This is a genomic window from Streptomyces sp. P13-3-3 (assembly GCF_050571355.1).
In the GTDB taxonomy this organism is placed as follows: Bacteria; Actinomycetota; Actinomycetes; order Streptomycetales; family Streptomycetaceae; genus Streptomyces; species Streptomyces althioticus.
The window spans coordinates 109,907-166,141 of the sequence record NZ_CP192229.1; the positions used below are offsets into that span (position 1 = coordinate 109,907).

Genomic DNA, 56,235 nt, shown 5'->3' on the forward strand with positions numbered 1-56,235 from the left:
GCTCGAGTTCGCCGGGTCCACCGGGGCGTCCGGCGACCCGCACGGCCGAGGGCCGGGGCGCGCGAGCGGCCCCGGGCGGGACGTCCGCGCTCTGTACGGCGCCCGCGTCGGACGACTGCCGCGGGGAACGCGTGAGGTACTGCTGCTCGCCGCTCTCGAGGGCTCCGGTGACATCGGTGTCCTCGAGGCGGCCGGCGGGCCCGGCAGCCACGAGGAACTCGCTCCCGCGGAGCGTGACCACCTGGTCATCGTCACGGAGAGCGGCCGCGCGGTGCGCTTCAGGCATCCGCTGGTCAGGTCCGCGGTGGTCGACGGCTCCACCGGCGAACAGCGGCGCGGCGCCCACCGCCGGCTGGCCGACGCGCTGGCCGACCAGCCCGAGCGGCGCGGTGATCACCTCGCCAGAGCCACGACGGCGCCCGACGAGGCGGTCGCCGCCGTCGTGGAGTCGGCGGCCCGGAGCAGTCTGCGGCGCGGTGACGCCGACGGCGCGATAGCGAGACTGCGGCGCGCCGCCGAGCTGAGCCCCGACCGCGCGGACCGCAGGCGCCGCCTGTCGCAGGCCGCCTATGCCGCCGCCTGGGTCGCGGGCCATCTGGAGGTCAGCCACGAGATCATGCGTGAGGTCGAGGGCAATCCCGCGGCCCGGTCGCTCTCGGCGGCCGCGACGGCCGGCTTCCTCGTGCTCGTCACGGAAGGCGACGCCGACACCGCCCACGCGCTGCTGACGGAGGCGGTCGGGCAGGCGCCGGTGACGCCCGGTCCGCCGTCGGGCGAGCTGGAGACGGCGCTGTTCACCCTCACCCTGGCCAGCCAGTACTCGGGCCGGCCCGAGCACTGGCAGCCTCTGGCCGACGTGCTCGCCCGGTTCCCCGAGGCGGCGCCCGCCGCCGCGGCGTCGCTGGGACGCGTCCACCACGACCTCGGCTCCGTCACCGACGGCATGCTGCGCCGCCTGGACGAGGAGATCGCGCGGCTGCGGGACCAGAGTGACGCCGACGTGGTCATCCGCACAGCCCTGACCGCCTCGTACCTCGACCGGCTTCCGGGCTGTCGCGAGGCCGTGTCCCGGGTGATACGCGACGGCGGCGCGGTGGGGTCGAGCATGCCGGCCCTGATGTTCGTCGCCCTGGACGACCTGCACGCCGGCCGGTGGCAGGCGTCGGCCGGCGCCGCGGACGAGCTCGTCGCCCTGTCCGAGGAGACGGGGTACCACCTGTTCGCCCAGGTGGGGCACTACGTCGCCGCGATGGCCGCGGCCCAGGGCGGAGCGCTCGACACGTGCCGGGCGCACTGCGAGGCCGTGTGGGGGTGGGCGGGTCCCCGGGGCCTGCGGCGGCTGGAGAACTGCGCCCACCAGGCGGCGGCCCGGGCGGCCCTCGGCGCCGCCGACTTCGAGACGGCGTTCCGGCACGCGTCGGCGATCTGCGCGCCGGGTGTGCTGCCGCCGTTCAACCCCGAGGCCGTGTGGTCCGCGCCGGACCTCGTCGAGGCCGCCGTGCGCTCCGGGCGGCACGCGGAGGCGCGACGGCACGCGGACGCGCTGCGCGACGCCGGTGTCGGTCATCTCTCCTCGCGGTTCGCGCTGAGCGTGGCCACGGTCACGGCGATGACGTCGGCCGACGAGGACATGGGCCGGTGCTTCGAGGAGGCGCTCGGGCTGCCGGGCGTCGAGCAGTGGCCCTTCGAGGCCGGCCGTGCGTATCTGGCGTACGGCGAGAGGCTGCGCCGTCAGGGGCTCAACCGCGAGGCCCGGGTGCACCTGGCCGCCGCACGCGGCCGCTTCGAGCTACTCGGGGCCCGTTCGTGGGAGGCCCGGGCCGCGGCGGAGCTCCGCGCCACCGGTATGACGCGGACCGGCCGGGGCAAGGCCGGTGAGGCCCTCACCCCGCAGGAGCTGGAGGTCGCCAGGCTGGCGGCGACGGGGCTGTCGAACCCGCAGATCGCGTCACGTCTGTTCCTCTCGCCGCGGACCGTGTCGTCGCATCTCTACCGCGTGTTCCCGAAGCTGGGGATCACGTCGCGGGGCGAGCTTCGCGACGCTCTGGAGGCGCTCCCTCCCGACCCTCAGGCCACTCGGCTGTGAGAGCTGCCGGTCGGGTCTCAGCACTGCCTCGGTACTGAGTTGAGAGCTTCCTCCTGGCCGACGCACGGTCACCGCGGCCGAGATGTGCCTGCGGCCCCGCTCGCAACCCGCGCGACGGGTGTCAGGCGCCGGTTCGTCCGTCGACGAGCTCACGTACGACATCGAGGTGACCGTTGTGGCGGGACGTCTCCTCGATGAGGTGGAGCATCACCCACCGGAGGTCGACGTGGCGGCCGTCGCGGAGGGAACGTCCGGCCGTTGCGTTCAGGTCGTGGTCGGACACCAGACGGCGGTAGCGGGCGCTCTGCTCCTCGTACTCGGCGAGAAGCTGGGGTAGCGGGATGTCGACCGCCGTCCGCATCTCAGGGTCGGGATCGTCGTCGGTCGCCTCACCAAGCGGCCCCGCGAGCTCCTCGCCCAGGAACATCACCTGGAACCAGTAGTACTCGACCCAACGCAGATGGCTGATCAACCCGCACAACGTCATCAGCGGTGAACTCGGGAGCGGGGCCTTGCGGGCGTCTTCGGCGGACACGCCCTCACACTTGGCCCGCGCGGTGTGCCGGGCGTAGTCCAGGAAGGTGACCAGCTGCGTACGCTCGTCCCACGCCGGAGGCGTGTCGGTTCGTCGAGTCGTCGCGTTGAGTTTCCCGCAGTCCGGAACGGGCGTCGACCCCCTTGACCGGAGGCATGGTCGAGCGCCACACCATCAGCTGCGCCTCGGAAAACCCTTGTCCACGCCGAGATCGATCGAGTTAGCATCCCTCGTTCGACGGGACGGGGAGGGTATGAGCGGCGCTGAGCTGGTGGCGGCTGTCGGCCGGGGGGACGCGGAGGGGGTGCGGCGGCTTCTGGAGGGCGGGGCCGCGCCGGACACGGTCGCCGAGGACGGGCTGCCGGTGCTGTGCCGTGCGATCGACGCCTACGAGACCGACGTGGCGGAGGCGCTCGTCGAGGCGGGTGCCGATCAGGACCGAGAACTGCCGGACGGCACGACGCCTTTGATGCGCGCGGTCGACGGTGGGTCACCGGCGATGGTGACCGCCGTGCTCGGTGCCGATCCCGCGGCACGGCTCTCCTCGGAGCGGCGGGACGAGCTGCTCGACCGCGCCCGGCGCCTGTACGCGGACGGTGCGGAGGTCGTGCTGGGAGGGCGGCTGGGCTCGGCCGAAGCCGTGGAGCGCGTCACCGTCATGGACGACGAGTACCACCGCGTCGCGGAGTTGCGGCTCGGCGGGGCGGTGGTCCGTGCCGGGCACGGTGCGATCGTCACCGACCTCGAGTGGGCCTTCCGGATCCTCCCGCCCGTGGCGGAGTTGGCCGCCCGCGCGGTGGCCACGGGGGACCCGGACCATGTCGACTGGTCGGCGGCCGCGTGGGCGCTGTATCAACGCCGTAGCCGGGAGGCCTGGTCGGAGGTCGCCGCCCTCCACACCTCCCCCGTGGCGCTGGAGCGGCGCTTCGCGCTCGACGTCCTCGGCATGCACGTCGTCGTCCCGTGGGCGTCCTGGCGGAACACCTACGAGAAGGAGACGGTGGACCTGCTTCTCTCGTGGGCGGTACGTGGGGAGGAGGACTCCGGCGTCCTGGGCGAGTTGCTGTACGTCCTGAGCCTGACGGGGCGCCCCGACACCTCCGAGGCGGGCCTCCGGCACGCCAGGCATCAGGACCCCCGGGTACGGGAGCAGACGGCGGGTCATCTGGTCGTCGGCCTCGACGACACCGTCGCACTGCCCGGCCCGGAGGCCCGCGCACTGCTGCTGGAGCTCGCCCGTGACGAGGACGGGGACGTGCGCGTCTCGGCGGCAGGGCCCCTGGGCTCGGTGTGTCCGGGCGACGCCGAGGCCACCGCCGCCGTGCTCGCGCTGCTGGAGGACCCCGAGCCCGAGGTGCGGGCCGGGGTGCTGGACACGATCGGGGCGTCGTACGTCCGGTGTCCCGACGTGGACGACGCGTTGTTCTCCCTGACCGGGTCCGAGCACTTCACGACCCGGTTGAGTGCCGTGTGCGGGCTTGTGCTGCGCAAGGACACCCGGGCCGCCGAGGCGGTGGCTCGTCTCGGTGCCGTTCCTCCCGGCCACGAGGACGACCATCGCCTGCACGCGATCTGGCGCTGGGAGTGGAGCCAGGACCGTCCCTGACGTCCGTATCGCCTACTTGCGGCGCTGTCCTCGCGGGTACGACGCCGGGAGGCGCGCCGAGGCGACCGCCAGGGCCGTCGCCGCCGACGCCACCCCCAGCACGGCTCCCGCCGCCACGTCCCCCGGGTAGTGCACCCCCGTATGGATGCGGGAGTACCCCACCGCCCCCGCCAACGCGCCCAGCGGCACCGACGCCGCAGGCAGCACCGTGCCCACCGCCGTCGCGAAGGCGACCGCCGACGCCGTGTGCCCGGACGGGAAGGACGCCGACATCGGCATCGGCACGTGCCGGTCCACCGTCACCCGTGCCGCCTCCCGGTCGGGGCGGTCCCGGCGCACCAGCCGCTTGCCGAGCAGGTTGGCCGAGGCGGACGCCACCGCTATGGCGCCGACCCCGGCGAGCGCCGCCCTGCGCGGGCGGGAGCCGGCCAGGGCCAGCGCGCCGGCGATGGCGAACGAGATCTTGGAGTGGTCGGCCGCGTGGGAGAGCCTGCGCAACGCCCGGTCGAGCGTCGGCGTGGGCGTCGCGGCGACCGCCGCGTACAGTGCGCCGTCGACCGCTCTGAGGTCGCTCAGCACCTCGGAGGCGATCCTGCGCAGTCCGTCGGCGGGCGGTACGGGTCCGGTGCGCTCGCTCATGTGTCTCTCCCGCGGTGACATCGTCCAGGTGCCCACGGTACGCATGATCCACGCCACGGGCCCGACCGCCCCGCCCGTACCCCGTTCAGGCCGCCCGGAACGTCCGCAGCCGCAGGGAGTTGCCCACCACGAACACCGAGGAGAACGCCATGGCCGCCCCCGCGATCATGGGGTTCAGCAGACCGGACGCCGCGAGGGGCAGCGCGGCGACGTTGTAGGCGAACGCCCAGAACAGGTTTGACCTGATCGTGCCCAGGGTGCGGCGGGCGAGCCGGACGGCGTCCGCCGCGGCCCGCAGGTCGCCGCGGACCAGCGTGAGGTCGCCCGCCTCGATCGCCGCGTCCGTGCCGGTGCCCATCGCCAGGCCCAGGTCGGCCTGGGCGAGGGCCGCCGCGTCGTTGACTCCGTCGCCGACCATGGCGACGGAGCGGCCCTGCGACTGCAGCCGCTTGACGACGTCCACCTTGTCCTGCGGGAGCACCTCCGAGATCACGTCGTCCGGGGCGATGCCCACCTCGTGGGCGACCGACCGCGCCACCGCCTCGTTGTCGCCCGTCAGCAGCACGGGGCGCAGCCCCAGCGCGCGCAGCCGGCGGATCGCCTCCGGGCTGGTCTCCTTCACCGTGTCGGCGATCTCCAGCACCGCGCGGACCTCCCCGTCCCAGGCCGCCACGACCGCCGTGTGCCCGGCTGCCTCGGTCGCGTCGAGGGTGCGCGCGAGGGACTCCGGCAGCGAGAGGGACCAGTCCGTCATGAGGCGGGGGCGGCCGACCAGGACCGCGTGGCCCTCGACCGTCCCCTGGACGCCCAGGCCGGGGACGGCACGGAAGTCCTCCGGGGCGGGCAGCGTGCCGAGTCCGGTCAGGGCGGCGTCGGCCACGGCTCGGGCGACCGGGTGTTCCGAGGCGTGCTCCAGGGCGCCGGCCAGCCGCAGGACGTCCGTCTCGTCGGTGCCGGGGGAGTGCACGGCCACCAGGCTCATCCGGCCGGTGGTGACGGTGCCCGTCTTGTCCAGGACCACCGTGTCGACACGGCGGGTGGACTCCAGGACCTCCGGTCCCTTGATGAGGATGCCGAGCTGTGCGCCCCGCCCGGTGCCGACCATCAGCGCGGTCGGGGTGGCGAGGCCGAGGGCGCAGGGGCAGGCGATGATCAGGACGGCCACGGCGGCGGTGAAGGCGGCCGTGGCGCCCGCGCCGTTGCCGATCCAGAAGCCCAGGGTGGCCAGGGCGAGACCGATCACCACGGGGACGAAGACGGCCGAGATGCGGTCGGCGAGCCGCTGGGCGGAGGCCTTGCCGTTCTGCGCGTCCTCCACCAGCCGTGCCATGCGGGACAGTTGGGTGTCCGCGCCGACTTGGGTGGCCCGTACGACGAGGCGGCCGCCGGCGTTTACCGTCGCGCCCGTGACCGGGTCCCCGGCGGTGACCTCCACCGGGACCGACTCACCGGTCAGCATCGACGCGTCCACCGCGGAGGAGCCCTCCACGACCGTCCCGTCGGTCGCGATCTTCTCGCCGGGGCGGACCAGGAAGCGGTCCCCGACCGACAGTTCCGTCACGGGGCGGGTCTCCTCACGGCCGTCGGGGAGGAGGACCGTGACGTCCTTCGCGCCCAGTTCCAGCAGCGCGCGCAGGGCGGCTCCCGCCCTGCGCTTGGCGCGGGCCTCGAAGTAGCGGCCGGCCAGGATGAACGTCGTGACTCCTGCCGCCGCCTCCAGGTAGAGGTTCCCGGCGCCGTCCGAGCGGGCCACCGTGAACTCGAAGGGGTGCGTCATCCCGGGGGTGCCGGCCGTGCCGAGGAACAGGGCCCAGACGGACCACAGGAACGCGGCGGTCGTGCCGACCGAGACCAGCGTGTCCATCGTGGCCGCGCCGTGGCGGGCGTTGGTGAGGGCCGCGCGGTGGAACGGCCAGGCCGCGTAGGTCACGACGGGCGCCGCGAGGGTCAGCGACAGCCACTGCCAGTACTCGAACTGCAGGGCGGGGACCATCGCCATGGCGACCACGGGGGCCGACAGCACGATCGCCGTGATCAGACGGTCGCGCAGCGGGCGAAGTGCGTCGGGTTCCGGCGGCTGTCCCTCGTCGGCACCGGGCGGTGAGGGCTCTCTCGCGGTGTAGCCGGTGGCCTCGACCGTGGCGATCAGGTCGGGGACGGTCACGCCCGCGCCGTAGCTGACCCGGGCCTTCTCGGTGGCGTAGTTGACCGTGGCGGTGACGCCCTCCATCCGGTTGAGCTTCTTCTCGATCCGCGCGGCGCACGAGGCACAGGTCATCCCTCCGACGGAGAGTTCCACCTCGGTATCGGCACCGGTCGTACGGACGGTCATCGCTGACTCCTTGCGGATACGGGGCGGGGGTATCGCCCGAGATCACGAATGTTTACCCCCATGGGGTATGCGACGCAAGGTGTGAGGCGACTTGACTTGGTACCCCCTAGGGGTATCGTGAGCTGTGTCGATCGGCTCGTGACGGGTCACGGGCCGCTGTTTTCAGGGGAGAGACGGCCATGAAGACCGGACTGAGGATCACCGCGTTCGCCGCCGCGCTGGCCGGTGCGTTCGGCACCGCCTACGGGGTGGGCCAGACCTTCGACCCGGTCGTCGCGGAACGCCCACGGGCGCACGAGGACCGGCATCCGTCAGGCGCGGCGGAGAGCGAACACGGCGGGAGCGCCGCGCACGCGCCCGGCGGGCTGCAGATCTCCGAGGGCGGCTACACCCTCGACCTCGACACCCCGACGGTCACCGCCGGCGAGCGCGCCGAGCTGCGGTTCACCGTGCGGGACGCGGACGGGCGGGCCGTCGACGAGTACCGGCGGGAACACGACAAGGAGCTGCACCTCATCGTGGCCTCCCGGGACCTGGTGACCTACCGCCACCTCCACCCCGAGCGCGCCCCCGACGGCACCTGGAGCACGCCCGTCGACCTGCCCCGCGCCGGCGGCTACCGGGTGTTCGCCGACTTCACCCCGGACCGGCCGGGCGCGGAGAACCTCACCCTCGGCGCCGACCTGGCCGCCTCCGGCCCCTACAGCCCCCGCGACCTGCCGCGGCCCTCCGCCACGGCCCGCGTCGACGGCTACGACGTGAAGCTGACCGGGACGCTGACACCGGGCCGGGCGAGCGAACTGCGCCTGACCGTCTCCCGCGACGGCGAGCCCGTCACCGACCTCCAGCCCTACCTGGGCGCCTACGGCCACCTCGTCGCCCTGCGCGCCGGAGACCTCGCCTACCTGCACGTCCACCCCGAGGGAGAACCGGGCGACGGCACCACCCGGCCCGGCCCGCACGTCTCCTTCTCCGCCACGGCCCCCAGCGGCGGCAGCTACCGTCTGTTCCTGGACTTCAAGCACGACGGCGTCGTCCGCACGGCCGCCTTCACGGTGGAGGCCGGCAAGGTCACGCCGGAGGAGCCCACGTCCCCCTCACCCGGTCGGCCGGAGCCGTCCGGCCACACCGACGACGGTCACGGCCACTGACGGTCAGCCCAGCGCCCGGTCCAGGTTGTACGCCGCGCTGATCAGCGCGAGATGGGTGAAGGCCTGGGGGAAGTTGCCCTGCTGATGGCCGGTGTGGCCGATCTCCTCGGCGTAGAGGCCGAGATGGTTGCCGTAGGTGAGCATCTTCTCGAAGGCCAGACGGGCCTCGTCCAGGCGGCCGGCGCGGGTGAGGGCCTCGACGTACCAGAACGAGCAGATGGAGAACGTGCCCTCCTCCCCGTGCAGGCCGTCGGGGCTCACCTGCGGGTCGTAGCGGTAGACCAGCGAGTCGGACACCAGCTCACGGGTCAGACAGTCCAGTGTGGACAGCCACCGGGGGTCCTTCGGCGCGATGAACTTCGACAGCGGCATCATCAGCAGCGCCGCGTCCAGCACCTCGCCGCCCTCGTGCTGGACGAACGCCCGCAACTCGTCCGACCAGCACTCGGTCATGATCCGCCGGTAGATCGTGTCCCGGCAGTACATCCAGTGCGGCAGGTTCGCGGGCAGGCCGCGGCGGCGGGCCATGCGGACGCCGCGCTCGATCGCCACCCAGCACATCAGCCGCGAGTACAGGAAGTTCTTCCGCCCGCCCCGCGTCTCCCAGATGCCCTCGTCGGGCTGGTCCCAGTTCGCGCACACCCACTCGACCAGCGCCGTCACATGCTCCCACTGCTCGCTGGAGATCGGCTCGGCCCACTTGTCGTACAGGTAGATCGAATCGATCAGCGCGCCGTACACGTCCAGTTGCAGCTGGTCGGCCGCCGCGTTGCCGACCCGGACCGGACAGGAGCCGCGGTGGCCCTCCAAGTGGTCCAGCGTCCGCTCGGGCAGGTCGGTGCGGCCGTCGATGCCGTACATGATCTGGAGCGGGCCCGACGGTTTGCCGTCGCCGGGGCTGATGTGCCGGGAGACGAACGCCATGAACGCCTCCGCCTCCTCGGTGAAGCCCAGCCGCAGCATGGCGTACACGCAGAACGCCGCGTCGCGCACCCACATGTACCGGTAGTCCCAGTTGCGTTCACCGCCGAACTCCTCCGGCAGGCTCGTCGTGGGTGCGGCGACGATCGCCCCCGTGGGCGCGTACGTGAGCAGCTTCAGCGTGAGCGCCGAGCGGTGCACCATCTCCCGCCAGCGCCCCCGGTACCGGGACGAGGAGAGCCAGTCCCGCCAGTAACGCACCGTCGCGGCGAACTCCCGCTCCGCCTCCTCGTGGGCGCAGCCGCGCGGCGCCAGCTCGCCGCCGACCTGGTCCAGCGCGAACACCGCCGTCTCACCCTCGGCCAGCTTGAACTCGGACCGCACGTCGACCCCGTCCTGCTCCAGCGGGGCCGTGGCGGTCAGGGCCAGGTCCAGCGCGTCCGACTCGAAGACGGCGACGTCCCCGGTGACGCGCAGCGTGTGCGGCAGCGCCGCGTAGCCGAACCGCGGCGCCACCCGCGCGCGGAACGGGAGCGACCCGCGCACGCACAGCACCCGCCGGATCAGCCGGTGCCGGCCCTCCTCCACCGACTCGCCCGACACCGGCATGAAGTCCTGCACCTCGCCGACGCCGTCCTCCGTGAAGTACCGGGTGATCAGCACGTTCGTGTCGGGGAAGTAGAACTGCTTGGTGCGCGCCGGCACGGCCGCCCCCAGCTCGAAACAGCCGCCCCGGTCGGCGTCCAGCAGCGCGGCGAACACGCTCGGCGCGTCGAAGCACGGCGCGCAGTACCAGTCGATGGTGCCGTCCGTCGCCACCAGCGCCACGCTGCGCAGGTCGCCGATCAGCCCGTGGTCGGCGATGGGCATGTACCGCCGTGCGCCGGATCCGTCGCCCGGCCGGTTGGTCGTCCCGTCCATCGCAGCCTCCTCGGCCGGCGCGTGTCCTCCTGCCAGCTTAGGCAGGGGGAGCGGGACCGGCCTTCCGGCGGACGGCGGGCCTGCCAGGCCCTACCGGCGTACGGCCTTCAGCACCACGAACTTCGGGTCCGACGCCACCACCTCGCTGTTGCCGAAGAGACGGCGCAGCTTCACGTGGTAACCGAGGTGCCGGTTGCCGACCACCCACAGCTCGCCGCCCGGGCGCAGGGTGCGGCGGGCGCCGGTGAACATGCGCCAGGCCGTGGCGTCCGTGGTCGCCTGGTGGGAGTGGAAGGGCGGGTTGTTGAGGACCAGGTCGACGCTGCCGGACGGGACGCCCGTCAGACCGTCGCCGACCCGGAACTCCGCGTGCCCGCTCACGTCGTTCGCCCGGTAGGTGTCCTGCGCCGACGCCACCGCCTGGAAGGACTCGTCCACGAACAGCACCTCGGCCTTCGGGTCGGCCAGCGCCATCGCCGTCCCCACGACGCCGTTGCCGCAGCCCAGGTCCACCACCCGGCCGCCGCCCCCGCCGGCAGGCAGATGACGCAGGAAGAAGCGGGTGCCGATGTCCAGCCGGTCCGCGCAGAACACCCCGGCGTGGTTGACGACCGTGCGGCCCGACACCGGACCGACGTCCCCGGGCAGCGTGTAGCGGTACGGCCACGGGTTCGGCGGGCGGACCAGGGACGGGTCCGGCGTGCAGAAGATCAGCCGGGCCTTCTTCTCCGCCAGGGAGGTGCGCGTCGGACCGAGGATCCGCTCGAACAGCTTCAGCGTCGAAGTGTGGATCTCCTTCACCATGCCCGTGCCGACCACGACCGTGTCCGCGTGCACCGACGGCGCCAGCCGCAGCAGCTGATCCTCCAGCAGCGCCAGGCTCTTCGGCACCCGCACCAGCAGCACGTCGGTCCGCTCCGGCGGGGCGTCCCGCGTGGTCAGCAGCCGGACCGTGCCCGGTTCGACGCCGTTGCGGGCGAGGTTGGCGCGGGTGGCCTCCTGACCGAGCCAGGAGTCGGTGATCTGCGTCGGCCGGTGCGCGGCGAGCGCCGTGACCAGCGCGCCCCACCGGTCGCCGACCACCACGACCGCCCCGGACAACGGCGGCTGCCGCTCGGCGAGATGCCGGAGGAGATACTCGTCGGAGGCGTCCCAGGCGCGCAGCCTGTCCCGCGGGTCCTCGGGGAAGCGGGACAGCACCGGCTCGCCCCAGGGGGTCGTCATACGGTCGTTCATCGTGCGGCCAGGCTAGCCGAGCCCCGGACCCGCCCGGCGCGGCGCACTGGCGCGGACGCCGGGGGCACACACCCCGTACGCCCCGCGCACCCCGCCGGGTCCCGCCCGTGGGCGGGCTGTCGTCCGCGAGCGTTGCGGATCATGGGAGACTCGCCCCCATGAGCGGGAAGGCGGACCCCCGGCCGGCGGGGGAAGGGACCACCTCGAGGACGCGGCTCGACCGGGGGCGCGGGGCGCTCGGACCCGCGCTGGAGCTGGTGCACACCGGACGCGCCCCGACCCGCGCCGTGCTCACCGCGGAGCTCGGCGTCACCCGCGCCACGGCCGGCGCGGTGGCCGCCGAGCTGGAGGCGCTCGGACTGATCCGCGTGGACGCCCGGCCCGGCGCGGCCGCCGGCTCCCAGGGACGCCCCTCGCACCGGCTGTCCGTCGCCGAGGACGGTCCCGTGGCGCTCGCCGCGCAGATCCACGCCGACGGCTTCCGCGCCGCCCTGGTCGGGCTCGGGGGCCGGATCGTCGCCACCGCGCCCGGCCGCGAGGTCGTCGACCCGGACCCGGCGAAGGTGCTCGGCTCCGTCGTCGCGGCCGGCGCGGAACTGCTGCGGGAGACCGGACGGCGCTGCGTGGGCGCCGGGCTCGCCGTGCCGTCGGCGGTCGCCGAACCGGAAGGGCTGGCGCTCAACCCGCTGCACCTGGCCTGGCCCGCGGGCGCCCCGGTGCGGGAGATCTTCGCCGAACAGGTGCGCGCCGCCGGCCTCGACGGGCCCGCGTTCGCCGCCAACGACGTCAACCTCGCCGCGCTCGCCGAACACCGGCACGGCGCCGGGCGGGGCTCCCGCGACCTGCTGTGCGTGGCCACGGGGCACCGCGGCGTCGGCGGCGCGCTGGTCCTCGACGGCCGTCTGCACACGGGAAGTTCGGGACTCGCCCTGGAGGTCGGGCACCTCGCGGTCAACCCCGACGGACGGCCCTGCCACTGCGGCAGCCGGGGCTGTCTCGACGTCGAGGCGGACCCGCTGGCCCTGCTCACCGCGGCCGGCCGCGACCCGGGCCCCGTGATGTCACTGCTACGGCAGGCCGACGAGCTGATCCGCGGCCGGTACGACGACCCGCGGGTCCGCACCGCCACCGAACAGCTCATCGACCGGCTCGGCCTCGGACTCGCCGGACTGGTCAACATCCTCAACCCCGACCGGATCATCCTCGGCGGCCTGCACCGCACCCTCCTGGAGGCCGACCCCGACCGGCTGCGGGCCGTCGTTGCCGACCGCAGCCTGTGGGGCCGCAGTGGCGGGGTGCCGATCCTCGCCTGCACGCTGGACCACAACAGTCTGGTCGGCGCGGCGGAGCTGGCCTGGCAGCCGGTGCTGGACGATCCTCTGGGGGCACTGGCGTAAGCACGACGACCGCTCGACAGAAGGCCGACCGAATGACCGACACGCTCACCGTCAGCGTCCTGGGCACCGGCATCATGGGCGCCGCGATGGCCCGCAACCTCCTGAGGGCGGGACACACCGTCCGCGTGTGGAACCGCACCCGCGCCAAGGCCGACGCGCTCGCCCCGGACGGCGCCCACGTCGCCGTCACTCCCGCCGAGGCGGTCGAGTCCGCCGACGTCGTCCTCACCATGCTGTACGACGGCCCCGTCACCCTGGAGACGATGCGCGCCGCCGCCCCGGCCCTGCCGCCCGGAGCCGTCTGGGCGCAGTGCACCACCAGCGGCATCGAGGACGTCGCCGGGATGGCCGCCTTCGCCCGCGACCACGGCCTGCGCTTCTACGACTCTCCTGTGCTCGGCACCCGCAAGCCCGCGGAGGACGGGCAGCTCACGGTGCTCGCCGCCGGTCCCGCCGAGGGCCGGGACGCGGTGACCCCGGTGTTCGACGCGGTGGGCGCCCGCACCGTCTGGACCGGCGAGGACGGTGCGGAGGCGTCCGCCACCCGGCTGAAGCTCGTCGCCAACAGCTGGGTCCTCGCGGCCACCGCCGCAGCGGGCGAGACGCTGGCCCTGGCCCGTGTCCTGGACGTCCGTCCGGACGACTTCTTCGGCCTCATCGCCGGCGGACCGCTCGACATGGGCTATCTGCACGCCAAGGCGCAGCTGATCCTCGAGGAGCGGCTGTCCCCGGCCCAGTTCGCGGTGACGACCGCCGCCAAGGACGCGGGGCTCATCGTGCGGGCCGGGGAGCGCCACAGCGCCCGCCTCGACGTGGCCGCCGCGAGCGCCCGCCGTCTGGAGCGGGCCGCGGCCCAGGGCCACGGCGACGAGGACATGGCGGCCGCCTACCACGCGAGCTTCGACGACGGGCCCCCGTCCGCCACCTGACCACCCTCACAGACTCCCTCAACCCCCCTACAGCGAGGAGTTCACGTGTCCAAGCCCCCACTGCCTCCCGAGGCCCAGGAACTGCTGCGCAAGCCCAACCCGTGCGTGATGGCCACCCTCCGCTCCGACGGCTCGCCCGTCTCCACCCCCACCTGGTACCTCTGGGAGGACGGCCGCGTCCTGATCAACCTGGACGAGGGCCGGGTCCGCCTGCGCCATCTGCGCAACGACCCGCGCGTCACCCTCACCGTCCTCGACTCCGACAACTGGTACACCCACGTCACCCTGATCGGCCGCGTCGCCGAGATGCGCGACGACGAGGGCCTCGCCGACATCGACCGCCTCTCCCGTCACTACGGCGGCGACGCGTACCCGAACCGTGAGCGCCCTCGCGTCAGCGCCTGGGTCGAGGTCGAGCGGTGGCACGGCTGGGGCGCGCTGAAGGACAACGACCAGACCGGCTGAGCGACGGCCGCCGGAGCACCCGCGTACCGCCCGCGTACTCCCCGGGCGGTACGCGAGGTGTCGCCGGCCGCACGACGACCTGACCCCCCTCCCGGAGCGAGTCTCGAAGTGTCGCCGAGGGGCGACGAGACACCGCACCCGAGGAGCTGAACGATCATGCAGACCCTGGCGCACTTCGGTGACGGCGGGCCCGGCCCGTGGATCCTTCTCTTCCCCCTGTTCTGGGCCCTGGTCGTGGGGCTCGGCATCACCCTGCTGCGCCGCACGGGGTGGCGCGGCCGCGGCCCGCACGGACCCGCCGCCCGCGACGACTCGCCGCTCGCCGTCCTGGGCCGCCGCTTCGCCTCCGGCGAGATCGACGAGGACGAGTACTGGCGCCGGCTGTCGGTCCTGGAGGAACAGTTCGGGCGCCGGGGCTGAGGCCCCTCCGGCATCGCGAAGTGATCCACATCACCACCCCACCCTGTGACGTTCGGCGTCCGGTCGGCGCTGGACAGGTGAGGCGTCGCACGAGGCGGACGAGTCCCGTGCGACGCCGTTGCTTCCGTCGGCCCGTCCTCCGGGCCGCTTCTCAGGGTGGGGATCCTTTTGAGCCGTCACAGCCGGCGGCGTGCCGTGTCGCACGCGTACAGACCGTTGAGCATGAGACGCCGGGCGTGGCTGACGCTCGGCGCCGTACTGATCGGCGGAGGGGGCGTCGTCACGTACGCCACGGCCAGCCCGTCGGATCCCGGCTCACCCGGACAGGAGCGGCGGCCGGTCGAGGTCTACGGTCTGACCCTGAAGGGCACCGCGGCCGGCGAGCGCAAGCTGCCCCGCACGGAGACCGAGCAGTTCTCGCTGGTCGGCGTCTCCTGGAGCGGTGCGCTGAAGCCGGTGGAGGGCACCGCGCAGGTGCGCACCCGTGGCCTGGAGTCCGGCGAGTGGGGCGCCTGGCGGTCGCTGGAGCTGAACGCGGCCCCTCCGGAGGACGTCGAGGCCGGCATGCGCGGCGCGTCCCAGCCGCTGTGGGTCGGGCCCTCCGACGGTGTGGAGGCCCGCGTCCTCCACGAGGACGGCAGCACCGCCGCGCTGCCCAAGGACCTCGAGGTGAACCTCGTCGACCCGGGTGTGGTGACCGAGGCCGAGACACGCGTCGACGCGCCCGAGCCGGCCGCGTTCGTCATGGACGAGTCGCCGTCGCCCTCCCCGTCGCCGGAGCCCACCGCGCCGCCGTCCACGATGCCGCAGCCGCCCGTCACCTCGCGTGCCGACTGGGGCGCGGACGAGTCGAAGAGCCCCGACCCCTCGGAGTACAACGCCGAGGTGAAGGCGGTGTTCGTGCACCACACCGACGGCGCCAACGACTACGACTGCGCGGAGTCGCCGGCGATCGTGCGGGGCATCTACGCGTACCACACCGAGGTCAACGGCTGGAACGACGTCGGCTACAACTTCCTCGTCGACAAGTGCGGCACCGTCTTCGAGGGCCGCAAGGGCGGCATCGACCGGCCCGTCCTCGGTGCGCACACCTACGGCTTCAACCGTGAGTCCGCCGGCATCGCTGTCCTCGGCACGCACATCACCGGCGCCGCCTCCGACGCCGCCCTGGCGGCCGTGGCACGCGTGACGGCCTGGAAGCTCGGCCAGTACGGCGCCGACCCGGCCGGCACGGTGAAGCTCACCGCCGGCGCGACCCAGACCAACTACTTCGGCACCGCCTTCACCGCGGGCGAGCAGTACACCTTCCACCGGGTGTCCGGGCACCGCGACGGCTTCAACACCCAGTGCCCGGGCAACGCCCTCTACGCCCAGCTGCCGACCGTCCGCACCTGGGCCGCGGGCCCGGTCGACGGGCTGCGCATCGTGTCCCTCACCGACGCGACCGCCAAGGGCTCGACGTACTACACCAAGGGCACGCCGGTGGTGCGCTGGTCGGCCACCACACCGGCCGCGCTGATCAAGAGGTACGACGTGCTCGTCGACGGCCGGTCCGTCGCCGGCACCTCGGGCGCGGGCTACGCCAAGCGGATCACCCTCGCCCCCGGCAGCCACACCGTGAGCGTGCGCGCCACGCACCAGTCCGGCGCCGTCTCCACGACGGACGCGCTGACCGTCGTGGCGGAGACGACCGCACCGGTGTTCACCGCCGCGCCGACGCTCGGCCTGCGCGCCGGTACCGTCAACACCGGGTCCGCGCCGGTCACCCTGCGCTGGAAGGCGACCGACGACCAGGCACTGCGCCAGGTGCGGCTGCTCACCCCGTCGACCGCCACCTTCAGCGCGGCCGCCTACCTCTCCAACCGCACCGCGAAGCCCGGCACCGCGTCCACCTGGTCGATGCGGGCGTACGACTACGCCGGCAACTACCGCGACGCGGCGGCCACCTACACCCCGGTGATCCTCCAGGAGAGCGCGGCGGTCCGCACCGGCACCTGGAGCTCGCGCAGCTCCACCAGCTACCTGGGCGGCAGGTCGTACTCCAGCGCGTCCAAGGGCGCCAGCCTGAGCTGGACGTTCACCGGCCGCTCGGCGGCCTGGGTGGTCTCGCGGGCGTCGAGTTCGGGACAGGCGTACGTGTACGTCGACGGCGTCAAGGCCGCCACGGTGGACCTGAGGTCGTCGGCCACGAGCTACCGGCAGGCGATCTGGACGAAGACCTGGACGGCCAACGCCCGGCACACCGTGAAGATCGTGATCGTCGGCACGAGCGGCCGGCCCACCGTCACCACGGACGCGCTCGTCTACATCAGGTAGCCGGCACCCCGGCTGTCACCTCGGCAGCCGGCCGGGGCGCGGTGTCCCACGGACAGGAGGTCCGCGGGACACCGCGGCCGTCGGCGGCTCCCGTTGTGTCACCGCCCGGTCAGCCGGGAACGGCGGACCGGGCGGGAGCGGGTTCGGGCCGGTGGACCTCGGCCACGTGGTCGACGAGCGCGACCTCCGTGAACCGTGGCCGGTCCGGTCCGGTGGGGGTGAGGTGCGGGCGCCGGTCCCAGGCCGCCGGTTCGGCGGCCACGGGCGTCGGCAGTGTGAACCACACGACCTTGCCCGCGTCGTCCGGCAGCACGCCCCAGCTCTCGCTCATGGCGGCCACCATCGCCAGCCCGCGGCCACAGGTGGCGAGCGGTCCGGCGTCCGCGACGACCGGCAGCCGCGGATCGTGGTCGTGCACCGACACCTTCAGCCGGTCGAGGAGCAGTTCGATCTCCACGGTGCACGTCTTGTCGGGACGGGCGTGCCGGTGGACGTTGGACAACAGCTCCGTCACACCGAGCGAGGCCCGATCTATCAGGGGATCCATGTGCCAGTAGCGCAATTGCGCAGATACGATTCTGCGGACCTGGCCGATCCGCGACGGCAGGGCTTGGAGCTCCACCGTGCAGTGCCTGCTTGGGTGACTGATCACGGCTGCGACTCCCCGACGTGAGGTCCGGAAGAACACGGAGTACGGATCCAGCAGGGCGCCTGCGTGACGCTGCCGCCTGCTGTCGTGGCCGGCGGGCTGGTTCGCAGCGTTATCGCCGGTAAACCCAGAGTGACGTGAGAACAGCGTGACCCAGCGGCGGATACGGCGCAACTCGCGGACATCTCAGGCGCCGCGCCCCGCCGCCCGGCGGACGGCCTCGATGAAACGGCGGGCCGCGGGCGGGCCGGGCTGCCCGGGCGCCGGGTCGTGGTCCCCGAGGGTCAGCAGGTACCGGTTGCCGTTGAGGTCGGCCAACGCCCTGCCGTCGGGCGCGAACCAGGGCCGCGTGGCCCGCACGGCCTGGACCGGCGCGCTGTCGATCTCGGTGCCGTAGCTGGTGAGCAACTCCAGCCGCCCGTCGCTGATCCGGACCTGGCCGGCCCGGGTGAGCGACCGCAGCCGCCGGCCGATCCGCACGCCCGTGGCCTTGAACTCCGGCTCCGCCATTGCCACCCGCCCCCTCTGTGCGCGTCGGTGCGCCGGACCGCGCTGCGCGGGCCGGCCACTGTCCAGAACCAAGTGTGCCCCTGCTCCCGCCGGTGCAGTCTGCCCGCACGAGCCGCCGAGCACCAGAGCCCCCGCCCCCGCCGGCCGGAGCGCGGGGGGCACTCCGGCCAATGCGCCCCCACCCGCGCGCCCCCACCGCCCCAGCACTGCCTTTCAGGCCACCAAAGATGTGTTTATGCAGGTGAGAGGTGGTGCGAACGGTGCTTATGATCGGTGTGTCGGCCGCGCTGGACGCCGTCGGCGCTCAGTGTAAGGAGCCCAGTCGTGAGCACTCCCCAACAGACCCCGACCGGCGCCACTCCCGACGTCGACCGCAGCGACCCCGCCTACCGCGCCTGGCTGAAAGAGGCCGTGCGCCGGGTGCAGGCCGACGCCAACCGCTCGGCCGACACCCATCTCCTGCTCTTCCCGCTGCCCGAGCGGTGGGGCATCGACCTCTACCTGAAGGACGAGTCGACCCACCCCACCGGCAGCCTCAAGCACCGGCTGGCCCGCTCGCTGTTCCTGTACGGACTGTGCAACGGCTGGATCCGGCCGGGCCGCCCGGTGATCGAGGCGTCCAGCGGCTCGACCGCCGTGTCCGAGGCGTACTTCGCGAAGCTGATCGGCGTGCCCTTCGTCGCCGTCATGCCGCGTACGACGAGCGCGGAGAAGTGCCGCCTCATCGAGTTCCACGGCGGCCGGTGCCACTTCGTGGACGACCCCCGCACCATGTACGAGGCGTCCGCCGCTCTCGCGGCGGAGACCGGCGGCCACTACATGGACCAGTTCACCTACGCGGAGCGGGCCACGGACTGGCGCGGCAACAACAACATCGCCGAGTCGATCTTCCGCCAGTTGCGGATGGAGCGGTTCCCGCAGCCGGAGTGGATCGTCGCCACCGCCGGCACCGGCGGCACCTCGGCGACGCTCGCCCGCTACGTGCACTACATGCAGTACGACACCCGCATCTGCGTCGCCGACCCGGAGAACTCCTGCTTCTTCCAGGGCTGGACGACCGGCGACCCGGACGTCTCCTGCGACAGCGCCTCCCGCATCGAGGGCATCGGGCGCCCCCGGATGGAGCCGAGCTTCGTGCCCGGCGCCGTCGACCGGATGATGAAGGTGCCCGACGCGGCCGCCGTCGCCGCGGTGCGGGCGCTGGAGCGGGTCATCGGCCGCAAGGCGGGCGGCTCCACCGGCACCGGGCTGTGGAGCGCGCTGAAGATCGTCGCGGAGATGGCCGCGGACGGCAGGCGGGGCAGCGTGGTCACGCTGCTGTGCGACCCGGGCGACCGCTACCTGGACAAGTACTACTCGGACGCCTGGCTGGCCGAACAGGGCCTGGACGTGACGCCGTACGCCGAGGCCATCGACTCCCTGCTCAGCACGGGCGTGTGGCCCGAGGCGTCACCCCGCGAGCCGGCGGTCCAGTGAGGTCATGGCGTCACGGAAACCCGCGGCGAGACCCAGGCGGCCCGCCTTCATCGCCAGGCGGAACGGCGCGACGCCGTCCACCGCCATCGTCCAGCGCACCCGTGTGCCCGTCCCGGCCGGCTCCAGCCGCCACTCCTCGACCATCGCGCGGGCGCCCGGCACGTTGGTGACGTCGACGCGGTAGGCGTACACGTCGGGCTCCTCGGCCGCGAGAATCGTCTCCCGGAATCGGGCCGCGCCCAGCAGCCGGATCTCCCGGCCCGCGCCGCCGTCCAGCGGACGGGCCAGGGTGAGCACGCGGAACCACGCCGTCCAGCCGGCGACGTCCCGCGCCAGGGCGTCGAACACCGCCGGGGGAGCGGCCGAGATCTCCCGCTCGAAGACCAGGCGCACGGGGGCGACGGAGGCGAACTCCCGCCCCACGGGGCGCAGACGGTGGGCCATGGACTCAACTCCCTGTGAGGTCACGCTGCTTGCGGTACACGGACGGGACGGGGGAGCCTCGCCCCGGTCAGGCGTCGGCGGCCTCCGCCTGCTCGTCCTCGGACTGCTCGTGCTCGCCGGCCACCACCAGCCGCCGCAGATGCTCCGACACCTCCGCGCGGGCCTCGGCGGACAGCCCTGAGTCCGTCACCAGCGTGTCCACCTGCTCCAGCGAGGCGAACGAACTCAGGCCCACGGTGCCCCACTTGGTGTGGTCGGCGACCACGATCACCCGCCGGGCCGACTGCACCAGCCGCCGGTTGGTCTCCGCCTCCGCCAGGTTCGGCGTCGACAGCCCCGCCTCCACCGATATCCCGTGCACCCCGAGGAACAGCAGGTCGAAGTGGAGCGCCGCGATCGCCTGGTCGGCCACCGGCCCCACCAGCGAGTCGGACGGGGTGCGCACCCCGCCGGTCAGGACGACCGTGGCCGCCCCCTGCCGGCTGCCCGAGGAGCGCTGCGCGGCGTGGAAGACGTCCGCCACCCGCACCGAGTTGGTGACCACCGTGAGGTCGGGGACGTCGGTCAGCCGGTGCGCCAGCGCGAACGTCGTGGTGCCTCCGGACAGCGCGATCGCCGCGCCCGGCGGGACCAGCTCGGCCGCCGCGCGCGCGATGTCCTCCTTGGCGGTCAGCTCCAGGCCGGACTTGGCCTCGAAGCCGGGCTCGTGCGTGCTGGCCTCGACCACCGGAACCGCGCCGCCGTGCACCTTCTCCAGAACGCCCTGCCGGGCCAGTGCGTCGAGGTCGCGGCGGACCGTCATGTCCGACACACCGAGCCTGCGGGTCAGCTCGTTGACCCGGACCCCGCCCCGCCGCCGGACCTCGTCGAGGATCAGGGTGCGCCGCTGCTCGGCGAGCAGGTTCTGATTCTCGCTCACGTACGCTCCGGTCCTTTCGCCGCACAGCCGTCCGACACACTCCCGCGCGTCCACGGCCTCGGGCGGCATTTTCCCGGGCACCGGTGCGCGGACGTCCCATCCTCCCATGCCGGACCCCCGGCGGCGCCACCGGCCGCTCGTCGCGTACATGGCGGTTCCCGGTGCCCGTGTGGTGCGTGCGCGTCACACGGATCGGGGAGATTGAGTGACGAGGGACGCACACGGTCCGGGAGCGGAGGATGCTGTCCCGCACGGACGGATCCGACGGGGCGTCAGGGGGAGGCCGCACGGTGGAGGACACGCAGCAGCACGGACCGGCCGAGGACGGCGGAGCACCGGCGGGCGAGGCGCCCGCCGGGTCCCGCACCGCGCTGGAACTCCTGGTCCACGGGGTGGGCGGCACCACCCCGGACCGGATGCTCGACGACCCGCGCACGGTCCGGGTCACCGGCGACGACGTCGCCGCCGTCTTCCGCCGCGCCGACGACGCCGACGCCGAACGCGACCCCGGCGCCCGCCGCGACGGGCCCGTCCCCGAGGCGTACGTCTGGTGCAACCTCACCTCCGGCAACGGCACCCGCGCCCTGTGGCTGCTGCTCCTGCCGTTCATGGTGGTCAACCTCGCCCACTGGATGCGCCCCAGCGCCCGCGGCCGCCGCCGCACCGTCCGGCTGTACGGGATGCTGGTGCGGCTGACCGGCCTCAGCCTCACGGTGCTGCTCGTCGCCGCCGCCTGCGAGGTCGCCCTCGACCTCACCGCCTGGCAGTGCGCGGGCACCCCCGCCTGCGCCGGCCGGCACTCCTGGCTCGGCTTCCTGTCGCCCGGCGACGGCTGGTGGGGCGCACCCGGCCGCCGTCTCGCCCTGGCCGCCCTGGTGCCCGCCGCCCTCACCGGCCTGCTGTGGTTCCTGTCCCTGCGCACCTGGAGCGCCTACGAGTCGCAGCAGCCGCTCGGCGGCCCCGAGGCCGAGGAGGACACCGGCCCGGCCGCCCTGAGCCGCCCCGGCTTCTGGTACGGCCGCCGCCTGGGCGCCCGGCTGCGCGCCGCCCACACCGCCGCCGCGCTGCTGACGGTCGCCGCGGCCGTGGGCTCCGCCGCCGCGCGGTACGACCGTGAGCCGGGCGGCCCCGCCGTCCTCGTCGCCCTGGGCGTGCTGCTCGAAGCCTCCCTGGCCGTCGGGGCGGGCGCGGTGGTGTGGGTGGTCTGCCGCCGCGGCCGCAGCGAACGCCGCCTCGACGACCACGCCGACCGCCGGCTGGTGCGCGGGCTGCCCCTCGCCGCCCTCGCCCTGCTCGCCCTCAGCGCCCTCTACGCCGGCTGGGAGCGGCCCGCCTGGGAGTCGGCGGGCCGGCTGCCCGGCAACCTCACCTTCGGCGCCCTCACCTTCGCACAGGGCCTGCTGGTGATCGTCCTCGCCTGTGTCGCCCACGCCCTGCACCGCACCGACCCCGACCGGCGGGCCGCGCTGCGCGGACTGGCGGGGCCCGCGGTCGCCATGCTCGCCTGCGCGCTCGGCGGCGTGATGTCGGGCGGGGTCTCCCAGCGGGTGTCCGACTGGCTGGACGGCACCCGCGCCTCCATCCCGGGACCCCCGGTGCTGCTCACCTGGCAGGCGTCCGTCATCCCGCCGCTGCTCCTGCTGCTCCTCGTCATGTGCTGCTGGCTCGCCCGCCGCGCCTGGCACCTCGCCCGGGCCGAACGCGCCGCCGTCGAGGAGGAGTACGCCGGAGAGTCGGGCGACCTCGGCCGCACCCGGCGGATCGCCTCGGTCCGCGCCATGGCCGCCCTCACCGACCGGGGGCCGCGTATCCTCGCCGTCACCTCCGCGGCCACCCTCCTGCTGGGCGCCGGGGCCCTCGTCGGCGCGACGGCCACCGGGGAGACCCCGGGCGCGGCGGCGCGCGGCGCCCACCCCGTCGTGCACGGCGCCGCACAGACCGCGCAGGCCCTCGGCTCCTGGCTGATCGGCCTCGGCTTCGTCCTCCTCGTCACCTGGGGCCGCCGCGCCTACAAGGACGCCTCCGCCCGCCGCACCATAGGGATCCTGTGGGACGTCGGCACCTTCTGGCCGCGCGCCGCGCACCCCTTCGCGCCGCCCTGCTACGCCGAGCGCGCGGTGCCCGACCTGACCTGGCGCATCGCCACCTGGACCGGCGCCACCGGAGGACGGCTGGTGCTCTCCGGGCACTCCCAGGGCAGCGTGCTCGCCGCCGCCGCGGCCTGGCAGCTTCCGCCGTCCGCCCGCAGACGCGTCGCCCTGCTCACCTACGGCTCCCCGCTGGAGCGGCTCTACGGCCGCTGGTTCCCCGCCCACTTCGGTCCGGACGCGCTGCACGCGCTGCACCGGGACGTCGTCTGCTGGAGCAACCTCTACCGGCGCACCGACCCCATCGGCGGCCCGGTGCGGCTGCCCGGCGACGGCGGACCCGACGTGGACCGTCCGCCGTTGAAGGACCCCCTCGCCTACGGCCGCACCGCGGAACACCCGCTGCCCGCGCCGATCCTCGGCCACTCCGACTACCAGGCCGACCCGGCGTTCGCGGAGGAACGCCGGCGCCTGCTCGCCCGGCTGCGGCCGGAGGTGCCCCCTCCCCGCGGTACCGGACAGCCCGGCCCGGCGGCCTGACCGCCCGCGCTCAGGACAGCGCGGGCAGGTCCTCCGCGTACAGCAGCGTCAGGTCGTCGGTGGTGGGCTCGTCGAGCTGGGCGACCCGGCTCGCGTGCCGCTCCACCATCGCCTCGAACGTCTGCCGCGCCGTGCGCCCGTTGCCGAACGCGGGTCCCTTGGGGATGTCGGTGAAGTACGTCAGCAGCGCCTCCGCGGCGCCCGGCGCCAGCCGGTACTCGTGCTCCTCGGCCTGCTGCTCCACGATCCGCAGCAGCTCCTCGGGGCCGTAGTCGCCGAACGTGATGGTGCGCGAGAAGCGGGATGCCACACCGGGGTTGACCGACAGGAAGCGCTCCATCTCGGCCGTGTAGCCGGCCACGATGACCACCACCGCGTCCCGCTGGTCCTCCATCAGCTTGACCAGCGTGTCGATGGCCTCCTTGCCGAAGTCGCGGCCCGCGTCCTCCGGCGACAGCGCGTACGCCTCGTCGATGAACAGCACCCCGCCGCGGGCCTTCTCGAACGCCTCCTGGGTGCGGATCGCCGTCGAGCCGATGTGCTCGCCGACCAGGTCCACGCGGGACACCTCGACCAGGTGCCCCTGCTCCAGCACCCCGAGCGAGGCGAGGATCTCGCCGTACAGGCGCGCCACGGTGGTCTTGCCGGTGCCGGGGGAGCCGGTGAACACCAGGTGCCGCTTGACGGACGCGGCCTTCAGCCCGGCCTGCTGCCGGCGCCGGCCCACCTCGATCATGTCGGTGAGGGCCCGCACCTCGCGCTTGACGCTCTCCAGGCCGACCAGGGCGTCGAGTTCGCCGAGGACGTCCTTGGAGGTGCGCGTCTCGCGCCGCGGTTCCGGCACGGTGGCGGGAGCGGGGGCCGCAGGCGCACCGGCGGGGGAGGGGACCGTGCCCAGCAGGCCCGTGGTGTGACCGGTGGTCTGCACCGCCGGTTCGGGCGCGGGCGGTTCGGCGCGCAGGCCGCCGGACTCGTCGCTGGTGCAGTCCTCGACGACCGGGCCGCCCGAACCGGAGGCGCCGTCGGCGCCCTCGGCGAACTCGTAACCCCCGCGCGCGCAGCGCTCGGTGCGGCACTTGCGCAGCGTCGTACGGCTGCCGTCGATGACGTGGAAGCCGTAGCCGCCGCTGCCGGTGACCCGGCAGTGCTCGAACGTGCCGCGTCCGCCCGCGGACACGTACACGCCCGCCTCGGCGGGGGAGTCGACCGTGCAGCGCTCGACCGTCGGGTCGGCGCCCTTGGTGACGATGACGCCGGTCTGGGTGCCGTCCAGGGTGCAGTTGCTGAGGGTGCCGCCGCTGCCGTGGTCGCGGAACCAGGCGCCCGTGGCCGCCTCCCGGATGCGGCAGTCGTCGAGCTGGGCGGTCGCGCCGTCGCTCACCGACACCGCCGTGTTCCGTACCTGGGTCAGGTCGCTGTCGACGACGTCCGCACGCGAGCCGCGGTCCAGCACGAACAGCGCGTCCGGCACGTCGTGCACCCGGCAGGAGTCCAGGACGGCCGTCGCGCCGTCGCTCACCCACACCGCCGGGTAGTCGCCGGTGCTGTCGAAGATCTCGCACCGGTTGGCGTCCACCCGCGTCCCCGGGTCCCACACCGACAGGCCGTTGCGGCCGAACTGGCGCACCGTGGTGCGGGTCAGGGTGAGCACCGAGCGGGAGCGCAGGTCGACCGCGTTCTCCGGGATGTCGTGGATGCGGCAGTCGGCGAGCGTCAGCACGGCGTCCGTGTCGAGCGTGATCCCGTCCCCGGTGGTGCGGTGCACGTCGCAGTCGGTGAGGTGGGCGGTGGCGCGGGCGGTCACCTGCACCCCGCTGCCGCGCACCTCGTACACCTCGCAGCCGACGGCCTCCAGCGCCGAGTTCTCCCCGGTCACGGTCAGCCCGGAGCCGGAGGCGTGGTGCACCTTGCAGCGCTCCAGCCGGGGGTGGCCTCCGCCGCGCACGGCGACGCCCGCCTGTCCGGCGGCAACCACCTCGCACTCCTCGAACACCCCGCCCCCGCCGTCGACCACGGCGATGCCGGCGCCCGCCGGGTTGTCGACCGTGCAGCGACGCACCGTGGGCCGGGCGGCGCCGCGCACCTCGATGCCCGCGGCGGACCGGCTGACCACGCGGATGTCCCGCAGCTCGGGGGTGCCCTCCTCGACCAGCACGGCGGGGGCGGTGGCGTCCTGTCCCTCCACGTGGAGGTCCTGCACCACCGCGGAGGCGCACACGGTGAGCGGTACCCCGTCCGGCGGCGCGATGCGCACCGAGCCGGGCGACCCCTCGGGCCCGCGCAGGGTCACCGCCCGCCGCACGACGAGGTTCTCCCGGTAGGTGCCGGGAGCGACGGTGAGCACGTCCCCCTCGCCCGCGGCCTCCAGGGCGGCGGCGAGCGATGGGTACTCACCCGTGCGGCGGCGCCACCTCGATGTGCCGGTGTGCGTCACCTGGACCGTGCCCTGTGCCATGGTGTTGCCGTGCCCCCACCTCGTCGTACCTGTGGACCGTTCCCGCCCGGGTCGCTGCCGATCGGTTCGGCCGGACCACCGTAGCGTGCGCGGGGGCGGCGAGTTGACCAGAGGCGGAACGCGGTCAGCTGTCGGCGCCCGCCCTGCCCCAGTCCGGGCCCACGCGGCCCCACTCACGGTCCCAGCGGGCGTACCGGCCGCGGAGCATCCGCCGCAGCACCAGGCGCCGGCCGCCCTCGAACAGTCCGGCGGCCAGCAGCGCGGCCCCCGCGCCCGCGAGCACCGCGTGCGCCGTCGCGGCGGCCGGCTCCATCGGGCGCGCGACCCGGTCGCCGCGTCCGTCGGTCCATATGCGGAACGTGTCGCCCGGCCGGGGATCCGGCAGTCGCGCCTGCAGGGCCTCCCGCCGGGCCGATCCGTCCGGGGCGGTCCAGCGGGCCAGGACGCGGGAACCCGGGTCCCCGCCCAGCAGTTCCGGGTCCGTGGTCGCCGGAGCAGGGTCCAGCTCGCGCACCACCGTGGCCGTGACCAGGTGGCGGGACTGCTGCTGGTCGCGGACCAAACGCTGCAGCGACGCGTGCGCGGCGCTTCCGGCCAGGACGCCGGTCAGCGGCGCGGCCAGCGTGACCAGCAGGAGCACGGTGAGCGCCAGCCAGGCCTCCGCGAGGTCGGTGGCGCGCCGCAGCGGGTTGCGCCGCCAGCGCCAGAGTCCGCCGACCGCACGCACGGCACGCACCCCCTCCCCGGTTCCCGCACCGATCCCTCACGCTGCCCAACGCGCCGGAACGGGCCCGGGTTCCCGCGTCGCGCGGCCGGGCGCGTGTCAGGCCACGACCTCCAGCGGATCGCCGACGCGGAGGGTGCCGGGGGAGAGGGGCACCAGGTTCACGCCGAAGAGGAGCCGGCCGTCGACGGACCGGTGGCGGCCCAGGGTGTGCAGCGGTTCCCGTCCGCGCCGGGAGGTGTCCTGGTCGGTGGTGGTGACGACGCACCGTCCGCTCGGCTTGGGAACCCGGAACGTCATCTCGCCGATGGTGACGCGGGTCCAGCCGTCCTCCGCCCACGCCTCCGTGCCCTCGATCACCACGTTGGGCCGGAACCGGCTCATCGGCAGTGGGCCCTCGTGCGCGTGCGCCCCCTGAGCCACAAGGGAGTTGAGCCGGTCCAGGGAGGCGGTCGTGGTGAGCAGCAGCGGGTATCCGTCGGCGAACGTGACCGTCTCACCGGGCAGCGCGTACGCGGGGTCGACCGGCCGCCGTACGGCCGGGTCGTCGAGGTGCACGAGCCGCACCGGTGTGTCCAGGAAGTCGCTGCACCACGCGTGCACGGCCGGGTCCTCGGCGGGGACGACCTCCACCTTGTCGCCGAAGACGTCCGCCGGCACGGTCGCGCCCGGCGCCGGCACGGGCACGGTGACCGGGGCGCGGCCGGGCGCGGACAGCACGACGCCGCCGCCGGGCAGCGGTTCGGCGGCGGCGAGGGCCAGACGTGGGTGGCGGCGCTGCGTGACGACCTTTCCCCCGTCGTCGATCAGCGTCCAGCGCCGGTCACCGGCCGGACCCCAGCGCTCCACGACGACCTCCCGGAGCGGCAGGCTCCGGAAGGCCTTGACCGGATGAACGTGGATCGAGCGCACACGAGCGTTCCCCATGGGCCCATCGTGCCATCACCGGACGACGGCACCGGGCCCTTTTCGGCGCGGCCCGGCCCGCTCAGTACCCCCGGTACTGCTGGTTGTTGTAGGGGTCCTGGTACGGCGCGGGCGCCGGCCGCGGGGCGGCCGCCGGGCGCATCGCCTCGTAGCCGGCGGGCTGCGGCTGACGCGGCGGCTGCGGCTGGGGGCCGGGGTAGCCGCGCGGCGCGGTGGCCTGCTGCGGGATGTACGCCGTGTGCGCCTGCTGGAGCGGGGCGGGCTGCGGCGTGGCGGGCTGGGGATAGCCGTAGGACGGCTGGGACGGTGCCGCCGGAAGGGCCGGCAACGCCGAGGGAAGCGCGGGCAGGTGACTGGCCGGCGCCTCGTACGCGGCGGGGACCCGGATCGGGGCGATCTGCGGGGTGCCCCGCTCGGCCACGAGCGAGTCGTAGATCGGGGTGTCCGGGAAGGCAGCGGAGGAGTAGCCGCCGCCATACATGGAGCGGGGGGAGGTCATGGCCATAAGTTAAGCCCACGATGTGCTGGTTGGGGAGACCGATAAGAGGGTTGTTTTGCGCGCCCTGGGTGACGGGCGATCCCCAATACGAGCGAATTCACGGAAAACGGACGTACTGCCGCGCGGATTTCGTGTAAAGGCCGAGTTCCGGGGGTGTTACCGGCGGTCGCAGGGGGTGGCCGGAGCGTGGCCGGCGTCCTCGGGCGTGGGCGCCCCGCGCGCGGGGGATTAGGTTGGGCGGACGCACACCGACGGACGCCGGGGCTCGCCCGGCGCGGCGACCTGTGATGGGGGCGGGACATGTCCATGCCGAAGGGATCGAACACACCGGTGCCGGCGACGGCACTGCGGGTCGACGTGGGATGGCGCTCGGGCCCCGGCGTGCCCGACGCGGACGCCTCGGCGCTGCTGCTGGCCGGTGGCAAGGTCCGCTCCGACGCCGACTTCGTCTTCTACAACCAGCCCGCCCACGCCTCCGGCGCCGTACGCCACGAGGGCAAGCGGCAGGACGGGGGCCGGGTCACCGACACCCTGCTCGTCGACCTCACGCGGGTCGAGCCCGGCATCGAGACCGTCGTCCTGGCCGCCTCCTGCGACGGCGGCACCTTCGGGCAGGTCCCGGACCTCTCCATCGAGGTGAAGGACGCCGCGCACGGCACCGTGGCCGCCCGCTTCGACAGCACCGGCGCCACCACCGAGACCGCCTTCGTGCTCGGCGAGTTCTACCGCCGACAGGGCGCCTGGAAGTTCCGCGCCGTCGGACAGGGCTACAGCAGCGGGCTCGAGGGCCTCGCCACCGACTACGGCATCACCGTGGACGAACCGCAGCACGCCGCACCGCCCGCCGCGCCCGTGGCGCCCCCTGCCCCGGCCGCCCCGCCGGTCGCGCCTCCGGTCACCGTCCCTCAGCCGCCGCCCCCGCCCGCCGCGCCCCCGGCGCCCGTCCGGCTCACCAAGGTGACGCTCACCAAGGCGGCGCCCTCCGTGTCGCTGACCAAGCAGGGCGGCACCTCGGGCTCCCTGCACGTCAACCTCAACTGGGAGGTCCGCAAGCAGTTCTCCGGCTGGGCCGCCAAGCTGGGCCGCCCGGTCGCCATGCACGCCGACCTCGACCTCGACCTGTGCGCCCTGTGGGAGCTCACCGACGGCAGGAAGGGCGTGGTCCAGGCGCTCGGCAACGCCTTCGGCTCGCTGCACCAGCCGCCGTTCATCCACCTCGACGGCGACGACCGCACCGGCGCCTCGGCGAGCGGCGAGAACCTCACCGTCAACCTCGACCACAAGCACCAGTTCCGGCGCATCCTCGTCTTCGTCACCATCTACGAGGGCGCCCGCTCCTTCGCCGACCTGCACGCCACGGTCACCCTCCGCCCGCAGCACGGCGCGCCCATCGACTTCTCCCTCGACGAGTGCACCGTCCCCTCCACGGTGTGCGCGCTCGCGCTCATCACCAACAACGGCGGCGACCTGGTCGTCCAGCGCGAGGCCCGCTACCTCGTCCCCGAGCGCGGCGTCAGCCCCCAGCGCACCGTCGACCACGCCTACGGCTGGGGCATGAACTGGACGCCCGGCCGCAAGTGACGGCCGGTCAGGCCTCGTCGGCGGCGGTCGCCGGACGGGCGTAGGTGCGGCCCTTCCAGGCGGCGCCACGCCCACGGCGGTGCTGCACCGCGGAGTCCACCGTCATCAGCAGATAGAGGAACGCGGTCACCGGCAGCAGCGGCGCGAGCCACAGCGGCTGCCGGTAGTACCGCAGCATCGGGACGTACGTCCCCGCCATCACCAGCCACGCCGCGGCGCCCAGCAGCGCGCACGGCACGCTCCCCGCCGCCGCGCCCACGGCCACCGCGGCCGGCGGCACCAGATACACCAGCACCAGACCGGCGACGGTCCCCGCCAGCAGCAGCGGGCTGTGCCGCAACTGCGCGTACGCGCTCCGCGACACCATGCGCCACAGATCGCGCAGCCGTGGATAGGGGCGCACGCTGTCCACGCCGTCCGCGAGCCCCAGCCACACCCGCCCGCCGCCGCGCTTGACCGCCCGGGCCACGGCCACGTCGTCGATCACGGCGTGCCGCACGGCGTCCGGGATCCGCGCCCGCGCGGCGGCGTCGGCGCGCAGCAGCACACACCCGCCCGCCGCGGCAGCCGTCCGCGAACCCGGCCGGGCGATCCTGCGGAACGGGTAGAGCTGAGCGAAGAAGTACACGAACGCCGGCACGACCAGCCGCTCCCACAGGCTCTCCACCCGCAGCCGCGCCATCTGCGACACGAGGTCGAAGCCGCCGGTCCCGGCCGCCGCCACCAGCCGCCGCAGACTGTCCGGGGCGTGCGCGATGTCGGCGTCCGTCAGCAGCAGGTACTCGGGGTCGCGGGCGCGGGCCAGCTCCATGCCGTGCCGCACCGCCCACAGCTTGCCGGTCCACCCGGACGGCGGTTCGCCGGGCGACACCACGGTGAGGGCAAGCCCGCCCTCCTGTCGCGCCAGCTCCCGGGCGAGGTCCCCGGTGCCGTCCGTGCTGCCGTCGTCGACCAGGAAGACCTCCGCCCGGCCCGGATAGTCCTGGGCGAGCAGCGACGGCAGGCTCGCGGGCAGCACGGCCGCCTCGTCGCGCGCCGGGACCACCACGCACACGTCCGGCCACGCGTCCGGATCGCGCGACGCCGGAAGCCGCACGTCCGTGCGCCAGAACCACCCCTGGAGCAGCAGCAGCCACAGCCAGGCGGCGAGGGACACGGCGGCACTCCACACGACGGCGCTCACGTGCGCAGTCTGCCCCACGGCACGGCCCCGCGGCGGCTCATCGTCTATCGTGGCCGGGTGAAGATCGCGCTCATGGACTCCGGAATCGGACTGCTGGCGGCCACCGCCGCGGTGCGGCGACTGCGCCCCGACGCCGATCTGGTGCTCTCCCTCGACCCCGACGGCATGCCCTGGGGACCGAGGACGCCCGCCGACCTCACCCGGCGGGCCCTGGCCGTCGCCGAGGCGGCCGCCGTGCACCGGCCCGACGCCCTGATCGTCGGCTGCAACACCGCCACCGTGCACGCCCTCACCGCCCTGCGCGGCCGCCACGAGCCCGACCTGCCGGTCGTCGGCACCGTCCCCGCCATCAAGCCGGCCGCGGCCGGCGGCGGCCCGCTCGCCATCTGGGCCACTCCCGCCACCACGGGCAGCCCCTACCAGAGCGACCTGATCAAGCGGTTCGCCGCGGGCGTCACCGTCACCGAGGTGCCGTGCTGGGGCCTTGCCGAGGCCGTGGAACGCGCGGACGACAAGGCGATCGACGAGGCCGTCGCCGCGGCCGCCGCGCTCACCCCGGGCGACGTGACCACCGTCGTCCTCGGCTGCACCCACTACGAGCTGGTCGCCGACCGCATCCGGGCCGCCGTGCCCAGCCCCGGGCCGCAGCCGCTCGCCCTGCACGGCTCCGCCGGCGCGGTGGCCGCCCAGGCCCTGCGGCGGCTCGGCGAGCAGCCCGCCCCCGACGCCCCCGCCACCGGCACGCTGACCGTGCTGCTCAGCGGACGCCCCGGCGCGCTGCCCGACGCCGCCCTCACCTATCCGGAAGGCGGACTGCTCCAGGCGGCCGTCCCCGCCCGGACGGCTCAGTAACGCCCCGCGACGCCGTACCCACGGAGCGGATCCTGAGTAACCTCGAGGCATGAGGGACCACCGCTCCGGCGAGCACGGCCCGTACTCCGAGGTCTGGACCGGTCGCGCCACCGCCCGCTTCCAGTGGCTGCTGGCGCTGATCGGCGCCGCCTGCATGGCGCTCGGCATCGCCCTGGCCGTCGACTCCGCGTGGACCTCCGGGGCCGCGCCGCTCGCCATGGCCGTCGTCGGCTGCATCGCGGCCGGACTCCTGGTGCTGTTCGGCACCCTCGCCTTCGTGCACGTCGCACTGCGCGTCGACGAGGACCACCTCGAGGTGCGCTGCGGCCACATCGGCGTGCCGCGCCGCCGCATCCCGCTGTCCCATGTCGCCGGCGCCGACTTCGCCCCACACGTCACGCCCCGCCACTGGGGCGGCTGGGGTTACCGCTGGCGTCCCGAGAAGGGCACGGCGGTCGTGGTCCGCCGGGGCGAGGGCGTGGTCCTCCGTCTCGCCGACGGCCACACCTTCACCGTGACGGTGGACGACGCTGAGGCAGCGGTCCGCGTCATCCGCGACCGGCTGCGGCCGAGGAAGCCGGACAAGGTGTGAGCTGCCGCGCTTGCGGGCGCGGCACTCCGTCACCGGGCCGGTCGTGAGACGCTTCTGAGAGAGGGCGCGGCGCCGGCCGTCGTACCCACGTCACGGGTGTCTCGACGCGCGTTGCGGCGCCGGGGGCACCGGGACACGGACGGCCTACGTCAGCAAGCCGGCACGCTTCACGTGACGGTGCGGTGGCCCGCCGCCGACGCGGTTCGCGGCAGTCGTCCGGGGTGCACGCCCGGCCCGGGTGTCACGGGAGCCGAACGCGGAACCCGCGTCCGGCGGCACGTCCCCCCGCACCGCTGCCGCTCGTGAGGGAGTCACGAGGGGCCCCTCACCGAGCGGCCCCTCCCCGCAACTCTCCCGCGCGGCGGGCCGTGTCCAGGGCGAAGGGGCGGGACGTGGCGAGGCCCGCGAGGTAGCCCGTGCCGACCGCCACCGCCGTGAAGCTGAGCGCGTTGCCCACCGTGGCGACCGCCGCCAGCGCGGTCAGGGCGGCGGCCGCCGTCAGCGCCACCGGCGTCGGGCGCGGGCTGCGCCACAGGGCGTACAGCAGCCAGCCGAACGCCGCCGTCAGCAGCAACACCCCGACCACGCCCTGTTCCGCCGCGAGCTGGAGCGGAGCTGAGTGCGGCTTGCCGTCGGACAGCGGCGACCCGAGGGACGCGGCGCTCAGCTCGCCGAAGCGTCCCGGCCCGACGCCAAGGCCCGCGTGCGTACGGGCCAGGTCGAGCGCGTCGTGCCACAACGCCACCCGGTGCGGGGTGAGCCGCCCCTCCAGCGACGCGGCGAAACCTTCCGGCACCGCGCTCCCGGCGACCGCCCACGTCAGCCCGGCCGCCCCGGCGACGATCACGCCGAGCCCGGCGAGGACGGCGCCACGGCGCCGTACCCGGCCGGCGGCCGTCGAGACCGCCAGCACCCCCGCCGCGGCCACACAGCCGGTGACCGAGCCCAGCACCGCCGCCGTCACCGCGATGCCCGCCGCGAGCAGCCGCATCGCCGACCGGACCGCAGGCCCGGACGCGGCCCAGGCCGCGCAGGAGGCGGCCCCCGCCGACAGGATCACCATGGCGGTCGTCGCCCCGGCGTGTCCGAGCGGCGCGGTGATCTGCGGGCCCGGCGCCAGATGGGGGACCCAGGCGGTGAGCCCGATCCCGGCCAGCGCGCCCGCGCAGGGCGCGGCCACCGGCAGCAGCGCCCCGCCGATCCGGCCCGCCGCGTACCCCGCGGCGACGGCCAGCACCGCGAGCAGCATTCCTTCCGGACGGCCGTCACGGGCCGCCGCGGTGATCAGGGGCCACGCCGCGCACGCGCCCAGCACCACCACACCCGCCGCGTCCGGCCCCGTCCGTCTCTCGCCGTCCGCGTCCGCGCCGGCGGACGCCCTGTCCGTCGTACCTGAACCCACCCCGCACCCCGCCCACGTCGTGCCCCCGTCCCCTGTGACGGTCCCCGCCCGCGGACCCCCCGTCGGGCCGCGCGGACAAGGCACCGGCACACGGTAACGGCTGGTGGCCCGTTTGGGGACGCCTGGTGACGACTCGCCGGGAAACGGTGACGGGAGCCGGGACCGCGTACCGTCCCGGCTCCCCGCAGCCGTCCGACCGTGCTGTCCTGCCCCAGGTCACGCGCCGTAGACTCCCCGGGTGACCGTCACCGCAACCTCCGTCGGCGCGTCGGACCCCATGCCGCCGCGGACCACGCCCTCGGCCTGGCAGAAGTGGCGCGCGCGCCTCCTCCCGGCCGGCGCCGCCGCGCTCGCGGGCCTCCTCCTCTACGTCAGCTTCCCGCCGCGCACCCTGTGGTGGCTGGCCCTGCCCGCCTTCGCCGTCCTCGGGTGGCTGCTGCGCGGCCGGAGCTGGAAGGCGGGCCTGGGCCTCGGCTACCTCTTCGGCCTCGGCTTCCTGCTGCCGCTGCTGGTGTGGACCGGCGTGGAGGTCGGCCCCGGCCCGTGGCTCGCGCTGGTGGTGATCGAGGCGGTGTACGTCGCGCTGGTCGGCGCGGGGATCACCCTGGTGTCGCGGCTGCCCGGATGGCCGGTGTGGGCGGCGGCGCTGTGGATCGCCGGCGAGGCGGCACGCGCGCGCGTACCGTTCAGCGGCTTCCCCTGGGGCAAGATCGCCTTCGGCCAGGCGGACGGTGTGTTCCTGCCGCTCGCCGCGCTCGGCGGCACCCCGGTGCTCGGGTTCGCCGTGGTGCTGTGCGGCTTCGGTCTGTACGAGGTGGTACGCCTCGCCGTGCGGGCGCGGCGCACCGGGAGCCTGCACAAGGCCGCCGCTGTCGTCGGCGTGCTGAGCGTCGCCGTGCCGTTGGCCGGGGCGTTCGCGGCACGCACCCTGGTCAGTGACAAGGCCGAGAACGGCACGGTCACCGTCGCGGTGATCCAGGGCAACGTGCCCCGTCTCGGCCTCGACTTCAACTCCCAGCGCCGGGCCGTCCTCGACTACCACGCGCGCGAGACGGAGCGGCTGGCCGCCGAGGTCGCCGCGGGCCGCGCCGAGCGGCCGGACATCGTGCTGTGGCCGGAGAACTCCTCCGACATCGACCCCTTCGCCAACGACGACGCGCGCGAGGTCGTCGACCGCGCCGCGAAGGCCGTCGGTGCGCCCGTCTCGGTCGGCGCGGTGGTCTCCCGGGACGGGAAGCTGCTCAACGAGCAGATCCTCTGGGACCCGGTGAAGGGCCCCGTCGACACCTACGACAAGCGGCAGATCCAGCCGTTCGGCGAGTACCTCCCGCTGCGCCCCCTGGTCGGCGCGATCAACGAGGAGTGGACGTCGATGGTCCGCCAGGACTTCAGCCGAGGCTCCGAGCCGGGCGTGTTCGACCGGGACGGCGCCGCCGTCGGCCTGGTCACCTGCTACGAGGCCGCCTTCGACTGGGCCGTGCGCGACACCGTCACCGACGGCGCGAAGATGATCTCCGTGCCCAGCAACAACGCGACCTTCGGGCGCAGCGAGATGACCTACCAGCAGCTCGCCATGTCCCGGGTCCGCGCCGTCGAGCACAGCCGCGCGGTCACCGTGCCGGTCACCAGCGGCGTCAGCGCCGTCATCATGCCGGACGGGCGGATCACGCAGAGGACCGGCATGTTCGTCGCCGGCCACCTGGTGCAGGAGGTGCCGCTGCGCACCTCGCAGACCCCCGCCACCCGCCTCGGCACCCTCCCGGAGGGCCTTCTCGTCCTCCTCGCCGCGGGCGGACTCGGCTGGGGCGCGGCCGCCGCGGTACGCGCCCGACGCACCGGCGGGGAGTAAGGGCCGGCGGACCGGCGCACAGCGGAGGCCGGCGGACCGACGAACGCGGAGGACCGACCCTCCGACGTGTCCGGATGCTTCTTCGGGCGCCGGTTAGGGTCGGTGCATGGCTACTCCTGACTTCATCCGCACCCTGCGCGCCTCGGCCGGACATCAGCTGCTGTGGCTGCCCGGCGTCACGGCCCTCGTCTTCGACGACGAGGGCCGTGTGCTGCTCAACCGCCGGGCGGACACCCGCAAGTGGTCGGTGATCGGCGGCATCCCCGACCCGGGGGAGCAGCCCGCGGCCTGTGCCGTGCGGGAGGTCGAGGAGGAGACCGCCGTACGCTGCGCGGTGGAGCGCGTGGTGCTGGTCCAGGCCCTGCAGCCGGTGACGTACGGCAACGGCGACATCTGCCAGTACATGGACATCACCTTCCGCTGCCGTGCCGTCGGCGGCGAGGCGCGGGTGAACGACGACGAGTCGCTGGACGTCGCCTGGTTCGCGGTGGACGCGCTGCCCGAACTGAACGACTTCGCGAGCTTCCGCATCAAGCAGGCCCTTGCCGACGCACCCACCTGGTTCGAGCCCGCACCCACATGGCTCGACCCCACTGGAAACCGCTGAACTGTGGGGCGCGACCACATGGGTCGTCCGGGGCGCGCTGCCTAGGGTCAACCCCATGACCGCGTCCAGTGCCCTCCCGGCCCCCCACGACACCCCCCTCGACCTCGGCGGCCGTACCGCGCTCGTCACCGGCGCCGCCGGCGGCATCGGCCGCGCCTGCGCGCTGCGCCTCGCGGCCGCCGGCGCCAAGGTCAGAGCCGTCGACCGGGACGCCGAAGGGCTGGAGGCGCTCGCCGCGGCGGCCGCGGACCTCGGCGGCGCCGTCGAGCCGCTGGTCCTGGACCTCACCGACCTGGACGCGGCCGAGGCCGCCGCCGCCGGGACGGACGTCCTGGTCAACAACGCGGGACTCCAGCTGGTGCGGCCCATCGAGGAGTTCCCGCCGGACGTCTTCCACACGGTCCTCACCGTGATGCTGGAGGCACCCTTCCGTCTCCTCCGGGGCGCCCTGCCGCACATGTACGGACAGGGCTGGGGCCGCGTCGTCAACATCTCCTCCGTGCACGGGCTGCGCGCCTCCGCCTACAAGTCCGCGTACGTGGCCGCCAAGCACGGCCTGGAGGGGCTGTCCAAGACCACCGCCCTGGAGGGCGCGTCCCACGGCGTCACCTCCAACTGCGTGAACCCCGGCTATGTGCGCACCGCACTGGTCGAGAAGCAGATCGCCGACCAGGCCCTCGCCCACGGCATCCCCGAGGAACGCGTCGTGGCCGAGGTGCTGCTCCAGGACAGCGCGCTCAAGCGCCTGATCGAACCGAAGGAGGTCGCCCAGGCCGTGGCCTACCTGTGCGGACCGCAGGCGTCCTTCGTCACCGGCACCTCGCTGGTCCTGGACGGCGGCTGGACAGCCCACTAGGACGGATCCGCCAGGACAGGCCGAGACCCGCCACCGACCGCGGCCGGCCGTCGGCCGGCGGAGTTTTCCACAGGGCTGACGGGGCGGCCGCCGGATGAGGAATCCTGAGACCCATGCCCCGCGATCACCTGCAGTCCGCCGAACGGTCCGCCTCCGCCGCCGCGGACCGGACCCGCCCCGACGCCGGCCGGCCCGCGGCCGACGGCGCGGAGGCGCCGTTCCTGGAGCTGCTCGCCCGCGGCGCCCCCGCCGAGGCCTACGAGCAGCCGGTGCTGCTCGCCCGCGCCGAGGGCCGCCCCGCCGAGCGGGTCGCGGCCCTGGAGCGGGCGAAGCTGCTCGCCCTGCGCGTGCGCTCCGAGATCGAGGGGCGCCGCCGCAGGGAGGCCGAGCTGTCCGCCCTGTTCGAGACCGCCCACGACCTCGCCGGGCTGCGCGACCTGGACGCCGTGCTGCGCGCGATCGTGCAGCGCGCCCGCTCCCTCCTCGGCACCGACGTCGCCTACCTCAGCCTCAACGACCCGGAGCGGGGCGACACCTACATGCGGGTCACCGAGGGATCGGTGGCGGCCCGCTTCCAGCAGCTGCGCCTCGGCATGGGTGAGGGGCTTGGCGGCCTCGTCGCCCAGACCGCCCGGCCGTACGTCACGGACGACTACTTCCGCGACGGCCGCTTCCAGCACACCCACTCCATCGACAGCGGGGTGCGCGACGAGGGGCTCGTCGCGATCCTCGGGGTGCCCTTGACGCTCGGGGACCACGTCATCGGGGTGCTGTTCGCCGCCGACCGCCGCTCCCGCGTGTTCGAGCGGGAGCAGATCGCCCTCCTCGGCTCGTTCGCGGCGCTCGCCGCGGCCGCCATCGACACGGCCAACCTGCTCGCCGAGACCCGCGAGGCCCTGAGCGGGCTGGAGCGGGCCAACGAGATCATCCAGGACCGCAGCGCCGTCATCGAGCGCGCCTCCGACGTCCACGACCGGCTCGCCGAGCTGGTCCTGCGCGGCGGCGGGGTGCACGACGTGGCCGCCGCCGTCTCCGAAGTGCTGGACGGCACCGTCGAGTTCACCGAGGCACCGGCGGCACCCGCCCGCGCCCTGGAGTCCTCCCGCGCCGAGGGCCACGCCGTGCGGCACGGGGACGACTGGATCGCCGCCGTCGCCGCCGGGGACGAACTGCCCGGCGCCCTCGTGCTGCGCGGCCACCCGGGCCTCGACCCCGTCGACCAGCGCACCCTGGAGCGCGCCGCCCTGGTCACCTCTCTGCTGCTGCTGGCCCGACGCTCCGCCGCCGAGGCCGAGCAGCGCGTCCGCGGCGAGCTGCTCGACGACCTGCTCGACGCCCGCGACCGGGACCCCCGCCTGCTGCGGGACCGCGCCACCCGGCTGCGCGCCGACCTCGACGCCACGCACACCGTCCTCGCCGCCCGGCTGGAGGGCGGCACCGCCGACGCGGACCAGGAGGCCGACGCCCGCAGACGTCTGTGGGCGGCCGCCTCCCACCTCGCCGCGACCCGGCACGGCCTCGCCGCCGCCCGCGACGGCGGCACGGTCCTGCTGCTGCCGCTCGCTCCCGGCGACACCGCCACCGGCCTGGCCCGCCGCACCGCCCGCGAGCTGGGCACCGCCGTGCACGAACCGGTCACGGTCGGCGCGTCCGCCCCGGTCGGCCGCCTCCTGGCCCGCCCGGACACGGTCGCCTCGGCGTACGCGGAGGCCCGGCGCTGCCTAGACACCCTGCGGCTCCTCGGCCGCGCGGGCGACGGCTCCGCCGCCGAGGACTTCGGGTTCCTCGGGCTGCTGCTGGCGGGGGAGCGGGACATCGCCGGCTTCGTCGACCGCACCATCGGCAAGGTCGTGGCGTACGACGAGCGGCGCGGCACGGAGCTGCTGCGCACGCTGGACGCCTACTTCGCCTGCGGGATGAGCCCGGCCCGCACCAAGGACGATCTGCACGTCCACGTCAACACGGTGGCGCAGCGCCTCGACCGCGTCGGCCGCCTCCTCGGCGACGACTGGCAGAGCCCGCAGCGCTCCCTGGAGATACAGCTGGCCCTGCGCCTGCACCGCTTGTCCGGCATCACGCAGCCGCCGCCCGCCCAGCACTGACCCCCGTGTCCGCCGGGGTGCGGACACGGGGGCCGGGGTCGTACGGGCGGAGCTCAGAGGGCTCGCGCGTCCTCCGTCTTCCCGGGGGCGGCCGGGGCGCCCGCCCCGTCCTCCGTCTCGGGGGACACGTCGGTGAGATCCCGGTGCCGGGTCTCCTTGGCCGCCAGGATCGCGACGACCGTGAGCAGGCTCGCGGCGATGACGTAGAGGGCGATCGGAGTGGAGGTGCCGTAGTCCGACAGCAGCGCGGTGGCGATCAGCGGGGCGGGGGCGCCGGCCGCGACGGAGGCGAACTGGGCGCCGATCGAGGCGCCGGAGTAGCGCATCCGGGTCGCGAACATCTCGGAGAAGAACGCCGCCTGCGGCGCGTACATCGCGCCGTGCAGGACGAGACCCACGGTCACCGCGAGCAGCAGGGCGCCGAAACCGCCGGTGTCGATGAGCGCGAAGAACGGGAACATCCACAGACCGACGCCGACCGCGCCGATGAGATACACGGGACGCCGGCCCCACCGGTCGGACAGCGCGCCCCACGCGGGGATCACGGCGAAGTGCAGCGCGGAGGCGATGAGCACGGCGTTGAGCGCGGTCTGCCTGGACACCCCCGCCGAGGTGGTGGCGTAGACCAGGATGAACGCGGTGATCACGTAGTAGCTGATGTTCTCCGCCATCCGCGCGCCCATCGCCACCAGCACGTCACGCCAGTGGTGCTTGAGCACGGCGACGAGCGGCATGCGCTCGGCGGGGGCGTCCTCCGCCTTGCGCGCCTCGGCACGCTTCAGCGCCTCCTTGAACACGGGCGACTCGTCGACGGAGAGCCGGATCCACAGCCCGACGATCACCAGCACACCGGACAGCAGGAACGGGATCCGCCAGCCCCAGGCGCCGAACGCCGACTCCGACAGCACGGCGGTCAGCAGCGCCAGCACACCGGTCGCCAGCAGTTGCCCGGCCGGCGCGCCGGTCTGCGGCCACGACGCCCAAAACCCGCGCCGGCGCGCGTCACCGTGCTCGGACACCAGCAGCACGGCGCCGCCCCACTCACCGCCGAGCGCGAAGCCCTGCACCAGCCGCAGCACGGTCAGCAGGATCGGCGCCATGCTGCCGATGGTGGCGTGCGTGGGCATCAGACCGATGGCGAAGGTCGCCCCGCCCATCATCAGCAGGCTCAGCACCAGCAGCTTCTTGCGCCCGAGCCGGTCGCCGTAGTGCCCGAACACCAACGCGCCGATCGGCCGCGCGGCGAACCCGACGGCGTACGTCAGGAACGACAGGAGCGTGCCGACCAGCGGATCGGAGTCCGGGAAGAACAGCTCGTTGAAGACGAGCGCGGCGGCGGACCCGTAGAGGAAGAAGTCGTACCACTCGATGGTGGTGCCGATGAGGGAGGCGGCGACGATGCGCTTGAGGTTGCTCCGTGCTGGTGGGGCGGTAGAGGGCGACGACATCGGCACCACTTCCTGGCGTTGCGGGGACGGTTGCGTGTCGCCACACCGTAGGAATGCGCAGGTCAGTGGCACATGTGGTGGGGCACCATAGTTTCGACCGCGGTAGTGCGGGCGCCCACCATAAGCCCATCTCCGGGATCAGCCTGCGGCGGCCCGTTCGATCAGATCCGCGGCCCTGTGCAGCCCGTCGCGCGAGCGGATCGTCCGACCGGTCTCGGTGAGAGTGCGCCGCAGAGCCGTGTCGCCGAGCAGACGGTCGATGGCGTCGTGGAGCCGGGCGTCGGTGAAGCGGTACGGATCGAGCCTGACGCCGTAACCCAGTTCGGCCATGCGCTGGGCGTTGTCGTGCTGGTCCCAGAACAGCGGCAGCAGGATCATGGGCTTGCCGAAGTGAAGGGCCTCGGTGGTCGTGTTGTTGCCGCCGTGGGTGATCACGAGGTCGACCAGCGGCAGGATCCGGGTCTGCGGCAGGTACTCCTCACCCCACATGTTCGGCGGCAGCTCGATCTCCTCGTGCACCGGGCCCTTGGAGACGATGTAACGGTGCGGGGTGCGGGCGAGCGAGGCGATGACCCCGCGCATGAGGTCCACGTCGGCCGAGCCGAGCGAGCCGAGGCTGAAGTAGATCAGCGCACCGCCGCCGCCGTCGCTGTCGGCCAGGGCGGGCGGCAGTGTGAACGTGTCCTCCGTCTCGCGGACCGAGGAGTCCAGCCGGTGCCAGGTGGGGCCCAGTGGACGGGCGTCCGTGTAGTCGGCCGCCTCGGGATACACGTACAGGTTCGGATCGCCCTCGTGGATGAACTCCAGGTCGGGCAGCGGCCGCGCGCCCTGCTCGGTCACCCAGGAGTTGAAGTCGCTCCACAGGCTCCGGTGGGTGCGGTCGTACTCGGCGCGGAACGCGTCCCACCCGCGCCGGTCCGCCGCCGGCAGCCCGGAGAACGGCGGCGGAACGTGCTCGCCCTTCATCTCCAGAGGGTTGCACGAGACGATCCGCACGAAGGGAACGCCCGCCGTGGTCAACGCCGGGAAGCACACGACGTTGTCCTCGACGATCACGTCCGGCCGGACCCGCTCGACGATCTCCTTCAGCCGCGGCTCGCAGTACCGGGCACCGGAGATCAGCTCCTCCCACACCGGCTTGATCCAGGTCTCCAGCTGCTCGATCGCCGGCTTCCGGAACTCGGGTGCGGTGTCGCGCACGAAGTCCTTCCAGAACTGGCCCGCGTCCTGGGGCTGGTCGGGCGGCGGAGCCAGGTCGACCAGCTCCTCCTCGAACCCGAGCGGCGCGAGACGCCCCTTCCAGGACGCCTCCGCGGCGAACACCACACGGTGCCCCCGGCGGCGCAGGACGTCCCCGATCCCTGCGCAGTTGTTCGTCGGCCCGTACGCGCTCTCCGGTGCTAAGAGGACGGTCAGCGGCCGTAGCGGTCCCTTCGGCGACAAGCCCAACTCCCTTACCAGAGGCGACGGTTCAGGAGTCTCGCAGCGGCTCCGATCACCGGGCAAGACCGCCCGCCCGTCATGCCCCGGAGGCCGCCTCGCCCGTCAGGCCGCCTCTCGGGGTGGACAGGCGCCACCGGTGCCCACCCGGTCCACCGTCGGCCACCCGCGCCCGCCCGGTCCACCGTCGGCCACCCGCGCCACCGGCAACCGACAGGCATAGACCTCTCCCCACGGGGCAACCGGAAGTGCGGCGCCCCACCGGGCGCCCTGTACGAGGGGAGACGGAGCGATCATGATCATGCCGGCGGAGAAGGAGCTTCGGGCGGTGCTGGCGCGGTTCGCGCAGGCGCGGATCGAGCACGACGTACTGCCCACCGGCCGCACCAGCCGTGCGCTCGAGGACGCCACCTACACGCTGTGCGTGATCACCGGCTCCCGCACCGCCGAGCAGGCCCTGCGCGCCGCCGACGCCCTGCTCGACCAGTACACCGCCGGCCGCGCCGGTCTCCGCCGGGAGGACGAGACGCTCGCCGCGTGAGCGGCGTCCCCGTGTGAGCGGTACGGGCAACTCTCAGTGCAGCAGAGGCAGTTCGTGCAGGTTGGTCTTCGCCAGTTCCAGCAGCTCGTTCCCCTCGCCCGACAGCACCGTGCGCGTGGCGAACAGTGAGAAGCCCTTCACCTCGTCGTAGGTGAGATGCGGCGGCAGGGACAGCTCCTGGCTCGCCGTGCGGGCGTCGACCACGGCCGGGCCGTCGTGGACGAACGCCTCCCGCAGCGCGTCGTCGAGCTCGCCCGGCCGGTCGGCCCGGAGACCGACGATGCCGGCGGCGCGGGCGACGGCCGCGAAGTCGAGGTCGTCCAGGTCGGTGCCGTAGTTGACGATGCCGCCCGCCTTCATCTCCAGCTCGACGAACGACAGCGTGCCGTTGTTGAGGACGACGACCTTCACCGGCAGCCGCAGATGACGCAGCGTGATCAGGTCGCCCAGCAGCATGCTGAGCCCGCCGTCCCCGCACAGCGCCACCACCTGCCGCCTCCTGCCCGCGGCCGCCTGCGCGCCGATGGCCTGCGGCAGCGCGTTGGCCATGCTGCCGTGGTTGAAGGAGCCGATCAGCCGGCGGTGCCCGTTCATGGTGAGATACCGCGCCGCCCACACCGTGGGTGTGCCGACGTCCGCCGTGAAGATGGTGTCGTCCTCCGCGAGCCGGTCCACCGCCGCCGCCACGTGCTGCGGATGCATCGGCGCGTCGTGCGGCCGCGCCTCGGCGAGGTCGTCCAGATGCGCCCGCACGCGCCGGTAGTGCTTGGTCAGCTTGTCGGCGAAGCCGCTGTCCGGCTTCTCGCGCAGCAGCGGCAGCAGCGCGCCGGCCGTGTCCGCGACCGTCCCCACCAGCGGCACCCGCACCCCGGTGCGCCGCCCGATGTGCTCGCCGCGGATGTCGACCTGCACCACCGGCACGTCGGACGGCGGGTAGAACGGCCGGTACGGGAAGTCCGTTCCCAGCATCAGCAGGGCGTCGCAGTGCTCCATCGCCCGGTAGCCCGAGCTGTACCCGATCAGGCCGGTCAGACCGACGTCGAAGGGGTTGTCGTACTCCAGGTGCTCCTTGCCGCGCAGCGAGTGCACGACCGGTGCCCGCAGGGTGCCGGCCAGCGCCATGACCTCGTCGTGGCAGCCCGCACAGCCCGCGCCGCCGAGGATCGTCACCCGATCCGCGCCGTTGAGGACGTCGGCGGCCTCGGCGAGGGCCTCGCGGGCGGGCGTCACCCGCGACCGCGTCCCGCGAACCGGGTGCGTGTACGGGCCCGGGTCGGCGAGCGCGGCGAGCAGCATGTCGCCGGGGACCACCAGCACGGACACCCCGCCCCGCTCGACGGCGGTCCGCATGGCCGTGTGCAGCAGCCGCGGCACCTGCTCGGCCGTGCTCGCCAGTTCGCAGAACTCGCTGCACTCGCGGAACACGTCCTGCGGGTGCGTCTCCTGGAAGTACTGGCCGCCGATCTCGTCGCTCGGGATGTGGGCGGCGATCGCCAGGACGGGCACCCGGCTGCGCTGGGCCTCGTACAGGCCGTTGATCAGATGCAGGTTGCCGGGGCCGCAACTGCCCGCCGCGACGGCGAGTTCACCGGTCAGGGAGGCCTCGCCGGCGGCGGCGAAGGCGGCCGTCTCCTCGTGCCGGACGTGCGTCCACTGCACGGAGCCGTTGCGGCGCAGTGCGTCCGTGAAGCCGTTGAGGGAGTCGCCGGGGAGGCCGTAGACGCGGCGGACGCCGGACGCCGACAGTGCCTTGACCATGCGGTCCGCGACGGTCGTGCTCATGGTGATGGTCCCTGTCCTCGGGGTCCTGGGGGGTGAAGCGTCGTGGTGAGGTGAGCCGGTGCTACCCCAGCGGCTCGACCTGCGTGACGTTGTAGGACATCGACGCGCGGAAGCCCATGCCGGGCCGGACCGGCGCGAGGTCCGCGAGTTCCTCGCCCACGGCCGGGAACAGCGTGATCTCGCTCGTGCCCGTCCACACGTCCGCCACCTGCTGGTCGGCGTAGTCCATGCGCACCAACTCGTGCACGGCCGGCTTGTCGTACTTGCCGACCTCCAGCGTGGGGAAGTGCCGCAGATTGATCGTGTCCCGGGCGAGCAGGGCCGACGGGTCCTCCATCGGCGCCTCCAGGGTGACCCGCGCCTCCGCCAGGGTGCGCTCGTCGGACGAGAGGGTCGCCCCGAAGCGGGCGCCGGGCGAGAGCGTCGGCGACGCCTTGCCGGGCGACGCGAACACCCGGGTCTGGTGCACGTTGCCCGCCTTCTTCGGGAACCCCTGGATCCAGCCCCGCGCGAGCGCGTGGTGGTTGTCCACGTAGATGTACGGGCACCACGACACGGGCCGGCCCTGGTGCCGGGCGTCGACCAGCACGAAGAACTCCCGGTACTGGCTGCGGACCGGGTCGAGGTACTCGTCCTGCTCGCCGTTGAACTGCCAGTCCACGAAGAACGCGACCACCCTGCCCGAGGTGTCCGGGTCGGGGTCCAGTCCCTCGGGCAGCGTCGCCTCGGCGGCGGACGGCTCGGTGAAGAACTCGACGCCGACGATGTCGCCGGCGTAGTGCCAGGGCGGTGCCGGCGCGATGTTGGCCTCGCCCTTGGGGGACAGCGGGACGGTGTAACCCTTCAGCATGAGGACTCCTCAGGCTCGTGAACGGCACGGTCGGAAAGGGTGCGTCAGAAAGGAGGGGCGGCGGTCGCCGGGGAAGAAGCGGCGGTCGCCCGGGAAGAAGCAGTCGGTGGCCGGGAGGAAGCGGTCGGTGGCCGGGAAGAAGCGGTGGTCGCCTCAACTGCGCCCCGCGGCGAGCCACTCCGCCTCATGGCCCGGATCGGGCAGGACGCGGCCCGCCTCCACGGCGGAGCGCGCGGGGCTGTCGAGGATCACCACCATCACGTGCTCCTGCGGAATGCCGGAGATGCGGGACGCGGCCTCCGCGATCGCCAGGGCCAGCCGGGTCGTCGAGTCCTGCGGATGGCCGCGCCGCGCCCAGCCGTTGATCAGCAGGGGAGTGCCGGGGCGGCCGCCGACGTAGACGTTCTCCCGGGGCGTCTCCGTGAAGACGACGTTGACGTAGTCGGGCGGGACGCCGTTGATGTCGGCGTGGATTCTGGTGATCTCGGCGGCGAGTCCGTCCTTGACGTCGGACGGCAGGGAGCCCTGGACACAGGTGCAGGTGTAGATCGGCATGGGTCGTCCCGGGGACGGGGATGGGGTGGCCCGGCGAGGTGGGGACGCAGGTCGGTGCGGACGCGGTTGTCGGCGGCCGAGGCGTGTGGAAGGCACTTCGCCGCCGGACGTCCAGCATCACCCATCCGGGGGAGCTTCGCAGCTCGGGAAGGGGGAAGGCCGGGACGCGCCGCGCGGGCCCGGGTGTGCGACCGTGGAGGTGACGGCCTCCCGCCCGTACCGGAGTTGACCATGACCACAGCGCGTGACCTGGCCCTCGTCGCCGCCGACCCGCGGGACAGGACCGTGGTGGAGCAGGGCGACCTGTCGCTCGCCCTCGCGGGGGCGGAGCTGATCGACCTCCTCGACGCCGAGGCGCTCACCCTCGACGGCACTCTCCTGGTCCCCGCCGGACCCGCGCCGGCCGGCGACCGCCTGCTGTCCGAGGCCGCGCAGTGGCTGGCGGACGGCGGACCGGGCGAGACCGTGGACGACTGGCTCTGGCGCCGGGGCCGCGACCTCGCCGGGCGTTACCGGACCGTCCTGGAGGAGGAGGGGCTCGTCGAGCCCGAGCGGCGGAGCCGCAACCCGCTGCGGCGGCAGCGCACCGCTCCGGCCGACCCGTCGCCGGCGCGGGCGGCGGAGGGGCGCCGCTCGTCGGGCGAGCCCGTGCTCGGCGCCCTCGTGGCCGCCGTCGGACTGACCGAGCAGGGCGGCGAGGCGTTCGACGGGCTCGACGACGAGCGGACGACGGTGCTCGCGGCCGTGCTCCAGGCCGTCACGGAACTGGCCGGTGAGCGGCAGCGCCGCACCATCGAGGCCGCGGCCTTCGACAACATCTGGCGCGGCGACTGACCGTCCCGCGGGGTGGCCGCCCGCCGCCCGCCGGGGTGCGGCCGTCCCGTGTTGCCGCCCCCGGGCACCGGTGGTGGGATGGACACTCCCGCGTGCGACGCGGGAGGAGGTGACACCGGGCACCATCAAGCCCCGGGCGAACGTCCCGCCCCTCACCCGACCTCCGTCCGTCCCGACCCCGCTCGGCGCGCGGACCACCCCCCTACGGTCGCCGCCGGCTCCGGAGTACCACCATGAACACGTACCGAGTCGCCCAAGTACCCGCTCCCAACGGGTCGTTCGAAATCGTGGAACGCGAGGTTCCCCGGCCGGGCCCGCGTCACGTACGCATCGCCGTCGAGGCCTGCGGGGTCTGCCGCAGCGACGCCATGTTCGTCTCCGCCGGGATGCCCGGCGTACCCTTCCCGCTGGTGCCGGGGCACGAGACAGCCGGCCGCATCGACGAACTCGGTGACGGAGCCGACGAGATGGGCTGGCAGGTGGGGGACCGGGTCACCGTCGGCTGGTTCGGCGGCAGCTGCCTGCACTGCGTCCCGTGCCGCCGCGGCGACTTCATCGTCTGCGACAACCTCAAAATCCCCGGCTACGCCTACGACGGCGGCTTCGCCGAGGCGATCGTCGCGCCCGTCGACGCCCTGGCCCGCATCCCCGACGCGCTCGCCGCCACCGACGCGGGGCCCATGGCCTGCGCGGGCGTCACGGTGTACAACGGGCTGCGGCGCAGCGGCGCCCGGCCGGACGACGTGGTGGCGATCCAGGGCATCGGCGGCCTCGGGCACCTGGCCGTGCGGTTCGCGGCGGCCATGGGCTACGAGACGGTCGCGATCGCGCGCGGTGCGGACAAGGCCGACTTCGCCAAGGAGTTGGGCGCCCACCACTACGTCGACAGCACGGCGGGCCCCGTCGGGGAGGCCCTCCAGGCGCTCGGCGGCGCGAAGGTGGTGCTGGCCACCGCCGGCAACTCCGAGGCCATGGCCGCCACGGTGGACGGACTCGCCCCGCGCGGTGAGCTCGTCGTCGTCGGCGCGACACCCGACCCGATGCCGGTCAGCCCTCTTCAGCTGATCCTCAAGGGGCGGTTGCTGCGCGGCCACCCCTCCGGGACCGCGCAGGACGTGCAGGACACCATGACCTTCGCCGCCCGGCACGGCATCCGCCCCATGACGGAGGTCCTGCCGCTCGACGAGGCGAACACCGCCTTCGGGAAGATGATGGACGGCAGCGCACGCTTCCGCATGGTGCTCACCCCGAACTGACCCCGGCGGCCCGAGCCGACCCCGGCGGCCCAGGCCGCCGGGGTCAGCCCGTCAGGCCGCGCCGGGGTCAGCCCGTCAGGCCGCCGAGCCGTCGCTGTCCCGGTACGTCTCCAGGATCCGCAGCCACACCTCGCTGATCGTGGGGAACGCCGGGACGGCGTGCCACAGCCGGGCCACCGGCACCTCGCTGGTGACGGCGACGGTCGCCGAGTACAGCAGCTCCTGGACGCCCGGGCCCACGAAGGTCGCCCCGACGACGTTCCCGCGCTCGCTGTCGACGATCACCCGCGCCCGGCCCCGGTACCCCTCCGCGTACTGCACCGCACCGGCGATCTTCCCCATGTCGAAGTCCACGACGTCGACCTTCAGCCCCGACCGCTCGGCCTCCCGGGCGGTCGGGCCCACCGACGCCACCTCCGGCTCGGTGAAGACGACCTGCGGCACGGCGGCGCTGTCGGCGGTCGGGGCGTGCCGCCCCCACCTGCCGTCGTCGAGCGGCTCGCCCTTGGCGCGTGCCCCGATCACGGCGCCCGCGATCCGCGCCTGGTACTTGCCCTGATGGGTCATCAGGGCGCGGTGGTTGACGTCCCCGACCGCGTACAGCCAGCCCTCGGTGATCTCCGGCACGCGGTAGGAGTCGTCCACCGGCAGCCAGTCGCCCGGGGTGAGGCCGACGGTCTCCAGGCCGATGTCGCCGGTGTGCGGAGCGCGTCCGGTGGCGAACAGGATCTCGTCCGCGACCACCGTGTCCCCGTCGTCCGTCGTGACCCGCACGGGCCCGTCCCCGCCGTCCTCGCGCTCCACGCCGGCCACCGACCTGCCGAACCGCACGTCCACCCCGGCCTCGCGCAGCGCGTCCGTCACCATCTCCCCGGCGAACGGCTCCATCCGGCCCAGCAGCCCGCCGCGTACCAGCATCGTCACCCGGGAGCCGAGCGCCCGGAACGCCGTGGCCATCTCCACGGCGACCACCCCGCCGCCGACCACCACGAGCCGGTCCGGCACGTGCCGCGCCGCCGTCGCCTGCCGGTTGGTCCACGGCCGTGTCTCCGCGAGTCCGGGAAGGTCCGGGAACGCGGTGACCGTGCCCGTGCACACCCCGACCGCGTGCCGTGCGGTCAGCTCCACCCGCTCGCCGTCCGGCGTGTCCACGACGACCTGGCGGGGGCCGCTCAACCGGCCGTGCCCGCGCACCAGATCCACGGAGACCGAGTCCAGCCACTCCTCCTGGTCCGCGTCCTGCCAGTGCGCGGCCATCGCGTCACGGTGCTCGAAGACCGCGGGCACGTCGAGGGGGCCCTCGACCGCCCGGCGCAGCCCCGGGACGCGCCGGGCGTCGGCACGCGCCAGCACGGGGCGCAACAGCGCCTTGCTCGGTTCGCAGGCCCAGAACGAGCATTCGCCGCCGAGCAGTTCGTTCTCCACGATCACCGTCGTCAGTCCGGCGGCGCGGGTGCGGTCGGCGAGGTTCTCCCCCGTCGGTCCCGCTCCGAGAACCACCACGTCGTAGGCCCGGGAAGTGCCGTTCATGCCCGCCTCCGTGCACTCGGATGGTCGACTGGGCGCGTCCTTCCAGTGTCCACCTCCGGGCACGACATCGCCCGGCGTGCGGCAGGGCGCCCTCGTGTACCCCGCCGCGGGTCCGGCCTCTCGGGAGGCACGTAGCATGGCGCCATGTCACGCGTCGCGCGGAAGCCGGACACCGCTGAGCAGCAGCCCGAGCCCCTCACCCCGGACGAGGAGGCCGTGGTGCGGTCGCTCAGCCGTGTCATCTACGCCCTGCCCCGCGCCATCGACGCCGACATGCTGCGCGAACAGCGCATGTCGCTCGTCGAGTACCTGGCCCTGGCGAATCTGTCGGAGGCCCCGGACCGGCAGCTGCGCATGAGCGAACTCGCCGCCTCGGTCGAGATGTCCCTCAGCGGCATGACCCGCCTGGCGACGAGGCTGGAGACACAGGGGCTCATCCGCCGGATCCGGTCCGAGGAGGACGCCCGGGGCCTGAATGCCCGGCTGACCGACGCGGGCCTGGCCCGGCTGAAGGAGGCGTGGCCCAGCAACCTGGCCTCGGTGCGGCGCCATTTCCTGGACCACCTGACGGAGCTGGACCTCAGGAAGCTCGCCGCGGCACTGCAGAACGTCGCCACGTGACCCCGCGGCGGACCCGCCAGGTCCGCCGCACGGTCACGTCCCGGGCCGGCCGCGTCACCGGGCCGCCCGCCGTGGCGTCCGCGTCCGTCACCAGGCGCTCGAGCCGCCGTCCACGGCGTAGTTGGCACCGGTGATGTAGGACGCCCGGTCCGAGGCCAGGAAGGCGGCCAGCTCCACCACCTCCTCGGGGCGCCCGAAGCGCTTGAGGAGCGTCTTGGCGGTGATCGCCTCACGCAGTTCCTGGTTGTCGCCGAGGTCCCGGTCGCTGGCCGGGGTGAGCACCGGGCCCGGACTGACGGCCACCGCGCGGATGCCGTGCGGGGCGCCCTCCAGGGCCATCTGCCGGGTCATGCCGATCACTCCGGCGTTGGCGGCCGTGTGCGCCACCATCGGCGGTTGCGCGCCGGCGATCATGCCCGCCTCCGAGGCCACGTTGATCAGCACGCCGCCGCCGCGCGCGACCAGATGCGGCCAGGCGTACTTCGACACGAAGAAGGGGATGTCGAGTTCGCCCGCCACGGTCGTCCGCCAGTCCTCCACGGAGAAGTCCGGCAGGGGACCGAAACGCTGCAGGGCCGCGTTGTTGAAGACCACGTCCAGACCGCCGTACACGCCCACGGCGTTCTCCACCAGCTCACGCACCTGCTCGGGGTCGGTGAGGTCGACCGGCGCGAAGCCCGTCATCAGGCCGCCCGCGGTGCGCACCATGTCGACGGTCTCGGCGTTCCCGTCGGCGTTGATGTCGGCGCCCACGACGCGCGCGCCCTCCCTGGCGAAGACCAGGGCGGCGACCCGTCCCATGCCGCCGCCGGTTCCGGTGATGAGGACGATCTTCTCGTCGAGTATGCCCATGAGGAACAGCTCCAGGTCCGATGTCCGTGTCCATGCCGGACATTTCCTTGCTTGACGAAGCAAGTGTGCGTCGTGTGGGCTCAGGCGTCAAACGACGTCGTGAACGGGGGAGATGTCGGCGTCGCCCGGTGGGGCGCGGGTCAGCGGCCGGGCAGGCGCTCCGTGATCTCCTGCACGATCCAGCCGTTGCCGTCCGGGTCGTCGAAGGACAGGAACGAGCTGTAGCTGCGCCCCTCGGGGTCACGGCCCGGCAGCCGTGCCTTCGTGCCCGCGTGATGGAAGACCCCGCCGGCGTCGTGGAACACCTCACTCACGGCGACACCCCTGCGCGCCAGCTCCTCGCGGGCGGCCTCGATGTCCCGCACGACGAGGTGCAGTCCCTCGGCCGATCCCGGCGCGGCCTCGCTGACCTGGTCCCCGAAGATCACCGAGCAGGCGGACCCCGGCGGTGTCACCTGCACCACGCGCAGACCGTCGTCGGCGGTGAAGTCGGCGTCGAGCCGCCAGCCGAGCCCTTCGTAGAAGCTCTTCGCACGGTCGACGTCCGACACCGGAACCACTGCCACTTCCAGCTTCATGTCCATGGTGGACCCTTCCTGTTCTGTGTCGGTCACGCCCGCCGCCCGCTCACGGGGGCACCAGCTGCTGTCCGCCGTCGATGTCGTACGTGGCGCCCGTCACGGCCTCGTTGCACATCAGGTGCACGGCCAGCGCGGCCACGTCGTCCGGACCGACGACCCGCCTGATGGGGAGGGCGGCGCGCAGCTGCTCCCGCCGCGCCTCCAGCCCGTCGCCCAGCAGCGACGCGGACAGGGGCGTGTCGACGAAGCCGGGCGCGACGAGATTGACGCGCACCGGTGCCAGTTCGAGCGCCAGACCGGCGGTCAGGGCGGGCAGCGCGGCGGTGAGGGCCGACGTCACGGCCCCGCCGACGGAGGGGCGGCGGCCACCCGTGCCGCCGACGAACACCAGCGTCCCCGCGTCACGGACCACGGCGGCGCCGTACTTGGCGACGCCGAGGGTGAGGGCGAGGCGTCGCCCGAACACGGCGCGCGCCTCGTCGACGTCCATCTCCGCCAGCGGCATGTACCAGGGGGCGCCGGCGGTCGAGACGACGTGGTCGACCGGGCGGGCCAGGTCCGCGAAGAACCGCCGCAGGGCCTCGGAGTCGGCGGCGTCGACGGCCGCCGTCCGCTCCGCCCCGACGTCCGCCGCCGCCCGGTCCAGTCGGTCCCGGTCGCGTCCGGCCATCACCACCCGGGCGCCGTGCCGCCGCGCCTGATGCGCCGTCGCGAGTCCGATGCCGGAACTCGCGCCGATCACCACCACGGTCTGGCCCGCCAGGTCTCGGGGGAGAGGGGCGTCGCTCGCCATGGTGCCTCCGGCGTCGGTGCGCGGGACGGCCCGGTCACGGAGCCGGGCGGCGGGGTCCCGCATCAGACAAGGGACTGCCCGCCGCGCAACTGGGGGTACAGTGCGGCGGGCCCTTCCGGCAGGGCCGCCTGGACCCTCCGGCTCACGTCGTCGCCCAGGACCTCGGGCAGCCCGGCCGCGACACCGTCCAGGGCGGCGCGCGCCACCGCGCCGGGGTCCGACTTCGGCCCCGGCACGCCCGCCGCCATGTCGGTCGCCAGATAGCTGACGTGCAGGGCGGTGACCTGCGTGCCCTGGCCGGCGAGGGCCAGACGCAGCGCGTTGGTGACCGACCACTCGGCGGCCTTCGCCGCGGCGTACCCGGCGCTGACCGGGATGGACACCCAGGACAGCACGGAGAGGACGTTCACGACGGCGCCCCCGCCGTTGCGTCCGAGCACCGGGGCGAAGGCACGGCTCATCGCCAGCGTCCCCACCACATGGGTCTCGAACTCCCGCCGGAACGACTCCAGATCGCCGTCGAGGATGTGGGCGCGGGTCGTCGACCCCGCGTTGTTCACGAGCAGCGTCACGTCCGGAGCCGCTCGGGACGCCGCGGCCACGGAGTCGTGGTCGGTGATGTCCACGGCCACCGGGACCGCCCCCGGTACGGCGACCTTGCCGGGGTCACGGGCTCCCGCGTAGACCTTGGCAGCCCTCGCGTCGAACAGGGCGCGTACGAACTGCTCCCCGAGTCCTCGGTTGGCGCCCGTCACGAACGCCACGGATTCTTCGAGCTTCATGGAGACCTCCCCCGGCGCGGGGACAGCCGCCACGGACCACCGGTCGGCAGGCGGTTCGAGGCCGTGGACGGCCGTTCCGACGCTACAACGCGGGGCTGTGCCTCACCACTCGAACGGCCGAGCGGGCGCCCGGCGTCCAGGCGCCCGCGGCGCGCCGGGGCAGGCCTCATCCTCCCCGGAGCAGACGGTCGAACGGCTGCGGATCGTCGTACGGGTGGTCGGCGGGCGGTGCCTCCTCCCGCCGCCCCATCTCGCGGGCCAGTTCCCGCGCCGCCCGCCCGACGCGTGCGGCCAGTGGCCCTTCCGCCTGCCCCGCGCCCCAGTCCTCCGGCGCGGCGAACACGGCGGTGGGCACCACCACGGCGTGCAGGTGGCTGAACAGGGGCCGCAGGGCGTGCTCCAGGACGAGCGAATGCCGTCCGGTGCCGCCGGTGGCGGCGACCAGGACCGGCTTGCCCGCCGCCGCCGGCTCCTCGAGACAGTCGACGAACATCTTGAACATGCCGCTGTACGACGCCGCGAAGGTCGGCGTCACCACGATGAGGCCGTCGGCCCGCGCCACGGCGTCGAGCGCCCGGCCGAGACCGGGTGACGGATAGCCGGCGATCTGGTGGTTCACCAGGTCGTGCGCGTGGTCCCGGACCTCGATCACCTCCACGTCGGTCTCGTCCCCCAGCAGGCCCAGTTCCCGCCGTGCGGCGTCGGTGAGCCGGTCGGCCAGCAGACGGGTGGACGACGGCTGCCGCAGCCCCGCCGAGACGACGGTGAGACGGCGCTTCACCGGGCACCTCCCTCTCCGGGGACCCGCGCCGCCTCGGCGGCCGCGATCCGGGAGGCGTGGGTGGGGGCGTCCGGGACGTGCGCGGGCCGTCCCTCGGCGGACTCCGCGCGCAGGACGGGCACGATCGTGCCCAGGGCCTCGATCTGTTCGAGCACCGCCCGGTGCGGGACGCCGATGCCGTCGACGTTGAACAACTGGCGCTGGTAGTGCCCCGCCGCCTGCTCGCGGTAGGTGAGCACCTGCTCGATGACCTGCTGCGGGCTGCCGACCAGCATGGCGGTCTGCGCCATCGTGTCCTCCAGCGACGGACCTCCGCCGTACACCGGCGAGTTGTCGAAGTAGGGGCGGAACTCGCGCACCGCGTCCTGCGAGTTCTTCCGTACGAACATCTGCGCCGCCAGTCCGACGACCGCCTGGTCGGCGGGCCCGTGCCCGTAGTGCTCGAAGCGGCGGCGGTACAGGTCGACCAGCCGTTTGACGTGCTCCTTGGGCCAGAAGAGGTTGTTGTGGAAGAAGCCGTCACCGTAGTAGGCGGCCTGCTCGGCGATCTCCGGGGAGCGGATGGAGGCGTGCCAGACGAACGGCGGCACGCCGTCCAGCGGGCGGGGTGTGGAGGTGAAGCCCTGCAACGGCGTGCGGAACTTCCCCTCCCAGTCGACGACGTCCTCGCGCCAGAGCCGCCGCAGCAGGGCGTAGTTCTCCACCGCGAGTGCCAGGCCGTCACGGATGTCCTGCCCGAACCAGGGATACACCGGGCCGGTGTTCCCGCGTCCCAGCATCAGGTCGACCCGGCCGTCCGCGAGGTGCTGGAGCGTCGCGTAGTCCTCGGCGATCTTCACCGGGTCGTTGGTGGTGATCAGCGTGGTGGAGGTGGACAGCAGGATGCGCCGGGTGCGGGCGGCGATGTGGCCGAGCAGCGTGGTGGGGGAGGACGGGACGAAGGGCGGGTTGTGGTGCTCGCCGAGCGCGAAGACGTCCAGGCCGACGTCCTCGGCCAGGCTCGCGTACTCCACCAGCGCCTTGATCCGCTCCTGCTCGGTGGGGGTCCGTCCGGACAGCGGGTCGCGTGCCACGTCCCCCACGCCGAAGATTCCGAAGTGCATCTGGTGATTCCCGTCTGTGATCTTCGATCGGATGTTGCTATGCGAAGCAAATAAAAAGCGAGTGTTGTTCCCCGCTGTTTCGCTCGCCGTCGCCGTCCGGCCCGGCCGGATGCCGGTGCGTGGTGGTGCGGGCCGGGTGGGTCCGTGTGGGGTCGTGAGCGCCGCGTCCGCCGGCGGGCGGATCGGCTCAGGTCGCGACCTTGTGCAGCGCCGCGGCCAGCTGCCCGAGGTCCATGCCCGTCAGATGGTCGAGGAAGTGCCGGCGGACGGCGGCCAGGTTGGTGGGCCACGCCCCCTCCAGCCGTCGCAGGCCGGCGTCCGTCAGGGCCGCGTTCCAGCCCCGGGCGTCGTCCGGGCAGCGGGTCCGCCGGACGAACCCCTGGCTTTCCAGTCGCTGCACGACGCGCGTGGTGCCGCTCAGTGACATCTCGCAGGCGTCCGCGAGATCGCTCATGCGCAACCGGCGCTCCGGGGCCTCCGACAGGTGCATCAGGGCCAGGTACTCGGTGTTCGGCAGCCGCTGCTCGCGGATCATGTCCGCGTCGATGGCGCGCGGCAGTGCGTGGATGAGCCGGGGGAGGGCCCGCACCACGGCTTCCTCGTCCGGGGTGAGGGGGCGCGGCCCGGCCGGGGCGGGGTCTGGTGTCGCGGTCGCCATGCCCAGATGGTTGCACGGCGAAGTATCTTCGGCAAATGTCGTGCCGTTCCGGCCCGCCCGCGGTCAGGTGCCGGGAGGGGCGCCGATCCGCCGGCCGAGGTCGAGTTCCACGCCGTCCGGCTGCTGGAGCCCGGCCTCGAGGAGCCGCTCGACGCGGTGTGCGTTCTCCGGGCGTCCGGAGGTGCGGAAGAACGCCGAGAGCGCGGCGCCGAACTCCTCGACGGGAGGCTCGGTGACCGCGTCGACGAGCGACTTGGTCTCCCGTACGGCCGTTCTGTCGAAACCGGCGATCCTGCGGGCGAAGCCGTCGACGAAGTCTGCCAGCTCACCGTCCGGCAGGACGCGGTTGACGTAGCCGTACCGCTCGGCGAGGTCCGCGGGGAAGTCGTCGGCACCCAGGAGGATCTCCAGCGCGCGCCCCCGGCCCATCATCCTGGCGAGCCGCCCCGTGGGATCGCCGCCGGGCACCGACCCGACGCCGACCTCGAAGTGGCCGAGGACGGCGGCCGGCCCGGCGAACCGGATGTCGGTGGCCAGCGCGAACTCGCTGCCGGCACCGCGGGCGCGGCCGTTGATCTCGCTGACGGTGACGGCGGGGACCCTGGCCAGGCGGTACACGT

Annotated in this window: 50 protein-coding genes (2 of these 50 only partly in view); 21 read left to right on the forward strand and 29 right to left on the reverse strand. The window is 74.0% G+C overall.

Going from position 1 to position 56,235, the window contains the following annotated elements:
* Positions 1–2,086, forward strand: the 3' portion of a protein-coding gene (locus ACQZOG_RS26835) for an ATP-binding protein (RefSeq protein WP_430741902.1). The gene continues 698 nt to the left of window position 1, outside the view; the window shows 2,086 of its 2,784 coding nt (coding positions 699–2,784); its start codon lies beyond the left edge, outside the window; it ends in the stop codon at positions 2,084–2,086.
* Positions 2,087–2,207: 121 nt separating this feature from the next.
* Here ACQZOG_RS26835 and ACQZOG_RS26840 read toward each other — a convergent pair whose 3' ends face one another.
* On the reverse strand, positions 2,208–2,675 hold the full coding sequence (locus ACQZOG_RS26840; RefSeq protein WP_051724661.1) for a DinB family protein: 468 nt from the start codon (positions 2,673–2,675) through the stop codon (positions 2,208–2,210).
* A 199-nt stretch (positions 2,676–2,874) separates the two neighbouring features.
* Between ACQZOG_RS26840 and ACQZOG_RS26845 the strand changes: the two genes are divergently transcribed.
* Positions 2,875–4,227: a HEAT repeat domain-containing protein gene (locus ACQZOG_RS26845; protein WP_033277652.1), complete on the forward strand. Its 1,353-nt coding sequence runs from the start codon at positions 2,875–2,877 to the stop codon at positions 4,225–4,227.
* A 12-nt stretch (positions 4,228–4,239) separates the two neighbouring features.
* Here ACQZOG_RS26845 and ACQZOG_RS26850 read toward each other — a convergent pair whose 3' ends face one another.
* On the reverse strand, positions 4,240–4,866 hold the full coding sequence (locus ACQZOG_RS26850) for a phosphatase PAP2 family protein (RefSeq protein ID WP_033277651.1): 627 nt from the start codon (positions 4,864–4,866) through the stop codon (positions 4,240–4,242).
* Between the two features lie 85 nt (positions 4,867–4,951).
* Positions 4,952–7,198, reverse strand: coding sequence for a heavy metal translocating P-type ATPase (locus ACQZOG_RS26855; protein ID WP_430741903.1), 2,247 nt, complete (start codon positions 7,196–7,198; stop codon positions 4,952–4,954).
* 179 nt (positions 7,199–7,377) lie between these two features.
* Here ACQZOG_RS26855 and ACQZOG_RS26860 point away from each other — a divergent pair, with 179 nt between their 5' ends.
* Entirely contained in the window at positions 7,378–8,349 is a 972-nt protein-coding gene (locus ACQZOG_RS26860; protein WP_033277649.1) for a hypothetical protein, read from the forward strand.
* A 3-nt stretch (positions 8,350–8,352) separates the two neighbouring features.
* Here ACQZOG_RS26860 and ACQZOG_RS26865 read toward each other — a convergent pair whose 3' ends face one another.
* Both ACQZOG_RS26865 and ACQZOG_RS26870 read right to left on the reverse strand, forming a co-directional pair.
* Complete coding sequence (locus ACQZOG_RS26865) at positions 8,353–10,191, reverse strand: glycoside hydrolase family 15 protein (protein WP_193455978.1); 1,839 nt, start codon at positions 10,189–10,191, stop codon at positions 8,353–8,355.
* A gap of 90 nt (positions 10,192–10,281) precedes the next feature.
* The gene (locus ACQZOG_RS26870; protein WP_037638205.1) at positions 10,282–11,415 is read right to left on the reverse strand and encodes a methyltransferase; all 1,134 of its coding nucleotides are present in this window, start codon (positions 11,413–11,415) and stop codon (positions 10,282–10,284) included.
* Positions 11,416–11,585: 170 nt separating this feature from the next.
* Here ACQZOG_RS26870 and ACQZOG_RS26875 point away from each other — a divergent pair, with 170 nt between their 5' ends.
* From ACQZOG_RS26875 to ACQZOG_RS26895, 5 genes are all read left to right on the forward strand, one after another.
* Complete coding sequence (locus tag ACQZOG_RS26875) at positions 11,586–12,824, forward strand: ROK family protein (RefSeq protein WP_037638203.1); 1,239 nt, start codon at positions 11,586–11,588, stop codon at positions 12,822–12,824.
* Positions 12,782–13,753: an NAD(P)-dependent oxidoreductase gene (locus tag ACQZOG_RS26880; protein ID WP_359671461.1), complete on the forward strand. Its 972-nt coding sequence runs from the start codon at positions 12,782–12,784 to the stop codon at positions 13,751–13,753. The genes ACQZOG_RS26875 and ACQZOG_RS26880 overlap by 43 nt, the downstream gene beginning before the upstream one ends.
* Before the next feature lie 45 nt (positions 13,754–13,798).
* The gene (locus ACQZOG_RS26885; protein WP_033277644.1) at positions 13,799–14,218 is read left to right on the forward strand and encodes a PPOX class F420-dependent oxidoreductase; all 420 of its coding nucleotides are present in this window, start codon (positions 13,799–13,801) and stop codon (positions 14,216–14,218) included.
* 156 nt (positions 14,219–14,374) lie between these two features.
* The gene (locus ACQZOG_RS26890) at positions 14,375–14,638 is read left to right on the forward strand and encodes an SHOCT domain-containing protein (protein WP_193455977.1); all 264 of its coding nucleotides are present in this window, start codon (positions 14,375–14,377) and stop codon (positions 14,636–14,638) included.
* Positions 14,639–14,860: 222 nt separating this feature from the next.
* Positions 14,861–16,954: a peptidoglycan recognition protein family protein gene (locus ACQZOG_RS26895; protein WP_354796525.1), complete on the forward strand. Its 2,094-nt coding sequence runs from the start codon at positions 14,861–14,863 to the stop codon at positions 16,952–16,954.
* A gap of 109 nt (positions 16,955–17,063) precedes the next feature.
* Here the strand turns inward: ACQZOG_RS26895 and ACQZOG_RS26900 are convergent, their stop codons facing one another.
* A complete protein-coding gene (locus ACQZOG_RS26900; RefSeq protein WP_193455976.1) occupies positions 17,064–17,606 on the reverse strand; it encodes an ATP-binding protein in 543 nt (180 codons plus the stop codon).
* Between the two features lie 183 nt (positions 17,607–17,789).
* Positions 17,790–18,113, reverse strand: a complete 324-nt coding sequence (locus ACQZOG_RS26905; protein ID WP_033277641.1) for a hypothetical protein — start codon at positions 18,111–18,113, stop codon at positions 17,790–17,792.
* Between the two features lie 324 nt (positions 18,114–18,437).
* Here ACQZOG_RS26905 and ACQZOG_RS26910 point away from each other — a divergent pair, with 324 nt between their 5' ends.
* Entirely contained in the window at positions 18,438–19,589 is a 1,152-nt protein-coding gene (locus ACQZOG_RS26910) for a PLP-dependent cysteine synthase family protein (RefSeq protein ID WP_203551280.1), read from the forward strand.
* On the opposite strand, the gene ACQZOG_RS26915 is transcribed toward ACQZOG_RS26910, so the two are convergent.
* Both ACQZOG_RS26915 and ACQZOG_RS26920 read right to left on the reverse strand, forming a co-directional pair.
* Positions 19,563–20,033 (reverse strand): SRPBCC family protein, encoded by a 471-nt coding sequence (locus ACQZOG_RS26915; RefSeq protein ID WP_261674633.1) that lies wholly within the window; start codon positions 20,031–20,033, stop codon positions 19,563–19,565. The two genes, ACQZOG_RS26910 and ACQZOG_RS26915, sit on opposite strands and share 27 nt — an antisense overlap.
* 67 nt (positions 20,034–20,100) lie before the next feature.
* Positions 20,101–20,952, reverse strand: a complete 852-nt coding sequence (locus tag ACQZOG_RS26920; protein ID WP_037643639.1) for a DeoR/GlpR family DNA-binding transcription regulator — start codon at positions 20,950–20,952, stop codon at positions 20,101–20,103.
* Positions 20,953–21,242: 290 nt separating this feature from the next.
* Here ACQZOG_RS26920 and ACQZOG_RS26925 point away from each other — a divergent pair, with 290 nt between their 5' ends.
* Positions 21,243–23,579 carry a hypothetical protein gene (locus ACQZOG_RS26925; protein WP_430741904.1) on the forward strand — a complete coding sequence of 779 codons (2,337 nt, stop codon included), beginning with the start codon at positions 21,243–21,245 and terminating at the stop codon, positions 23,577–23,579.
* A gap of 10 nt (positions 23,580–23,589) precedes the next feature.
* On the opposite strand, the gene ACQZOG_RS26930 is transcribed toward ACQZOG_RS26925, so the two are convergent.
* The 4 genes from ACQZOG_RS26930 to ACQZOG_RS26945 all read right to left on the reverse strand — a co-directional run bounded on the left by ACQZOG_RS26930 (position 23,590) and on the right by ACQZOG_RS26945 (position 28,184).
* Entirely contained in the window at positions 23,590–26,034 is a 2,445-nt protein-coding gene (locus ACQZOG_RS26930) for a right-handed parallel beta-helix repeat-containing protein (RefSeq protein WP_193467227.1), read from the reverse strand.
* A gap of 124 nt (positions 26,035–26,158) precedes the next feature.
* The gene (locus ACQZOG_RS26935; protein ID WP_359496894.1) at positions 26,159–26,770 is read right to left on the reverse strand and encodes an Rv1733c family protein; all 612 of its coding nucleotides are present in this window, start codon (positions 26,768–26,770) and stop codon (positions 26,159–26,161) included.
* An 87-nt stretch (positions 26,771–26,857) separates the two neighbouring features.
* Positions 26,858–27,685: an MOSC domain-containing protein gene (locus ACQZOG_RS26940; RefSeq protein ID WP_193467225.1), complete on the reverse strand. Its 828-nt coding sequence runs from the start codon at positions 27,683–27,685 to the stop codon at positions 26,858–26,860.
* Between the two features lie 61 nt (positions 27,686–27,746).
* A complete protein-coding gene (locus tag ACQZOG_RS26945) occupies positions 27,747–28,184 on the reverse strand; it encodes a DUF6643 family protein (RefSeq protein WP_033277684.1) in 438 nt (145 codons plus the stop codon).
* A 306-nt stretch (positions 28,185–28,490) separates the two neighbouring features.
* On the opposite strand from ACQZOG_RS26945, the gene ACQZOG_RS26950 reads away from it, so the two are divergent.
* Positions 28,491–29,765 carry a TerD family protein gene (locus ACQZOG_RS26950; protein WP_033277636.1) on the forward strand — a complete coding sequence of 425 codons (1,275 nt, stop codon included), beginning with the start codon at positions 28,491–28,493 and terminating at the stop codon, positions 29,763–29,765.
* A 7-nt stretch (positions 29,766–29,772) separates the two neighbouring features.
* Here the strand turns inward: ACQZOG_RS26950 and ACQZOG_RS26955 are convergent, their stop codons facing one another.
* Entirely contained in the window at positions 29,773–30,966 is a 1,194-nt protein-coding gene (locus ACQZOG_RS26955) for a glycosyltransferase (RefSeq protein WP_033277635.1), read from the reverse strand.
* Between the two features lie 39 nt (positions 30,967–31,005).
* On the opposite strand from ACQZOG_RS26955, the gene ACQZOG_RS26960 reads away from it, so the two are divergent.
* Together ACQZOG_RS26960 and ACQZOG_RS26965 are read left to right on the forward strand one after the other, a co-directional pair.
* Positions 31,006–31,800: a glutamate racemase gene (locus ACQZOG_RS26960; RefSeq protein WP_033277683.1), complete on the forward strand. Its 795-nt coding sequence runs from the start codon at positions 31,006–31,008 to the stop codon at positions 31,798–31,800.
* A 49-nt stretch (positions 31,801–31,849) separates the two neighbouring features.
* Positions 31,850–32,392 (forward strand): hypothetical protein, encoded by a 543-nt coding sequence (locus ACQZOG_RS26965; protein ID WP_033277634.1) that lies wholly within the window; start codon positions 31,850–31,852, stop codon positions 32,390–32,392.
* A 325-nt stretch (positions 32,393–32,717) separates the two neighbouring features.
* On the opposite strand, the gene ACQZOG_RS26970 is transcribed toward ACQZOG_RS26965, so the two are convergent.
* Positions 32,718–33,713 (reverse strand): O-antigen ligase family protein, encoded by a 996-nt coding sequence (locus tag ACQZOG_RS26970; protein ID WP_261676245.1) that lies wholly within the window; start codon positions 33,711–33,713, stop codon positions 32,718–32,720.
* 319 nt (positions 33,714–34,032) lie between these two features.
* Between ACQZOG_RS26970 and lnt the strand changes: the two genes are divergently transcribed.
* The 4 genes from lnt to ACQZOG_RS26990 all read left to right on the forward strand — a co-directional run bounded on the left by lnt (position 34,033) and on the right by ACQZOG_RS26990 (position 39,208).
* Positions 34,033–35,643 (forward strand): apolipoprotein N-acyltransferase, encoded by a 1,611-nt coding sequence (lnt, locus tag ACQZOG_RS26975; protein WP_430741905.1) that lies wholly within the window; start codon positions 34,033–34,035, stop codon positions 35,641–35,643.
* A 106-nt stretch (positions 35,644–35,749) separates the two neighbouring features.
* The gene (locus tag ACQZOG_RS26980) at positions 35,750–36,250 is read left to right on the forward strand and encodes an NUDIX hydrolase (protein WP_033277116.1); all 501 of its coding nucleotides are present in this window, start codon (positions 35,750–35,752) and stop codon (positions 36,248–36,250) included.
* Between the two features lie 55 nt (positions 36,251–36,305).
* Positions 36,306–37,106: a 3-hydroxybutyrate dehydrogenase gene (locus ACQZOG_RS26985; RefSeq protein ID WP_033277115.1), complete on the forward strand. Its 801-nt coding sequence runs from the start codon at positions 36,306–36,308 to the stop codon at positions 37,104–37,106.
* A 113-nt stretch (positions 37,107–37,219) separates the two neighbouring features.
* Entirely contained in the window at positions 37,220–39,208 is a 1,989-nt protein-coding gene (locus ACQZOG_RS26990) for a helix-turn-helix domain-containing protein (RefSeq protein WP_351030413.1), read from the forward strand.
* A 53-nt stretch (positions 39,209–39,261) separates the two neighbouring features.
* Here the strand turns inward: ACQZOG_RS26990 and ACQZOG_RS26995 are convergent, their stop codons facing one another.
* Both ACQZOG_RS26995 and ACQZOG_RS27000 read right to left on the reverse strand, forming a co-directional pair.
* Positions 39,262–40,656, reverse strand: a complete 1,395-nt coding sequence (locus ACQZOG_RS26995) for an MFS transporter (RefSeq protein WP_193467219.1) — start codon at positions 40,654–40,656, stop codon at positions 39,262–39,264.
* A gap of 138 nt (positions 40,657–40,794) precedes the next feature.
* Positions 40,795–42,099, reverse strand: coding sequence for a glycosyltransferase (locus ACQZOG_RS27000; RefSeq protein WP_430741906.1), 1,305 nt, complete (start codon positions 42,097–42,099; stop codon positions 40,795–40,797).
* A gap of 292 nt (positions 42,100–42,391) precedes the next feature.
* On the opposite strand from ACQZOG_RS27000, the gene ACQZOG_RS27005 reads away from it, so the two are divergent.
* Positions 42,392–42,637: a DUF5133 domain-containing protein gene (locus ACQZOG_RS27005; RefSeq protein ID WP_033277112.1), complete on the forward strand. Its 246-nt coding sequence runs from the start codon at positions 42,392–42,394 to the stop codon at positions 42,635–42,637.
* A gap of 33 nt (positions 42,638–42,670) precedes the next feature.
* On the opposite strand, the gene poxB is transcribed toward ACQZOG_RS27005, so the two are convergent.
* The 3 genes from poxB to ACQZOG_RS27020 all read right to left on the reverse strand — a co-directional run bounded on the left by poxB (position 42,671) and on the right by ACQZOG_RS27020 (position 45,824).
* Positions 42,671–44,419: a ubiquinone-dependent pyruvate dehydrogenase gene (gene poxB / locus ACQZOG_RS27010; protein WP_359671417.1), complete on the reverse strand. Its 1,749-nt coding sequence runs from the start codon at positions 44,417–44,419 to the stop codon at positions 42,671–42,673.
* Positions 44,420–44,480: 61 nt separating this feature from the next.
* Entirely contained in the window at positions 44,481–45,269 is a 789-nt protein-coding gene (locus ACQZOG_RS27015; RefSeq protein WP_033277110.1) for an acetoacetate decarboxylase family protein, read from the reverse strand.
* Positions 45,270–45,422: 153 nt separating this feature from the next.
* Positions 45,423–45,824 carry a tautomerase family protein gene (locus ACQZOG_RS27020; RefSeq protein ID WP_033277109.1) on the reverse strand — a complete coding sequence of 134 codons (402 nt, stop codon included), beginning with the start codon at positions 45,822–45,824 and terminating at the stop codon, positions 45,423–45,425.
* A 231-nt stretch (positions 45,825–46,055) separates the two neighbouring features.
* Here ACQZOG_RS27020 and ACQZOG_RS27025 point away from each other — a divergent pair, with 231 nt between their 5' ends.
* Both ACQZOG_RS27025 and ACQZOG_RS27030 read left to right on the forward strand, forming a co-directional pair.
* Positions 46,056–46,658: a GOLPH3/VPS74 family protein gene (locus ACQZOG_RS27025; protein WP_193467216.1), complete on the forward strand. Its 603-nt coding sequence runs from the start codon at positions 46,056–46,058 to the stop codon at positions 46,656–46,658.
* Between the two features lie 233 nt (positions 46,659–46,891).
* Complete coding sequence (locus tag ACQZOG_RS27030) at positions 46,892–47,914, forward strand: alcohol dehydrogenase (RefSeq protein WP_191879811.1); 1,023 nt, start codon at positions 46,892–46,894, stop codon at positions 47,912–47,914.
* A gap of 75 nt (positions 47,915–47,989) precedes the next feature.
* On the opposite strand, the gene ACQZOG_RS27035 is transcribed toward ACQZOG_RS27030, so the two are convergent.
* Positions 47,990–49,444, reverse strand: coding sequence for a dihydrolipoyl dehydrogenase family protein (locus ACQZOG_RS27035; RefSeq protein ID WP_033277106.1), 1,455 nt, complete (start codon positions 49,442–49,444; stop codon positions 47,990–47,992).
* 144 nt (positions 49,445–49,588) lie between these two features.
* On the opposite strand from ACQZOG_RS27035, the gene ACQZOG_RS27040 reads away from it, so the two are divergent.
* Positions 49,589–50,065 (forward strand): MarR family winged helix-turn-helix transcriptional regulator, encoded by a 477-nt coding sequence (locus ACQZOG_RS27040; RefSeq protein WP_051724629.1) that lies wholly within the window; start codon positions 49,589–49,591, stop codon positions 50,063–50,065.
* Between the two features lie 87 nt (positions 50,066–50,152).
* Here ACQZOG_RS27040 and ACQZOG_RS27045 read toward each other — a convergent pair whose 3' ends face one another.
* The 8 genes from ACQZOG_RS27045 to ACQZOG_RS27080 form a co-directional block, all read right to left on the reverse strand.
* Complete coding sequence (locus ACQZOG_RS27045; protein ID WP_430741907.1) at positions 50,153–50,917, reverse strand: SDR family NAD(P)-dependent oxidoreductase; 765 nt, start codon at positions 50,915–50,917, stop codon at positions 50,153–50,155.
* Positions 50,918–51,057: 140 nt separating this feature from the next.
* Complete coding sequence (locus tag ACQZOG_RS27050; RefSeq protein ID WP_286159861.1) at positions 51,058–51,531, reverse strand: VOC family protein; 474 nt, start codon at positions 51,529–51,531, stop codon at positions 51,058–51,060.
* Positions 51,532–51,544: 13 nt separating this feature from the next.
* Complete coding sequence (locus ACQZOG_RS27055; RefSeq protein WP_058917820.1) at positions 51,545–52,291, reverse strand: SDR family oxidoreductase; 747 nt, start codon at positions 52,289–52,291, stop codon at positions 51,545–51,547.
* Between the two features lie 62 nt (positions 52,292–52,353).
* Positions 52,354–53,073, reverse strand: coding sequence for an SDR family oxidoreductase (locus tag ACQZOG_RS27060; protein WP_058915564.1), 720 nt, complete (start codon positions 53,071–53,073; stop codon positions 52,354–52,356).
* A 166-nt stretch (positions 53,074–53,239) separates the two neighbouring features.
* Complete coding sequence (locus ACQZOG_RS27065) at positions 53,240–53,854, reverse strand: FMN reductase (protein WP_033277101.1); 615 nt, start codon at positions 53,852–53,854, stop codon at positions 53,240–53,242.
* Entirely contained in the window at positions 53,851–54,957 is a 1,107-nt protein-coding gene (locus ACQZOG_RS27070) for a CE1758 family FMN-dependent luciferase-like monooxygenase (RefSeq protein WP_430741908.1), read from the reverse strand. The genes ACQZOG_RS27065 and ACQZOG_RS27070 overlap by 4 nt, the downstream gene beginning before the upstream one ends.
* Before the next feature lie 187 nt (positions 54,958–55,144).
* On the reverse strand, positions 55,145–55,615 hold the full coding sequence (locus ACQZOG_RS27075) for a MarR family winged helix-turn-helix transcriptional regulator (protein ID WP_430741909.1): 471 nt from the start codon (positions 55,613–55,615) through the stop codon (positions 55,145–55,147).
* Between the two features lie 63 nt (positions 55,616–55,678).
* Positions 55,679–56,235, reverse strand: partial view of an enoyl-CoA hydratase/isomerase family protein gene (locus ACQZOG_RS27080; RefSeq protein ID WP_058915562.1) — the 3' portion only. Its footprint extends 274 nt past the window's final position; only the last 557 of its 831 coding nucleotides appear in the window; its start codon lies beyond the right edge, outside the window; its stop codon occupies positions 55,679–55,681.

What these genes read in the sequence shown, in the direction of transcription:
- ACQZOG_RS26845 (WP_033277652.1), top strand. Translation starts at nt 2,875, where the DNA reads ATGAGCGGCGCTGAGCTGGTGGCGGCTGTCGGCCGGGGGGACGCGGAG.
- ACQZOG_RS26850 (WP_033277651.1), bottom strand. Translation starts at nt 4,866, where the DNA reads ATGAGCGAGCGCACCGGACCCGTACCGCCCGCCGACGGACTGCGCAGG.
- ACQZOG_RS26855 (WP_430741903.1), bottom strand. Translation starts at nt 7,198, where the DNA reads ATGACCGTCCGTACGACCGGTGCCGATACCGAGGTGGAACTCTCCGTC.
- ACQZOG_RS26860 (WP_033277649.1), top strand. Translation starts at nt 7,378, where the DNA reads ATGAAGACCGGACTGAGGATCACCGCGTTCGCCGCCGCGCTGGCCGGT.
- ACQZOG_RS26865 (WP_193455978.1), bottom strand. Translation starts at nt 10,191, where the DNA reads ATGGACGGGACGACCAACCGGCCGGGCGACGGATCCGGCGCACGGCGG.
- ACQZOG_RS26870 (WP_037638205.1), bottom strand. Translation starts at nt 11,415, where the DNA reads ATGACGACCCCCTGGGGCGAGCCGGTGCTGTCCCGCTTCCCCGAGGAC.
- ACQZOG_RS26875 (WP_037638203.1), top strand. Translation starts at nt 11,586, where the DNA reads ATGAGCGGGAAGGCGGACCCCCGGCCGGCGGGGGAAGGGACCACCTCG.
- ACQZOG_RS26890 (WP_193455977.1), top strand. Translation starts at nt 14,375, where the DNA reads ATGCAGACCCTGGCGCACTTCGGTGACGGCGGGCCCGGCCCGTGGATC.
- ACQZOG_RS26895 (WP_354796525.1), top strand. Translation starts at nt 14,861, where the DNA reads ATGAGACGCCGGGCGTGGCTGACGCTCGGCGCCGTACTGATCGGCGGA.
- ACQZOG_RS26905 (WP_033277641.1), bottom strand. Translation starts at nt 18,113, where the DNA reads ATGGCGGAGCCGGAGTTCAAGGCCACGGGCGTGCGGATCGGCCGGCGG.
- ACQZOG_RS26915 (WP_261674633.1), bottom strand. Translation starts at nt 20,033, where the DNA reads ATGGCCCACCGTCTGCGCCCCGTGGGGCGGGAGTTCGCCTCCGTCGCC.
- ACQZOG_RS26930 (WP_193467227.1), bottom strand. Translation starts at nt 26,034, where the DNA reads ATGGCACAGGGCACGGTCCAGGTGACGCACACCGGCACATCGAGGTGG.
- ACQZOG_RS26940 (WP_193467225.1), bottom strand. Translation starts at nt 27,685, where the DNA reads ATGGGGAACGCTCGTGTGCGCTCGATCCACGTTCATCCGGTCAAGGCC.
- ACQZOG_RS26945 (WP_033277684.1), bottom strand. Translation starts at nt 28,184, where the DNA reads ATGACCTCCCCCCGCTCCATGTATGGCGGCGGCTACTCCTCCGCTGCC.
- ACQZOG_RS26950 (WP_033277636.1), top strand. Translation starts at nt 28,491, where the DNA reads ATGCCGAAGGGATCGAACACACCGGTGCCGGCGACGGCACTGCGGGTC.
- ACQZOG_RS26965 (WP_033277634.1), top strand. Translation starts at nt 31,850, where the DNA reads ATGAGGGACCACCGCTCCGGCGAGCACGGCCCGTACTCCGAGGTCTGG.
- ACQZOG_RS26980 (WP_033277116.1), top strand. Translation starts at nt 35,750, where the DNA reads ATGGCTACTCCTGACTTCATCCGCACCCTGCGCGCCTCGGCCGGACAT.
- ACQZOG_RS26985 (WP_033277115.1), top strand. Translation starts at nt 36,306, where the DNA reads ATGACCGCGTCCAGTGCCCTCCCGGCCCCCCACGACACCCCCCTCGAC.
- ACQZOG_RS26990 (WP_351030413.1), top strand. Translation starts at nt 37,220, where the DNA reads ATGCCCCGCGATCACCTGCAGTCCGCCGAACGGTCCGCCTCCGCCGCC.
- ACQZOG_RS26995 (WP_193467219.1), bottom strand. Translation starts at nt 40,656, where the DNA reads ATGTCGTCGCCCTCTACCGCCCCACCAGCACGGAGCAACCTCAAGCGC.
- ACQZOG_RS27005 (WP_033277112.1), top strand. Translation starts at nt 42,392, where the DNA reads ATGATCATGCCGGCGGAGAAGGAGCTTCGGGCGGTGCTGGCGCGGTTC.
- poxB (WP_359671417.1), bottom strand. Translation starts at nt 44,419, where the DNA reads ATGAGCACGACCGTCGCGGACCGCATGGTCAAGGCACTGTCGGCGTCC.
- ACQZOG_RS27015 (WP_033277110.1), bottom strand. Translation starts at nt 45,269, where the DNA reads ATGCTGAAGGGTTACACCGTCCCGCTGTCCCCCAAGGGCGAGGCCAAC.
- ACQZOG_RS27020 (WP_033277109.1), bottom strand. Translation starts at nt 45,824, where the DNA reads ATGCCGATCTACACCTGCACCTGTGTCCAGGGCTCCCTGCCGTCCGAC.
- ACQZOG_RS27025 (WP_193467216.1), top strand. Translation starts at nt 46,056, where the DNA reads ATGACCACAGCGCGTGACCTGGCCCTCGTCGCCGCCGACCCGCGGGAC.
- ACQZOG_RS27030 (WP_191879811.1), top strand. Translation starts at nt 46,892, where the DNA reads ATGAACACGTACCGAGTCGCCCAAGTACCCGCTCCCAACGGGTCGTTC.
- ACQZOG_RS27035 (WP_033277106.1), bottom strand. Translation starts at nt 49,444, where the DNA reads ATGAACGGCACTTCCCGGGCCTACGACGTGGTGGTTCTCGGAGCGGGA.
- ACQZOG_RS27040 (WP_051724629.1), top strand. Translation starts at nt 49,589, where the DNA reads ATGTCACGCGTCGCGCGGAAGCCGGACACCGCTGAGCAGCAGCCCGAG.
- ACQZOG_RS27045 (WP_430741907.1), bottom strand. Translation starts at nt 50,917, where the DNA reads ATGGGCATACTCGACGAGAAGATCGTCCTCATCACCGGAACCGGCGGC.
- ACQZOG_RS27055 (WP_058917820.1), bottom strand. Translation starts at nt 52,291, where the DNA reads ATGGCGAGCGACGCCCCTCTCCCCCGAGACCTGGCGGGCCAGACCGTG.
- ACQZOG_RS27060 (WP_058915564.1), bottom strand. Translation starts at nt 53,073, where the DNA reads ATGAAGCTCGAAGAATCCGTGGCGTTCGTGACGGGCGCCAACCGAGGA.
- ACQZOG_RS27070 (WP_430741908.1), bottom strand. Translation starts at nt 54,957, where the DNA reads ATGCACTTCGGAATCTTCGGCGTGGGGGACGTGGCACGCGACCCGCTG.
- ACQZOG_RS27075 (WP_430741909.1), bottom strand. Translation starts at nt 55,615, where the DNA reads ATGGCGACCGCGACACCAGACCCCGCCCCGGCCGGGCCGCGCCCCCTC.